42 protein-coding genes (2 of these 42 only partly in view) are annotated in these 57,671 nt (G+C 33.6%); 22 read left to right on the forward strand and 20 right to left on the reverse strand.

Going from position 1 to position 57,671, the window contains the following annotated elements; genetic code table 11:
* On the forward strand, nucleotides 1-1,789 hold the 3' portion of the coding sequence (locus HM982_RS13035; protein ID WP_179353684.1) for a M61 family metallopeptidase. It extends 107 nt beyond the left edge of the window; only the last 1,789 of its 1,896 coding nucleotides appear in the window; its start codon lies off the left edge, out of view; the stop codon is at nucleotides 1,787-1,789.
* A 64-nt stretch (nucleotides 1,790-1,853) separates the two neighbouring features.
* Here the strand turns inward: HM982_RS13035 and HM982_RS13040 are convergent, their stop codons facing one another.
* The 8 genes from HM982_RS13040 to HM982_RS13075 form a co-directional block, all read right to left on the reverse strand.
* Nucleotides 1,854-3,038, reverse strand: a complete 1,185-nt coding sequence (locus HM982_RS13040; RefSeq protein ID WP_179353685.1) for a sensor histidine kinase — start codon at nucleotides 3,036-3,038, stop codon at nucleotides 1,854-1,856.
* 78 nt (nucleotides 3,039-3,116) lie between these two features.
* A complete protein-coding gene (locus tag HM982_RS13045) occupies nucleotides 3,117-4,604 on the reverse strand; it encodes a S10 family peptidase (protein ID WP_179353686.1) in 1,488 nt (495 codons plus the stop codon).
* Nucleotides 4,605-4,725: 121 nt separating this feature from the next.
* Nucleotides 4,726-5,766, reverse strand: a complete 1,041-nt coding sequence (locus tag HM982_RS13050; protein WP_179353687.1) for a GMP reductase — start codon at nucleotides 5,764-5,766, stop codon at nucleotides 4,726-4,728.
* Between the two features lie 154 nt (nucleotides 5,767-5,920).
* Nucleotides 5,921-6,691 (reverse strand): TIGR02757 family protein, encoded by a 771-nt coding sequence (locus HM982_RS13055; protein ID WP_179353688.1) that lies wholly within the window; start codon nucleotides 6,689-6,691, stop codon nucleotides 5,921-5,923.
* A 76-nt stretch (nucleotides 6,692-6,767) separates the two neighbouring features.
* The gene (locus HM982_RS13060; RefSeq protein WP_179353689.1) at nucleotides 6,768-7,820 is read right to left on the reverse strand and encodes a peptidoglycan bridge formation glycyltransferase FemA/FemB family protein; all 1,053 of its coding nucleotides are present in this window, start codon (nucleotides 7,818-7,820) and stop codon (nucleotides 6,768-6,770) included.
* A gap of 133 nt (nucleotides 7,821-7,953) precedes the next feature.
* A complete protein-coding gene (locus tag HM982_RS13065; RefSeq protein WP_179353690.1) occupies nucleotides 7,954-9,135 on the reverse strand; it encodes an acyl-CoA dehydrogenase family protein in 1,182 nt (393 codons plus the stop codon).
* Between the two features lie 201 nt (nucleotides 9,136-9,336).
* Nucleotides 9,337-9,717, reverse strand: coding sequence for a RidA family protein (locus HM982_RS13070; protein ID WP_179353691.1), 381 nt, complete (start codon nucleotides 9,715-9,717; stop codon nucleotides 9,337-9,339).
* 206 nt (nucleotides 9,718-9,923) lie between these two features.
* Nucleotides 9,924-12,689 (reverse strand): putative LPS assembly protein LptD, encoded by a 2,766-nt coding sequence (locus HM982_RS13075; RefSeq protein WP_179353692.1) that lies wholly within the window; start codon nucleotides 12,687-12,689, stop codon nucleotides 9,924-9,926.
* Between the two features lie 108 nt (nucleotides 12,690-12,797).
* On the opposite strand from HM982_RS13075, the gene HM982_RS13080 reads away from it, so the two are divergent.
* From HM982_RS13080 to bshA, 12 genes are all read left to right on the forward strand, one after another.
* Nucleotides 12,798-13,913: an N-acetylmuramoyl-L-alanine amidase family protein gene (locus HM982_RS13080; RefSeq protein WP_179353693.1), complete on the forward strand. Its 1,116-nt coding sequence runs from the start codon at nucleotides 12,798-12,800 to the stop codon at nucleotides 13,911-13,913.
* Between the two features lie 194 nt (nucleotides 13,914-14,107).
* Complete coding sequence (locus HM982_RS13085; protein WP_179353694.1) at nucleotides 14,108-15,055, forward strand: MlaD family protein; 948 nt, start codon at nucleotides 14,108-14,110, stop codon at nucleotides 15,053-15,055.
* A gap of 12 nt (nucleotides 15,056-15,067) precedes the next feature.
* Entirely contained in the window at nucleotides 15,068-16,408 is a 1,341-nt protein-coding gene (locus tag HM982_RS13090) for a (Fe-S)-binding protein (protein WP_179353695.1), read from the forward strand.
* Nucleotides 16,401-16,604, forward strand: a complete 204-nt coding sequence (locus HM982_RS13095) for a hypothetical protein (RefSeq protein WP_179353696.1) — start codon at nucleotides 16,401-16,403, stop codon at nucleotides 16,602-16,604. Before HM982_RS13090 ends, HM982_RS13095 begins: the two co-directional genes overlap by 8 nt.
* A gap of 65 nt (nucleotides 16,605-16,669) precedes the next feature.
* On the forward strand, nucleotides 16,670-17,452 hold the full coding sequence (locus tag HM982_RS13100; RefSeq protein WP_179353697.1) for a (Fe-S)-binding protein: 783 nt from the start codon (nucleotides 16,670-16,672) through the stop codon (nucleotides 17,450-17,452).
* A 12-nt stretch (nucleotides 17,453-17,464) separates the two neighbouring features.
* On the forward strand, nucleotides 17,465-17,677 hold the full coding sequence (locus HM982_RS13105) for a hypothetical protein (protein WP_179353698.1): 213 nt from the start codon (nucleotides 17,465-17,467) through the stop codon (nucleotides 17,675-17,677).
* Between the two features lie 132 nt (nucleotides 17,678-17,809).
* Nucleotides 17,810-18,331 (forward strand): PH domain-containing protein, encoded by a 522-nt coding sequence (locus HM982_RS13110; protein ID WP_179353699.1) that lies wholly within the window; start codon nucleotides 17,810-17,812, stop codon nucleotides 18,329-18,331.
* Nucleotides 18,318-19,823: a PH domain-containing protein gene (locus tag HM982_RS13115; protein ID WP_179353700.1), complete on the forward strand. Its 1,506-nt coding sequence runs from the start codon at nucleotides 18,318-18,320 to the stop codon at nucleotides 19,821-19,823. The genes HM982_RS13110 and HM982_RS13115 overlap by 14 nt, the downstream gene beginning before the upstream one ends.
* 162 nt (nucleotides 19,824-19,985) lie before the next feature.
* Nucleotides 19,986-20,471: an ABC transporter ATPase gene (locus tag HM982_RS13120; protein ID WP_179353701.1), complete on the forward strand. Its 486-nt coding sequence runs from the start codon at nucleotides 19,986-19,988 to the stop codon at nucleotides 20,469-20,471.
* Between the two features lie 76 nt (nucleotides 20,472-20,547).
* Nucleotides 20,548-21,771, forward strand: coding sequence for a phosphoserine phosphatase SerB (gene serB, locus HM982_RS13125; RefSeq protein WP_179353702.1), 1,224 nt, complete (start codon nucleotides 20,548-20,550; stop codon nucleotides 21,769-21,771).
* Between the two features lie 177 nt (nucleotides 21,772-21,948).
* Nucleotides 21,949-24,906, forward strand: a complete 2,958-nt coding sequence (locus HM982_RS13130; RefSeq protein WP_179353703.1) for a glycoside hydrolase family 3 N-terminal domain-containing protein — start codon at nucleotides 21,949-21,951, stop codon at nucleotides 24,904-24,906.
* A gap of 232 nt (nucleotides 24,907-25,138) precedes the next feature.
* The gene (gene bshA, locus HM982_RS13135; protein ID WP_179353704.1) at nucleotides 25,139-26,275 is read left to right on the forward strand and encodes an N-acetyl-alpha-D-glucosaminyl L-malate synthase BshA; all 1,137 of its coding nucleotides are present in this window, start codon (nucleotides 25,139-25,141) and stop codon (nucleotides 26,273-26,275) included.
* Between the two features lie 105 nt (nucleotides 26,276-26,380).
* Here the strand turns inward: bshA and HM982_RS13140 are convergent, their stop codons facing one another.
* On the reverse strand, nucleotides 26,381-26,902 hold the full coding sequence (locus HM982_RS13140) for a DUF7935 family protein (protein WP_179353705.1): 522 nt from the start codon (nucleotides 26,900-26,902) through the stop codon (nucleotides 26,381-26,383).
* A 119-nt stretch (nucleotides 26,903-27,021) separates the two neighbouring features.
* Between HM982_RS13140 and HM982_RS13145 the strand changes: the two genes are divergently transcribed.
* Both HM982_RS13145 and HM982_RS13150 read left to right on the forward strand, forming a co-directional pair.
* Nucleotides 27,022-28,584: a hypothetical protein gene (locus HM982_RS13145; RefSeq protein WP_179353706.1), complete on the forward strand. Its 1,563-nt coding sequence runs from the start codon at nucleotides 27,022-27,024 to the stop codon at nucleotides 28,582-28,584.
* Nucleotides 28,585-28,754: 170 nt separating this feature from the next.
* Nucleotides 28,755-31,091: an ATP-dependent helicase gene (locus tag HM982_RS13150; RefSeq protein ID WP_179353707.1), complete on the forward strand. Its 2,337-nt coding sequence runs from the start codon at nucleotides 28,755-28,757 to the stop codon at nucleotides 31,089-31,091.
* A gap of 2 nt (nucleotides 31,092-31,093) precedes the next feature.
* On the opposite strand, the gene HM982_RS13155 is transcribed toward HM982_RS13150, so the two are convergent.
* Nucleotides 31,094-31,960 (reverse strand): alpha/beta hydrolase, encoded by an 867-nt coding sequence (locus HM982_RS13155; RefSeq protein ID WP_179353708.1) that lies wholly within the window; start codon nucleotides 31,958-31,960, stop codon nucleotides 31,094-31,096.
* Between the two features lie 51 nt (nucleotides 31,961-32,011).
* Between HM982_RS13155 and HM982_RS13160 the strand changes: the two genes are divergently transcribed.
* On the forward strand, nucleotides 32,012-32,632 hold the full coding sequence (locus tag HM982_RS13160) for an L-threonylcarbamoyladenylate synthase (RefSeq protein ID WP_179353709.1): 621 nt from the start codon (nucleotides 32,012-32,014) through the stop codon (nucleotides 32,630-32,632).
* 215 nt (nucleotides 32,633-32,847) lie between these two features.
* On the forward strand, nucleotides 32,848-35,748 hold the full coding sequence (locus HM982_RS13165; RefSeq protein WP_179353710.1) for a T9SS type A sorting domain-containing protein: 2,901 nt from the start codon (nucleotides 32,848-32,850) through the stop codon (nucleotides 35,746-35,748).
* A gap of 62 nt (nucleotides 35,749-35,810) precedes the next feature.
* Here the strand turns inward: HM982_RS13165 and HM982_RS13170 are convergent, their stop codons facing one another.
* The 9 genes from HM982_RS13170 to HM982_RS13210 all read right to left on the reverse strand — a co-directional run bounded on the left by HM982_RS13170 (nucleotide 35,811) and on the right by HM982_RS13210 (nucleotide 48,435).
* A complete protein-coding gene (locus tag HM982_RS13170) occupies nucleotides 35,811-37,013 on the reverse strand; it encodes a multidrug effflux MFS transporter (RefSeq protein WP_179353711.1) in 1,203 nt (400 codons plus the stop codon).
* Nucleotides 37,014-37,063: 50 nt separating this feature from the next.
* A complete protein-coding gene (locus HM982_RS13175; RefSeq protein WP_179353712.1) occupies nucleotides 37,064-38,605 on the reverse strand; it encodes an acyl-CoA carboxylase subunit beta in 1,542 nt (513 codons plus the stop codon).
* Nucleotides 38,606-38,718: 113 nt separating this feature from the next.
* Nucleotides 38,719-40,158, reverse strand: coding sequence for an acetyl-CoA carboxylase biotin carboxylase subunit (locus HM982_RS13180; RefSeq protein WP_179353713.1), 1,440 nt, complete (start codon nucleotides 40,156-40,158; stop codon nucleotides 38,719-38,721).
* A 114-nt stretch (nucleotides 40,159-40,272) separates the two neighbouring features.
* Nucleotides 40,273-40,752, reverse strand: a complete 480-nt coding sequence (locus HM982_RS13185) for an acetyl-CoA carboxylase biotin carboxyl carrier protein subunit (protein WP_179353714.1) — start codon at nucleotides 40,750-40,752, stop codon at nucleotides 40,273-40,275.
* A gap of 94 nt (nucleotides 40,753-40,846) precedes the next feature.
* On the reverse strand, nucleotides 40,847-42,196 hold the full coding sequence (locus tag HM982_RS13190; protein ID WP_179353715.1) for a tetratricopeptide repeat protein: 1,350 nt from the start codon (nucleotides 42,194-42,196) through the stop codon (nucleotides 40,847-40,849).
* Nucleotides 42,197-42,498: 302 nt separating this feature from the next.
* Nucleotides 42,499-45,669 carry a T9SS type A sorting domain-containing protein gene (locus HM982_RS13195; RefSeq protein ID WP_179353716.1) on the reverse strand — a complete coding sequence of 1,057 codons (3,171 nt, stop codon included), beginning with the start codon at nucleotides 45,667-45,669 and terminating at the stop codon, nucleotides 42,499-42,501.
* A 396-nt stretch (nucleotides 45,670-46,065) separates the two neighbouring features.
* The gene (locus HM982_RS13200) at nucleotides 46,066-46,743 is read right to left on the reverse strand and encodes a PrsW family intramembrane metalloprotease (protein WP_179353803.1); all 678 of its coding nucleotides are present in this window, start codon (nucleotides 46,741-46,743) and stop codon (nucleotides 46,066-46,068) included.
* On the reverse strand, nucleotides 46,743-47,297 hold the full coding sequence (locus HM982_RS13205) for an NUDIX hydrolase (RefSeq protein ID WP_179353717.1): 555 nt from the start codon (nucleotides 47,295-47,297) through the stop codon (nucleotides 46,743-46,745). The genes HM982_RS13200 and HM982_RS13205 overlap by 1 nt, the downstream gene beginning before the upstream one ends.
* Nucleotides 47,298-47,346: 49 nt before the next feature.
* Nucleotides 47,347-48,435 carry a M42 family metallopeptidase gene (locus tag HM982_RS13210; protein WP_179353718.1) on the reverse strand — a complete coding sequence of 363 codons (1,089 nt, stop codon included), beginning with the start codon at nucleotides 48,433-48,435 and terminating at the stop codon, nucleotides 47,347-47,349.
* A 122-nt stretch (nucleotides 48,436-48,557) separates the two neighbouring features.
* On the opposite strand from HM982_RS13210, the gene HM982_RS13215 reads away from it, so the two are divergent.
* The 4 genes from HM982_RS13215 to trhA all read left to right on the forward strand — a co-directional run bounded on the left by HM982_RS13215 (nucleotide 48,558) and on the right by trhA (nucleotide 55,005).
* Nucleotides 48,558-49,448: an ABC transporter ATP-binding protein gene (locus HM982_RS13215; RefSeq protein ID WP_179353719.1), complete on the forward strand. Its 891-nt coding sequence runs from the start codon at nucleotides 48,558-48,560 to the stop codon at nucleotides 49,446-49,448.
* A gap of 26 nt (nucleotides 49,449-49,474) precedes the next feature.
* Nucleotides 49,475-53,128 carry an ABC transporter permease/M1 family aminopeptidase gene (locus tag HM982_RS13220; protein WP_179353720.1) on the forward strand — a complete coding sequence of 1,218 codons (3,654 nt, stop codon included), beginning with the start codon at nucleotides 49,475-49,477 and terminating at the stop codon, nucleotides 53,126-53,128.
* A gap of 555 nt (nucleotides 53,129-53,683) precedes the next feature.
* Nucleotides 53,684-54,376: a DUF4294 domain-containing protein gene (locus HM982_RS13225; protein WP_179353721.1), complete on the forward strand. Its 693-nt coding sequence runs from the start codon at nucleotides 53,684-53,686 to the stop codon at nucleotides 54,374-54,376.
* 2 nt (nucleotides 54,377-54,378) lie between these two features.
* Nucleotides 54,379-55,005: a PAQR family membrane homeostasis protein TrhA gene (gene trhA, locus HM982_RS13230; protein ID WP_179353722.1), complete on the forward strand. Its 627-nt coding sequence runs from the start codon at nucleotides 54,379-54,381 to the stop codon at nucleotides 55,003-55,005.
* A gap of 49 nt (nucleotides 55,006-55,054) precedes the next feature.
* On the opposite strand, the gene HM982_RS13235 is transcribed toward trhA, so the two are convergent.
* Entirely contained in the window at nucleotides 55,055-56,053 is a 999-nt protein-coding gene (locus HM982_RS13235; protein WP_179353723.1) for a lipoate--protein ligase, read from the reverse strand.
* Nucleotides 56,054-56,355: 302 nt separating this feature from the next.
* Here HM982_RS13235 and HM982_RS13240 point away from each other — a divergent pair, with 302 nt between their 5' ends.
* On the forward strand, nucleotides 56,356-57,671 hold the 5' portion of the coding sequence (locus HM982_RS13240; RefSeq protein ID WP_179353724.1) for a DUF2339 domain-containing protein. The gene runs 1,102 nt beyond the window's last position; only the first 1,316 of its 2,418 coding nucleotides appear in the window; it begins with the start codon at nucleotides 56,356-56,358; its stop codon lies off the right edge, out of view.

The raw sequence follows: 57,671 nt of genomic DNA on the forward strand, positions 1-57,671 counted from the left end.
TTTAGATTTAACCGCAGTAAATAATGATAGAGTACCAGTAACGATTGATCCTGGTCGATTTACGGCAGAAACGGTTACCTATAGGTTGCCTAGAGTGGTACAAGGGACTTATGCTGTAAGTGATTTTGGTAAATATGTTGATGATTTTAAAGCTTTAGATTACGACGGTAATGAGCTAACGGCTACTAAGACTGATGCTAATACTTGGACTATTACAGAGGCTTTAAAACTAGATAAACTTCAGTATTATGTTAACGATACTTTTGATGTTGAAACAACAGGAGGTATTGGTGGCGAAGACCCGTTTTCACCATCAGGAACCAACATTGAAGCAGATAATTTTGTACTAAACCTACATGGATTTATTGGGTATTTCGATTCGTTAAAGAATAACCAATACGCCTTAGATGTTACGGCACCAACAGATTTTATAAGAACATCTGCTTTAGAAGATAAAGGAACAACAACTAGCGAAGATGGCAAAACTGTAACAACAAGTTATTTTGCACAGCGATATTTTGACATTACAGATAATCCTATGATGTATGGCGATTTAGATGTTGAAGAATTTATGGTAGGTGATATTAAAATTGTTTTAAGCCTGTATTCGCCAACAAAAAAGCATAATGCTGCAGATCTAAAAGAAACCATCTATAAAATGATGGAAGCACAGAAAAACTATTTAGGCGATGTAAATACAACACCACGTTACGATATTTATTTGTATTTATCTCGAGGTGGCGAAAATGACCCGAAAGGTTATGGGGCTTTAGAACACCATACGTCTACAGTGGCAGTTTTTGGTGAAGATGATAGTTTAGAAGGGCTTCAAAGTTCAATTATCGATGTCATTTCACATGAGTTTTTTCATATCGTAACGCCTTTATCTGTACATTCTGAGGATGTTCACTATTTTGATTATAACCAACCAACATTCTCTAAGCATTTGTGGATGTATGAAGGGGTAACGGAATATTTTGCACAGCATTTTCAAGTGTATGAAGGTCTATCGGATGAAGCTACTTTTTACAATACGATGAAGACTAAAATTGATGTTTCTACGCAACGTATGGATGATGCTATGAGTTTTACAATCATGAGTGAAAATGTTCTAAAAGAACCTTACGCTTCGCAATATTATAATGTGTACATGAAAGGTGCATTGATTGGTATGTGTATAGATATTTTAATGCGAAAAGAAAGTGATGGTAATCGAAGTATGTTATCATTAATGAAGGAGCTTTCTGCAAAATACGGAAAAGAAAAGCCTTTTGAAGATGATAAGCTTATTGCAGAGATTACAGCAATGACCTACCCAAGTGTTGGTGAATTTTTAAGAACCCATGTTGAAGGAGACTTACCAATTAATTATAATGAGTTTTTTGAAATGGTAGGTTTAACCATAGGCCAAGCGCAAGCTGAAACTAACTATATTTTTGCTGGTGGGCAAAACATAATTTTTGATGGCAACCAAGAAAATGGTACTATTTTCTTTTCGCCAATGGCTTTAGAAAACTCGTTTTGGAAGGCGCAAGGTATTCAAGCAGGCGATGTTATTAAAAAAGTTAATGAAACAGAATTAACCTTGATTAATGCTAATCAGGTTATTGGATCTATGTTTGAATGGCAAGAAGGTCAAGATATTACTATGGAAATAGAACGTGATGGCAAGTTGATTAAAATTGAAACAACATTAACTAAAGCCTATGCGGATGCTGAATCTATTGTAGAGAATGACAATGCTACGGAAGCTCAAAAAGCTTTGAGAGCGGCTTGGTTAAAAGGATAAGGTATAGAAAACCTTAAAAAAAAGCTGATAAACCTAAATAGTTTATCAGCTTTTTTTTTAATATTTAGTGCTCTATAGTAAAACTAAATGTGCTTCCTTTTTCAATTTCTGAAACTACTGAAATAACACCATTAAGTTTTTCAACTAATATTTTAACAGTACTTAATCCAATTCCTGTATTAGATTTTGCAAAATCATTTTGAATGGTTTTGAAAATTTCAAAAATCTCCTCTTGTTGATCTAAAGGAATTCCTATCCCATTATCTTTAACACTAAATTTATGATGGTTAGGAAGCAATTGATATGTAATTTCTACAATGCGTTCACTTTTGTTATTATACTTAAGTGCATTGTCTACCAAATTGATTAAAATTTGAGATAAAGCGGCTTTATTTACGCTTTTAATTTTAGCATCATCAAATAAAAGTTGATCATTATCAGCAATTAGAATTTGCTTAATATCATCTGCTATTTCACTAAGTGTAATATCTTCTTTTGCGGATTCTAAAAGCTCATTAGCACTGTAATACTTTAAAATACCATCAATATAATCTTTAAGTATGGTTGTAGAATCTTCTATATATTCTAGGTATTGTAATGAGTCTTTAGATAAGTTATTTTGGTTTTCTTGTTTTAATAAATCTGTTAGGGATATAATATTGGACAATGGTGATTTTAAATCGTGTGACACCAAGCTAGCAAATGATTTTAACTGGTGGTTACGTTGCTGAAGCTCGTCTGTTACAGCATTTAGATTGTCATTCTTTTTTTTCAATTCAAACAAATTCACAACTTGCTGACCTAGTGTTTTCATTGCTTTTATTTCAGAAATACTCAATGTTCTAGGTTTAAAATCATAAATACAAATAGTACCTAATTTAAATCCGTTTTTATTAATTAAAGGCACACCAGCATAGAAAGCAATATTATGCTCTAGTGCTAAAGGATTATCAAAAAAACGATCATCCTTACTAACGTCTTCCACTATAAATATATCGTCGTTTAATATGGTATGGCCACAAAAAGAAACATCCCTTGGCGTTTCATTAAAAGAAACACCGTAATGCGATTTAAAAAAATTACGAGTTTTATCTAAAACGGTGATAAGCGAAATCGGAGCATTACATATAGTCGCTGCTAACTCTGTTAGATTATCATAATCGTTTTCGGGTAAGGTGTCTATTATGTTATAGGATTTTACAGCTTGTAAACGCTCTGCTTCATTAGTAGAAAATTTGGGGCTTTTCATAAGGTTTAAATCAATTAGGTTTAAAAAAATATACGTAAATTAATCACGTAGGGATTATATATTGATGTGAATAGGAAGTTAATATTTAGCAGATTTTCCTTTTGAGAGTGAATTCTCAATAAACTCACGTAAATCGTCATTGGCTTTAATTAAGTCTTCGTTTCGTAAATACATCATGTGGCCACTTCGGTAACCTTTAAAAGAAAAACGATCTTTCATTTTTCCACTAGGATCTACTTGCCATTGCGAATACTTTGCAGCGAAATAAGTAGTAGCGCCGTCGTAATAACCCGATTGTGTAAAAACTTTTAAATAAGGGTTTTGGGCCATAGCCTGACGTAAATCATCGCGTGTATTGTCGTTGCTATTATCCCAACGACCTGTATTTCCAAAGACATTATATTTTACATCGGTTTTAAAGCCTAATTCATTTTGAATATAATAGTTAATTGCAGGTGTAAAGGAGTGAAGCCAAGACGTTAGTTCTGCACTATAATCTGGACTTGTACCAGCTTCCACCTTATCTATACCAAGATATCTAGAGTCTAAGCGACCAATAGTTTCTCCGGTTTTATCGCGAAGTAATTCTTTCCAGAAAAAACGTGTTGGGACATCTAAATTGTGTTGTAAAATCGCTTTTTCAGATAAACCTGAATAGTGACTCATTTGTTTCGCTATGACATTCTTTTCTTCTTCAGAGATAAAACCGCCTTTAGCAATAGCTGGCATCACAGCATTAATAGCAAAATCTTCAACTTCGGGTAAAATGTCTAATAAATCTTTATTTTGAAGAACAGGCGGTAACATTTTGTGATACCACGCAGCGGCTGTGTAATAAGGTAAATTTAAACTTGAAGCTAAAGGCCCTCCAGTACGTAATACTTTATAATCTGCAGGCGACACCATAATGACACCATTTAGATACATCCATTGGCTATTTTGAAGCTCTAAGGATAAGCCCATAACACGTGTGCCCCCATAGCTTTCACCAATAATATATTTAGGCGATTGCCAACGGTTTTTTCTTGTGGTGAAGGTATTCATCCAACTCGCGAGGTATTTAATATCAGCATTAATACCAAAGAATAATTTATTATCTGGCATTTTACCATCTTTGTCGGCTACTTTTTTAGAGTACCCAGTATTTACAGGATTTATAAACACAATATCGGCCACATCTAAAATTGAATTAGGATTGTCTTTTACACCATAAGATTGAACAGGATAACCTTCGTCATCAATATTTAAAACTTTTGGCCCTGTATAAGCAATATGCATCCAAAGCGATGCAGAACCTGGTCCGCCATTAAAGGAATAGACAATTGGTCTGTCATTACCTTTAGGGTCATTTGTTCGTTTATAGTAGGTATAATAAAGTGATGCAATCATTTTACCATTATTATCCCAAACGGGTTGAAATCCTGTTTCGGCTTTATAGTTAATTTGCTTCCCTTTTATGGTCACCGAGTGATTGGTAACATGAGTTGTATCTACAGGAATTTTTAAATCTTGAGAGAAACTAAAAGTAAAACTAATACAGAGAAGTAAAAGGAGATTGAATTTCATATTGGATGTATTTTATTTAAAAAGGTCAAAGATACTAAAATGACACCTGAATTTAGAATGCTATAATCACTCCTAAATACAAAGTAGATGAGGCGCATATTAGTTTTATAACTAATACACTTTAGCCATTATAAACCTGATTCTCTTGCTCGGCCACACGAATAAAAGTGGTACGTTTTGTTAATTCTTTTAAGCGCGCTGCACCAACGTAAGTACAAGTACTTCGTAAACCGCCTAAGATATCTAGAATGGTTTCTTTAACATCCCCTTTATAAGGAACTTCTACGGTTTTACCTTCACTAGCTCTATATTCTGCAACGCCACCAGCATATTTATCCATTGCAGTTGCAGAACTCATACCATAAAATTGTTTGTATTGTTCTCCATTTTTAATTATTAGTTCACCACCACTTTCTGTATGACCTGAAAGCATACCACCAAGCATTACAAAATCTGCTCCAGCACCGAAAGCTTTGGCAATATCGCCAGGTGTAGTACAGCCACCATCACTTATAATTTGTCCGCCTATGCCATGAGCTGCATCTGCACATTCGATAATCGCCGATAATTGCGGGTAACCAACACCAGTTTTAATACGTGTGGTACAAACACTCCCAGGACCAATGCCTACTTTTACAATATCGGCACCAGAGAGTAATAATTGTTCCACCATTTCTCCTGTGACAACATTACCAGCAATAATAACTTTATTCGGATACGCTTTACGGGTTTGTTGTAAAAACTCTACAAAATGTTCTGAGTACCCATTGGCTACATCAATGCAAATAAATTTTAATTCAGGGTGACTTTTAAAAACCGTTTTTAATTTTTTAGCATCTTCCTTTCCTGTGCCCGTACTTATGGCAATATAATCTGTAATATCTTTAGGCGCCGTATTTAAAAAGGTGCGCCATTGTGCTGCTGTGTAATGCTTATGTATGGCTGTAAAAAGTTGGTGTTGCGCTAAAGTTAATGCCATTTCAAAAGTACCAACGGCATCCATATTGGCTGCCATTATAGGAACACCTGTCCACGTTGCTGTACTATTTAAAAAAGTGAAGTTACGTTCTAATGAGACTTGAGATCTACTTTTTAATGTGGAGCGTTTTGGACGAATCATAACATCCTTAAAACCTAATTTTATATCCTGTTCTATATGCATTTTTGGAGTGAATTTGGTAGGGTTCAAAAATACAAGTTCTTTCAAAAAAGAAGGTTCGAGAATGCGTATGTCTTGTAATGTTTTATCAACAATTGTTTATAGTAGAATTCTTAAACCATCCTAACGTTAAGTGTGGTTGGTTTTAAAAATGCATTTAGAAGTCTTCAAAAACGCCTAAACCAAATAATGCAAAATCATACTTTACAGGATCGTTAGCATCTAATTTTCGTAATGCCTTGTCTAATTCGGCTAAAGCTTTACCATCATTCTGTTTTCGTTTTAATAAGCCTAATTTACGTGCTACGTTACCAGAATGGACATCCAAAGGACAGCTTAATTGCGAAGGCGACAAAGTTTCCCATATTCCAAAATCAACCCCATTGTTATCATTTCTTATCATCCAGCGTAGATACATGTTAATTCGTTTTGCTGCAGAATTTTTAAATGGATCACTCACGTGTTTTTGAGTCCGCTCCAAATGTGGGATTTCAAAAAATACTTTTTTAAGGTGATGAATGCTTTGCTGAAGGGAGTCTTTTTCTGCATGCTTTAAAAATACAGCTTCTAAACCATTATGGTTTTTATAAATATGCTGTAAGCTTTCAATAAACTGCATAAAATCCTTACCATTAAACGTGCGATGTACAAAAGGACTTAGTTTTTCTAAATCAGATGCTTTATGTTGTGTGATAAATTCAAAAGGGGAGTGGTCTAGTAAGGCCATCATTTGATTGGCATTCTTAATAATACTTTTTCGGTTTCCCCAGGCAATAGTTGCGGCTAAAAAACCAGCAATTTCAATGTCCTCTTTTTTTGAAAATTGATGCGGAATCTGAATTGGGTCGCTCTCAATGAATTTGGGATTATTATAGAGGTTGACTTTTTCGTCTAAAAAATCTTTAAGTTCTGATGTTTTTAGTTTCAATAGTAATGTTTTTGACTACAAATTTATGACACTGAATATTTTATTCAATGTTAAAGTTTGGACTTAAGTAATAAAATTAAGGACTGCAAGCCTTTATTGGAGCACGATAAGCAGGGAAGTAGCCAGAGCTTAAATCGTCGTTTTCTATGGATGTTCCTAAATGATTTTCCGTTAGAGAAACATAGGTGTTTTCATCAACAATATACTTCCAAATTTTAAAAGTTTTAAAGTCTTTAGAGAAACTACTTTTAAATCTGAATAAAGAATCTTCTTTACTACCTCTTCCGCCACCAAGGTTAAAATATTTATAGCCTTCATTAGTCGATTGAATTCGTTTTTCGTCAATAATTAATTTTATTGGATTGAGTTCAAAATAGTCTTCATCTAAACCAGATAAGTGGTACTGTACAATGTTGCCTGTTTTTATAAAAATGGCACCTGCAATAATGTCTTGTGTTTCGTTATACTTACAGAGTAATAACTTGGAGTCAATGTCTTCACTGCTTAATAATTTATAGAAATAATCGTTATCAAAAAAGTAACTATCATCTGCATCAACACGTTTCATATTTTCTGTGTACAAATGAATGAATGACTCCAGGTGCTCATCGATATTACCTTCTATAACGGTACAGAGTTTTCGAGATTTATTTAAATAGGTTTTTAATCGTCGATTATATTTTGCACGCTGTTCTTCTAGTGATTCACTTAAATCTTTGTAAACTACTTTACTCAATGCTGTAATTGTACCTAAGCCTTCGTGAAGCTTTTCTTGGTAATCGATAAAGGGGTGAAGTCTAGAGAATACTGAAACAATTTTATTTTCATAACAAAAGGTTTTAAATTCATTATGAAAATTTTCTTTTTCAAATTGATTATCTAAATGCAAAGCTAAAAGCCCAGCATATCCATACACAGAAGTTGCATCTTTAAAAATTGAATTTTCAATATCTCTTATTAGTAAAGGTAATATAAGTGTGGTGATTCCATCTGTATATTTTATAAGAACTGGAGATTCATCAGCATTTTTAGAAAGCTCATGATAGTCATAACTATGATAAAAGTCTGAATTTTCAACTTTTGCCAATAGTTCACTCCATGTCTTTTTATCCTTAATTACTTCAATCATTTATATAATCTTTTAATAGCATTTTTAAAATAAACCTTCGTTATAGGAGTAGGATTTATTTAATTTTTTTCGAACCCAAAAGTAAAGAAGTATTAGCTTCTTTAGGTTGTATTGACAAATATAAAAGGTGCTCTTACACTCTAAACATTGCACCAGTAGGCTTTATTCCTACGTAGGCCATACCTGCTTGATTCATCCAGTGTGGTTGTACAATACCATGTTGTAGAACGGCATGAATATCTCTATGAACTCTTTCAATTTTATACTTGGTATATAATGAAGCTGTACCTGTCACTGCATAAATTTCAGTAACCATAGCTCTTGCAGCTGTAGCAGCTTCGATAGACGCAGCCCAAACGTCAGCTAATTGAATATCTGTATAAGTATTTTCGTTTAGAGCTTCATTCCATAAGGTTGAAATGGTACGGTGTAATTGCTCGCGCTTAGATTCTAAAGTCGTTTTACTTTTAGCAATAGCAGTTTGAACGGTTGGACGATCACGGATATCTAGATTTTTACCCGGTGTAACACGTTCTAGGCAAATTTTTATTAATTCGTCTGTTGCAGATTTAAGTAATCCTAAGGCTATAGAGGCGCAACCTGCTGCATTTAAGCAACCAATTGGTAATCTATTATAAGCATTATTAACATATACAGGGCTATCAAAAGCAATAGCATATTTTTCTTCTACAAAAGTTTCTTCTACTTCTATATCATGACTTCCGGTACCTTTAAGTCCGCCTACGCTCCAAGTATCAATAACTTTCACAGCGGATTTAGGAATGTAAAATAATTTTAATTTAGCACCAGGACCAAGTGTTTTAGGCAAGTCGCCACCAGTTACAAGGCATCGTAAAACAAACCAGTCTGATAATTCGCAACCCGAAACTAATGTCCATCTCCCAGAGACTTTATAACCACCATCAACAATTTCAGCGAAACCTTCAGGTCGTGCCGAATTGGCATAAATATGAGAAGAATTTTTATAGATTTCTTTCATACTTTCTTTGTCTAAATACCGACCAAAAGTACAAGCCAAGTGATTATTCCAAACACTCCATGCAACAGAAGCTTCTGCACTACTTAATAATTCATAAACTTTTAAAACCTCTACGGGATTATCTTCCCATCCGCCTAAAAATTTAGGTAAGCCTAATCTAAATAAGCCACTTGTTCTTAATTTTTCTTCAACTGCAGGCGCAAGCCTCCTTAAATCTTCTGTTTCTTTTCTATGAGAATTTGCTAACTCATAAATTTCTTTTGCGGCATCAATAGGAAGCATTGTCGAAACGTTTAGCGATGGTGTATCATTCATAAATGAACTTTATTAATTTTAATAATCTGAAATGTTGTGGTTTATATGAGCTATAACAAGTTGAATTCTTTTAAGATTTAAGACCCTTATTATGTAAGTGCAAGGTATTGTTATTCCATAATTAAGTCATAATTAATAGTTTAAGTGTAAATAAAATAGACGACATGAGTATTATAATTATGGTGCCGTATAATAAGTGAATTACTTAATTGCAATCATACTAATTTCAACATTTACAAATTTGGGTAAGTTAGCCACTTCAACGGTTTCCCTTGCTGGTGCTGTAGCTTCATTGAAGTATTTACCATAAACCTCGTTGATTTCTTTAAAGTTGTTTATATCACTAATGAAAATTGACGATTTAATTACATTTTCAAAGGTCATATCTGCAGCTTCTAAAACCGCTTTCATGTTTTCCATAACCTGTTTGGTTTCGGTTGAAATGTCATCTAAAACTAATTCCATAGTTTCTGGGTCTAATGCAATTTGTCCAGAAGTGTATAGGGTATTTCCTGTTAAAATAGCTTGGTTGTAAGGACCTATTGGAGCTGGTGCTTTGGGGGTGTTGATTATTTTTTTCATAAAACTTCTTTCTTAATTTTTAATCTCATCAAGGTTAAACAGTATTTCAAATTTAAGATAATTTTATTGATAAATTAGCTTGAAAAGTTTGAGATTTTGGTATTGTTTTATGGAGGTAAGGAGGGAAGCGGACTAAAGAAATCGTTATATGTCTATATGTTATTTCTTAAGGTATGGAGATGGAAAAATTACAGATTTAGCTTAAATTAGTTACCAAGCTGTTGGTCTGGTCTTTTACGCTGATCGTATTTTAAATCCTTAAGTAGGTTAGAACTTATACCTATAAAGAAATTCCAAGAGGTACGATCACTGAAAGGAATCCAAGTGAAATTCATACGCCAACTGAGCAAATCACGTTCAAAACGAAGTTGTGTATAGGTAAAGCCGTTATTTAAAAAATCGTAACCCGATGACGCACCAACACTCCAACGAGGAGACAAGTCTACATCACCTGAAAACATTAAGGAATTTGAAGAGATTTCATTTTGACGCTGTGTATTGGAGTAATTAGCAGAATAGGCCAATTTTAAATTCCATGGCATTTTATAATTATAGAATTCATTGGTTTCTTCATCGTCCTTTTCTTCATTTTTATCTCGATCGCCAAGTCGCTGGTCAGCAAAATCTTCGGATTTTCCAAAAAGGCCATCGGTTCGCCCTCCAGAACGTGCCGATTCTTGGGCCGCAGCACTGTCTTCTTCCGGTTTTTTACCAGAAAAGCTATCGTTAGATAAGGAGTAGCTTAAATTTATATTTGCTGAAGTTAATCTAAATAAGCTTCCTCCATTATTAATATTAAAAGTATTAACCACACTATTATTACTGTCCAATGCGTAGGGATTAAGCGTCATACCAAAATTAATACTCATCTTGCTATCTAGAATTTGAGTACCACCACTAACTCTTACAGGACTCCATCTTAAGGAATCTGCAGCAATGTCATAAGCAGTTGAAAAGTTAAGGTTATTTAATATAAAAACTTTTTCAGGTTCTGTTTTTGTAGAATCTTTAGCTCTTACTTTGGCTTCAAGGTTATTCCCTAGAGAAATACCTACACTACTAGAATAGTTATTGCCAGGACTACCATATATTGAATTTTCAAAACGCGTGTAGTCTACTTGATCGGATGTTGTTCCGTCGGCATCAATAACATCATAGGTTTCATAATACTGATTAAAAGCCGGGCTAATACTATAACTTAAAGAAGGTCGCATAACATGGCGAATTGCTTTTATTTTCTTGTTTTCGCCTTTTTCTTCAAAATTATACATTCCATAAATTGATGTTCCAATACTAGCACCAACATTATAGGTTGCAAAACGATCAAAACCATTTTGATCAATTGAAATGACATCATCTGTAGCTTGGTCGTAGTACTTATTAACAGTTTTAAGTGTCCAGTTTTCTTGAAAATTAGCATTGGCACTAACACTAAAATAATCAAATACTTTAAAGTTTGTTGTAATTGGTATGCTGTGTTGCATTCCCGTTAAGGCATCATCAAACATTTCGCTTTTGCCAAATAAAGTGTCATTAGTTGCAATTCTGTATTCTCCTTTTGAAGTTACTTGAAAATTAATGTTGTGAATGATTCCTTTTTTAGTTCCTGTTTTGGGTGCAAAAGGATAGACCCGTCCCATAGAAGCTTGTAAAGTAGGTAGTGTTAGATTAATATCTCCTGTATTTGTATTTTGACTATGAGTCGCTGATAAACTCAAATTTACTTGTGGTTCACCTGAAAATGTCTTTGAATAGGAAACCGATGATGCTAGTGTATTATTTAAGAAGTTGGATTGATTTAGCTGGTTTATAGATTCTTGATAATACGTACTACTACCTAAGTTAACAGAGGCAGAAAAACGAGAATTAGGGCTTGCTTTACTGTCCTGGCTGTGTGACCACCTTATGTTATAAACGGTGCTTTGGCTGAAATCGGGGAAACCGCGTTCTTCATTTAATAAATTTTCGTACCTAAAACTTACGTTACCATTATATTTATACCTAACGGCGTAGTTGTTTTCTATTCGTAAACCATAACTACCATTGGTGTAATAATCACCAAGGACGGCTAAATCTAAATGGTCGTTAATAGCAAAATAATAACCTCCATTTTGTATGTTGTAACCTCTGTTACTATCTTCTCCAAAAGATGGAAAAATAATACCAGAGGTTTGCTTATTAGTCATCGGGAAAAATGCGAAAGGCAATGCAATAGGCGTTGGTACACCATATATTTCCATGTAGGTTGGCCCAACAATTACTTTTTTATTGGGAACGAGTTTCATTTTACTAGTGACAAATTGATATTCGGGATCTTCTTCGTCTTCAGCGGTTGTAAATCGTCCTTTTTTCATAAAATAAACCGAATCATTCTCTTTTTTTGTGATAGGAGAATAGACTTTAAAACCTTGTTGCTCTGTTCTAGAGTTAAAGACTAGAGCTTTTTTTGTTTCGGTATTAAACACAATAGAATCGGGCTCAATAACATTGGCACCTTGTGTAAAAACAGGGCGTTGTGAGTAACCCGTAGAGTCTTTTAATCGACCAGCATAAACTAAATTTTTACTGTAGTCTATCTCAATAACACCGGCCTTAATTTCCATATCTTGGTATAAGACTTCAGCTTCGTTATAGAGGTATATTTTTTTTAAGCGTTGATTTAAAGAAACATAATCCGATGCTGTATATTTTACAGTAGCTGCTAAGAGACCTTCTTTCTTCGTAGAATCTTTCTTTGTGGAGTCTATTTCCTTAAGGTTTTGAGGTTTAACAATAGAGTCTATCGCGATTTTAGTGGAGTCTTTACGTTGTTCAGCAGGAATTGAAATGTCCTTTTTAGGTAATTCTTGCGCAAAGTTAAAAGTGTTGATAAACACTGTAAAACTCAAGGTAAAAAGTATGTATAAGCTTTTTGTATGCAACGCTTTTAAATGTATTTTTGTAAAAGTATGGCTCGGTTTTTGAAACGCCAAAAGTACAGTAATTTTTTGTGATTAATTTATTAAAATTAGAAAAGAAAAATACTGTTTTACAATGGCAAATGTATAATAAACCGAATTTATAAACCGTTAAATTATTATATGCAAACGAAGCAAAAAACTTTATTAGTATTCTTACTGTTCATATTTATAACTTCTTTAACATCTAATGCAAGCTTGCAGGCGCAAGAAGAAAAGTTTGTGGTGGTATTAGATGCTGGACATGGAGGTGACGACCCAGGAAATTTAGGTAATGGTCATAAAGAAAAACATATTGCATTAAAAATTACCTTAGAAGTAGGTCGCGAACTAGAGAAAAACCCAGATATAAAGGTTATTTATACACGTAAAACAGATGTTTTTGTAGCTCTGCATGAGCGCGCAAATATTGCCAATAGAGCAGATGCAGATTTATTTGTATCTATTCATTGTAATGCGCACAGCTCACAAGCGAGTGGAACTGAAACTTTTGTATTAGGTGAAAAAAATACGGGACGTAATTTTGATGTCGCAAAGAAAGAAAACGAAGTTATTTTTCTAGAGGATAATTACGAAGAAAATTATGCCGGTTTTGATCCAAGCTCACCAGAATCTTCTATTGCTATTGGTATTGAGCAAGAGGTATATGTTGAGCAAAGTGTTGTTTTAGCCCGAAAAATTGAAGATAATTTTATTAATAAAGCCAAACGAAAAAGTAGAGGCTTAAAGCAAGCGAGTCTATTAGTAATTAGAAATACCTACATGCCAAGTGTTTTGGTTGAAGTTGGGTTTCTAACCAATAACCAAGAAGGAAAATATCTTAACTCAGCAGCCGGACAATCTAAAATGGCAGATGCAATTAAACGTGCTGTTCTAGACTTTAAAGAAGAACTCGATCAGAATGTCGGCAGTCACATTCTTTTGGTTGATCCAGATTCTATGGTAGAGGAGGAAGAAGCCCCAAGAGTTGTTGAGGGCGTGACCTTTAAAGTACAAATTTCAGCAGGTTCGAGACTTTTAGAAGCCAAACCTTATAATTTTAATGGTCTTAATGATATTTCCAGTGAAAAAGCTGGTGACATCTATAAATACTATTGCGGAAATACTTCGGATTACAACCAAATAAAAACACTTCAGAATACTGCAAAATTAAAAGGCTATTCAGGTGCTTTTATCGTCGCTTTTAAAGATGGTAAAAAGATTTCGGTTACTGAAGCATTAGAATCTTCTCCTAATTAAATAGGTGTTTATTTTTATTAAAAATGGAATAAAACGCTCTACGTAAATCAAAGTTGATTTTATGATATTGCTTTAAATGCCTTATTCTAGTAGGAATTAGGGGATTTAAAAGTTAAAGAAAAAAACAGATGAGTTTATATAAAAATTATTAATATATTTATTACTAATTTTGTTTAAAATCAAAGTCAAGCCCATTGAAAATCTCAAGAGAAATTAAAACAGCAATATTAGTCTTATCTGGTATTGCCCTTTTTGTGTTTTTATTCACCTATTTAAGAGGAGAAAATTTATTTACAACTTCTAATACCTACTATACGGAATTTAATTATAATGGATTGAGTCCATCGTCTCCAGTCACAATAAAAGGAAATAGAATAGGCAAAGTAGAGGATATAAGATACGATTTTGATTCTGGTAAAACCATTGTCGAGTTTTCTGTGACACCTCAATTAAAATTTTCCAAAAACAGTACCGTTAGATTGTACCAAACCGGATTAATGGGAGGTAATGCCTTAGCTATTGTAGATGCAGAAGATGGTATTATTGCTGAATCAGGTGATTTTATCCAATCTGAGGTAAAAGAAGGCATCATTAACTCATTAGGAGATGATTTTTCTGGTATAAGTAAAGATTTAGGAACTACACTTAGATCGGCAGATACCTTAGTGAATAGTTTAAACACTATGGTGGTTGATGATTCAGAAGATGGTCTAAAACAAACTATAGCAGAGCTAAATGCCACATTAAAGACCTTTAAAAGCGTCGCTTTTTCTGCTAATGAACTCATTAGAGCAAATGATGAAAAAATTACATCTGTATTAGAGAATTTTGACAAAACAAGTTCAGAATTAGCTATTTTAATCGAAAATTTAAATGAAGCCAACCTAGGTAACACGGTTAAAAATTTAGATGAAACCATATTAAAACTTAACCAGTTAGCATCAGGATTAGAAGCAGGTGAAGGATCAATGGGTAAATTGTTAAAAGACGATGCGCTTTATGATAATTTAGAAAATGCATCAAAAGAACTACAATTATTACTTTTAGATATAAAACTTCACCCCGCAAGATATAGACGTATTTTGTCTAAAAGAGAGATTCCTTACGAGGAGCCTACACAAGAGCAGATTAATAACAACTAGATACTTCAGAGTATGGATTATTTACCAAATATCATTTTTGCTATAATTTTAATCGCAGGTATTGGTTATTTTGCAAAAAATGTTCAAAAGTTAATACGTAATATTAAGTTAGGTCACAAAGTTGATGCTAGTGACCACAAGTCTGAGCGTTGGCAAAATGTGATGCGTATCGCATTAGGGCAAAGTAAAATGGTAAGACGACCCGTTTCTGGTTTTCTACATGTTATTGTTTATGTAGGTTTTATCATTATTAACATTGAAGTTTTAGAAATTATTATAGATGGTATATTCGGAACACATCGTGTCGGTCTCTCAATTTTACCAGAATCTGTTTATGGTTTTTTAATCGGTTCTTTTGAAGTATTAGCTCTTTTTGTTTTAGTGTCCGTAATTGTGTTTTGGATACGTAGAAATGTCATTAAATTAAGACGTTTCATGGCTAATGAAATGAAAGGCTGGCCTAAAAGCGATGGTAATATTATTCTTTATTTTGAAGTCGTATTAATGGTTCTGTTCTTAGTGATGAATGCAACAGATTCTGTTCATATCATTGAAGCTACAGGAACAACCTTTCAAGATTTGGGTGCAGGAAATGTTATTTCACAATACATGGCGCCTTGGTTTAATGGCCTTTCTGAAAATACTATAGTAATCATAGAACGAACAGCTTGGTGGTTGCACATTGTTGGTATCTTAGCGTTTTTAAACTACTTATATTTCTCTAAGCATTTACATATTTTATTAGCCTTCCCAAATGTATATTTAGGTAAAGTGGTGCCCAAAGGAAAATTCAATAATCTTGATGCGGTTACCGCAGAAGTGAAGCTTATGATGGATCCAGATGCTGATCCGTTTGCAGCACCACCAGAAGGCGCAGAAGATGACGTTCCGGCTAAGTTTGGCGCGAGTGATGTAATGGACTTGAGCCAAACACAATTGCTTAATGCTTACACCTGTACCGAATGTGGACGTTGTACAAGTGAGTGTCCTGCCAATCTTACCGGAAAAAAATTATCGCCTCGTAAGATTATGATGGATACACGAGATCGATTAGAGGAAGTCGGGAAAAATATCGATGCCAATAAAGGGGAATTCAAGGATGATGGTAAACAACTTTTAGGCGATTATATTACTAACGAAGAACTATGGGCATGTACCACATGTAATGCTTGTGTAGAAGCCTGTCCAGTGAGTATAGACCCATTATCAATCATTATGGAAATGCGCCGTTATTTAGTTATGGAGCAAAGTGCAGCACCAATGGAGCTAAATACCATGATGACTAACATAGAAAATAATGGTGCACCTTGGCCTTATAACCAAATGGATCGTTTAAATTGGAAAGATGAGTAATTTACTAAAACGTTTAAATCCTAAAATGAGATTAATATTAGGGGTTTTAGGCGCTTTTTTAGCGCTGAGTCTTTATTATTTGATGGATACATTTAATTCAGGAGGATTAGTGAGTTTTTTATTTGGATTTAGTTTAGCATTTTCTTTTGGAATGTTAGTGAGTTATAAGTGGAGTACATTTTTTAAGCATAGCTAATTGCTTTTAATTTTATTGAATCCTCTCATTGTATTGAAGGGTTTTAATTTTAAGACAGAAAAATTATGAGTGAAGAATTAATAGTGCCAACCATGGCAGAAATGATGGCAGAAGGCAAACAACCAGAAATTTTATTTTGGGTGGGTTCTGCTGGAAGTTATGATGATAGAGCAAAGAAAATTACGAGAGCTTTTGTTAAAATTCTAAACAAAGCAAATGTCAATTTTGCTGTTTTAGGAACTGAGGAAAGTAATACAGGAGATGTTGCAAAACGTGCCGGAAATGAATTTTTATTTCAAATGCAAGCCGTGATGAATATCGAAGTACTCAACGCTTACGAAATAAAACGCATTGTAACATGCGACCCGCATTCTTTTAATTGTTTAAAAAATGAATATCCTAGTCTAGGGGGGAATTATGACGTTATTCACCATACCCAATTCATAAAAGAACTTATCAGTTCGGGGCGTTTAACTTTAGAAGGTAATACGTATAAAGGCAAACGTATTACATTTCACGACCCATGTTATTTAGGAAGAGGTAATGGCGTGTACGATGCACCGCGTGATGTGCTTAAAAAAACCAATGCGACTTTAGTTGAAATGAAACGCCACAAGAGAACAGGTTTGTGTTGTGGTGCTGGAGGTGCACAGATGTTTAAAGATGCTGAACCAGGGGATAAAGAAGTTAATGAATTAAGAACTGAAGACGCTTTAGAAACCCAGCCCGAAATTATTGCTACTGGTTGTCCGTACTGTAATACCATGATGACCGATGGCGTAAAATTTAAAGAGAAAGAAGCCGAAATCAAGGTTTTAGATATTGCGGAATTAATTGCTGATGCCTAATAAATCGAAGCCATGTCAAATGAAACTCAAATTGATAAATTACCTTTAAAAAAACGAATTTTATCGGGCTTTGTTAGTGGCTTATTTTTTGCATTAACAATAGCTGTCCTTAATTATTTTGAGAACAATTCTTTTGCGATTTTAGAAGCTCTAATTGGTGGTTCAATTTTTGGCTTAGTGATGAGTTTTGTTTTTAGACATAAAATCACGAAGAAGAAAACCTAAACTCAGTAAATAATTGCTGCAATCAATTTACAATTTTGGTATAAGTTATTACCTTTTATAAAGCATCAAAACGATGCGTTATAAGTATTAAAATTTGTATTATAGCTTCTTATAACAATTTGTCATAACTAAATGAACTTCACCAATCTTCAAATAGAAATCGAAAGCCTTCCTAAAGTGGAAGCAGTTAATTTAAAGCCCATTGCAAAATCTTATTTTAAAATTATTGCCCTCAATAAACTGGCCTTATATGCCGGATTAATTGTATTAGTGTTTGGAGGTCGATATTTTATGGAAAAGAATGAAGCAGTTCAATTCAACTTATGGTATATACTCTCCGCTGTCTCAGTATTCTGTATTTTAAATTTTGTTATCGGTTATTTAGCTTTCAAAAAACGAAAATATGCCGTACGAGAGCATGATGTTATTTATTCTAAAGGCTTAATTATACATTCAATAATTACTGTTCCGATGTCTAGAATTCAACATGTTGAAGAATCTAGAAGTTGGTTAGCGCGTTATTTAGACTTAGCCACGCTCAATATTTATACTGCAGGTGAAGCTGGTAGCGACCTAAGCATTAAAGGTCTTCCTTATCTTGAAGCCAAGGAAATTAAAGAAATTATTAGCAGCAAGGTTAATGGCACGCACTGATTTCTCACACCCCATAAGACAATCGTCTAAAGGCATCATTATTATTTTTGCATTTAATGCCCTTAAATTTTTTAAAAAGTTTTTTGTGCTTTTAATTGCCTTTGGTGTTTCAATTTTAAGACAAAAATCTTTAGCCGGTGTTACACCAATGATGCTTTTATTAGGATTGATAGGCGTCTTAGTTATAATTTTGATTATTGCCATTTTAAAATATCTCAATTTTAAATTTCATCTTAGTAAAGACGATTTTCATTTAGCAACTGGCATCATAAATAAAGACAATACTATAATTCCAAAGTCTAAAATTCAGAATGTTTATCTCAAGCAAAACTTTTTGCAGCAAATTATAAATGTGGTTTCTGTAAAAATTGAAACGGCAGGGGATAAGAAATCTGAAATTGAAATCAGTGCTTTAGATAAACCCACAGCGTTATTGCTAAAAAAGAAACTGTTTACGAAAGATACTGTTGAAACGGATGAAATCATAACAGAAAACGAAGCCCTAGAACAACCTAATGTGTTTTTTAGAGTAACACCAAAACGCCTGTTTTTAGAAGGGGTATCCCAAAATCATTTTAAAAGTTTTCTGTTAATCGTCACCTTTGCTTTTGGATTATATAGTGAATCTAAAGAATTTATAGAGGAATTAGAATTAGAACAGCATCTAGAAGGCTATGAAAATTTAGATGAAACTACGATTCTAAACCTAATCATCACCAATGTTATCATTGTAATTGGGGTGGTAATAGTTTCATTTCTGTTTTCAGTCGTTAAAACGTTTATCATCAACTTTAATCTCGAAGTTGTAGAGCATCAAAAAACAGTAGAAATCAATAAAGGATTGTTTAATAAAGTGTCCTTGAGTTTAACACCAAGCCGCATTCAGAATTTGGTAATAAAAACCAATCGTGTAAAACGCTATTTCAATTTACATAGTTTATCGGTAAAACAAGCGATGGTAAATGCAAAGCAGCAAAAGAATTTTAAAATTGTTGCTTTAGAAAAAGAACAGCTTAATTATTTGATTGATAAATTATTAACGTATTATAATGAAGACAGTGAACAAGGAAAACCCAGACCGTACTTTATGCGAATTTCTATTTTTGAAATGTTGTTATTTGGGCTTATAATTAATGGTTTGTCGGTAGGTTTTTTTGGGCTAGTTATGTTATGGATTAATGTCATTTTTATTCCATTTGCCGTTCTATATGTTTATTATGCTTATAAGAAGGCCTATTATAAAATTTCAGAAAACTTTGTAACGATTGGTAGTGGCGTAATTGATACCACGACTAATATTCTCGAAATTCATAAAATACAGGCGGTAAGATTAAAACATACCATTTTTCAAAAGCGAATGAACATTTCATCTGTAGTTATTTCAACAGCTTCTAAATCAGTCACCATTCCCTATATTAATGACGAGGAGGCCTTAAAGATTTATAATTACTTGTTATTTAAGGTCGAATCTCAAGATAAGGATTGGATGTAATATTGTACTTTTGTTTTGAATTTTTGATTTAATCATAAAACAAAGCTTCTTAGAATGACATCTTTTTGTCAGATGGTTAGAATTTAGTCTTTTTTCTAAATTTAAAACGCGAAGCAGTCTTTTGTCTTTATATTAAATACGAATGAAATAAAAATAATACATATGCTAGTCGATTTTAATACCTTACCAGAAGAATCTAGAGTTTGGATTTACCAAGCTAATCGTTCATTTTCAGATGAAGAATTAGCGCAGCTTAAAACACAATTAGATACATTTATAGAAGCATGGACAGCTCACGGAAAAGATTTAAAAGCGGGTTATAAGTTGGTTTATAAACGTTTTATAGTAATTGCAATGGACCAAAGTTTAAATAGCGCAACAGGTTGTTCAATTGATGCTTCTGTAAATTTTATTCAACAATTAGAACAACAATACAATGTGGATTTAATGGATAAAATGAATGTGTCTTATAAACAAGGCGAATTCATTGCTTATAAACCCTTACTAGATTTCAAAAAAATGGCACAACAAAAAGCGGTGTCTAAAAACACGATTGTTTTTAATAATCTTGTTACAAATATTGCAGAATTTAATGAAAATTGGGAAGTCCCTGCAAGTGAAAGTTGGCATAACCGATTTATAAAATAAAACTTTCATGTTTCAATTAGAATTGAGACTTTTACAGTAACAAACAATCTAAATTATTAACGACAAACCTTTTCAATTGGCAACAGATATTTTTTTATTAAAAATTTCAGGACAAGATAGACCTGGATTAACCTCAAGTTTAACAGGTGTTTTAGCAGAATATGGTGCTAAAGTTTTAGATATAGGACAAGCAAATATTCATGATACTTTGTCCTTAGGAATCATGTTCGAAATTAAGTCGGGTAAAAAATCATCTGCAGTACTTAAAGATTTGTTGTTTAAGGCTTATGAACTAGGTATAAAAGCTAAGTTTAAGCCGATATCTTTAGAAAACTATGAGAAATGGGTGAGCCTCCAAGGTAAAGACCGTTACATCATAACAATTTTAGGAGAAAAATTGGCCGCAGAACAAATTTCTGAAGTCACTAAAATAATTTCAGAGAAAAACCTAAATATCGATTCAATAAAACGATTGACCGGTCGTGTTTCTTTGGTTAAAAAAGAAGAATATCCAAGAGCGTCTATTCAACTGTCTATAAGAGGTCAAATAGGAGATAAAACGGACTTTACTCAGAAGTTCATGGAAATTTCAAGAGAATTAGATGCTGATATTGCATTTCAAGAAGATAATATCTTTAGACGTAACAGGCGTTTGGTTTGTTTTGATATGGATTCTACTTTAATTCAAACCGAAGTTATAGATGAATTAGCTGAATTAGCAGGTGTGGGCGCTGAAGTAAAAGCCATTACAGAATCTGCCATGCAAGGCGAAATTGATTTTAACGAAAGTTTTAAAAGACGTATGAAACTTTTAAAAGGCTTAAATGAAACCGTTTTACAAGAAGTTGCAGAGCGACTACCAATCACCAAAGGTGCTAAACGATTAATTGATACCTTACATTATTACGGATTTAAAACCGCTATTTTGTCTGGTGGCTTTACTTATTTTGGTCGCTATTTACAAGAAAAATTAGATATTGATTATGTCTACGCTAATCAATTAGAAATTAAAGATGGGGTCTTAACAGGTGGTTATCTTGGAGATATTGTAGATGGCGCTAAAAAAGCAGAATATTTACAACAGCTAGCCGATAATATGCACATCGATATTAGCCAAACCATTGCTGTTGGTGATGGTGCAAATGATTTGCAAATGTTAAATCTTGCCGGATTAGGGATTGCGTTTCACGCCAAACCTAAAGTAAAAGACAGCGCACAAAGCTCTATTTCTAGTATTGGTTTAGATGGTGTTTTGTATTTGTTAGGTTATCACGACCGACAAATTGATTTAGTGCAATAATATTGATAATTTTTTCAATAAAACTCAGCCTAATATAATTCAATCAAAGCTTAAGTGGTTTAGCCTAAAGTAATTTTCCTTTATCTAAAATCTATCTTAAAGTCTTTTTACTTCCTCTTAAATATGCTAATTTGGCACATTATTCGTTATCAACTAACAAACGAAAAAAGATTACTAATGCGTTACCTTACCTTTATTTTTATTTCTTGCTACTTTCAGTTTAGTTTTTCACAAAATTATGCTGAAAAGCCGCTTCAAACGCAAGATTCCATCCAACAACAACAGTGGGTAGACGGACTATATAACGCTATGTCTTTAGAAGAAAAAATTGGGCAATTATTTATGGTTCAGGTGTTTTCTAATAAAGGAAAAGCACATGAAACAAAAATTGCTAAACTTATTACAGGTCAGCATATTGGTGGTTTAATTTATTCTAATGGTGGCCCTGTTAGACAAGCAAAATTGAATAACGAATTGCAGGCGGCTTCTAAAGTGCCATTGTTAATAGGAATGGATGCTGAATGGGGCTTAAGCATGCGCTTAGATTCTACTTATGCCTTTCCATGGAATATGACGCTTGGTGCGATTACTGATAACAAGTTAGTCGAACAAACCGGACGTCAAATTGGAGAACATTCTAAACGTCTTGGTGTGCATTTTAATTTTGCACCGGCCGTAGACATTAACACCAATCCTAAAAATCCAATTATTGGTAACCGTTCTTTTGGAGAAGATAGAGATAATGTGACTGATAAAGGTTTGGCATTTATGAAAGGGATGCAAAGCGCAGGAACATTAGCGAATGCGAAACATTTTCCTGGTCATGGTGATACCGAAGAAGATTCACATTTAAAATTACCAACGATTAATTTTAGTGCAAAACGTATCGATTCAATTGAATTATACCCTTATAAAAAACTGATAAAAGAAGGTTTAGCAAGTGTTATGGTAGCCCATTTAAACGTGCCGAGTTTAGAGACACGTCGCGATTTTCCTTCGTCCTTATCTAAACATATTGTTACCGATATTTTAAAAGAACAACTGGGTTTTAATGGCTTAATTTTTACAGATGCTCTAACCATGAAAGGCGCTGCAGATTATGTGTCTAAAGGAGTTGATGGTTCACAGGCAAAAAGTGTAATTAAAGGTGGCGAAATTGATTTAATGGCCTTTTTAGCTGGTAATGACGTCATGCTTATGTCTGAAGACCCAGAAAAAGGTATAGCTAAATTTGTTGAAGCTTATAACAATGGGACTATAACCGAATCACGTTTGGCACATTCGGTAAAGAAAATTTTGATGGCTAAATATAAAGTCGGACTCCATAATTATTCACCAATTGGCATCTACAATTTACAAAAGGATTTAAACCGATTAGAAGATGATTTACTGTATGAAGAACTTATGGAGAATGCAATTACAGTGGTTAAGAATGATAATACACTGTTGCCACTTCGAGATTTAGAAACTAAGAAAATTGCTTATGTAGCCCTTGGTGAAGATAATGGATCTGTATTTTTAGATGAATTAAGAAAATATACAGAAGTCCACGAAATTAAAGCCGATAAGCTCGATGGTTTAATAGAGAAACTTCAAAATTATAATACGGTGGTTGTGGGCTTCCATAAGTCTAACGCCAATCCTTGGAAGAGCTATAGTTTTTCACAAAGAGAAATGGCTTGGTTGTACGAAATTGCTAGAACCAATACGGTTATTTTAGATGTATTTGCCAGACCTTATGCACTTAATGATTTATTGTCGGTAGATAATATTGAAGGCGTGGTAATGAGTTATCAAAACAGTAAAATTGCACAAGAAAAATCAGCACAGCTTATTTTTGGAGCCATCCCAGCAAAAGGAAAATTACCTGTCAGTGCAGGGGAATTTTTCCCAGTAGGTACAGGAGAAGAATACAACCCATTACTAAGTTTAAGTTATGGCTTACCAGAACGTGTGGGTATGGATTCTCAATTATTAAGTCGAATTGATTCTCTTGCTAATTATGCTATACACGGTAAAATGACACCTGGAATTCAATTGTTGGTAGCCCGAAGAGGAAAGGTTATTTACAACAAAAATTTTGGTTATCACACTTATGAGAAGAAAAATAAAGTTGATTTTGATGATGTTTATGATGTTGCTTCTTTAACAAAAATATTAGCGACACTTCCTATTTTAATGGAACTCGAAGAAAAAGGTTCAATTTCACTCAATGATAATTTGGGGGATTTAATTCCAGAATATAAAAATTCTAATAAAAAGAATGTTACTTTAAAAAGAATGTTATCGCATTATGCTCGACTAAAACCTTGGGTACCTTTTTACTATGCGACTTTAGATACGGTGACCAATAAGCCGGATCCTAAATATTATAGAAAAACACGCACAGAAGGGTTTACCGTTGAAGTTACAAATACACTTTTTATGCGCGATGATTATAAAGATTCTATCCAGAAAGTGATTAGGGATACCGATTTGCTTTCAAGTTTACGTTACCGTTATAGTGATTTACCATATTATATTCTTAAAGATTATTTAGAAGGGTTTTACGATAAACCATTAAGCGAAATTGCCGAAGACCGTTTTTATAAGCCTTTAGGTACAAATTATACAACGTATAATCCTCGTAAAAAATTCAGCTTAAAAGATATTGTACCAACAGAAATAGATAATTATTACCGTTTTCAAAAAGTGCATGGATATGTGCACGATATGGGGGCCGCAATGCAAGACGGTGTAGGAGGACACGCTGGTATTTTTAGTAATGCTAACGATGTCGCTAAAATAATGCAAATGTACTTACAGAAAGGTTTTTACGGAGGCAAGCGTTACCTAAGTAATGAAACGGTAGATAAATTTAATTACTGTTACTATTGTGGCAACAATAATAGGCGAGGTGTGGGGTTTGATAAACCACAATTAGGAGAAGAAGGACCAACTTGTGGTTGTTTATCTATGAAAAGTTTTGGGCATTCTGGATTTACGGGGACTTACGCTTGGGCAGATCCTGATGAAGAAATCGTTTACGTCTTTTTAGCAAATAGAACGTACCCAGAGGCAGGGAAAAATTTACTGTTAAGAGAAAATATTAGAACTGAAATTCAACGTTTAATCTATGAAGCGATAATTGACTAAAGTTGAAAGTAGTTTAATAAAAAACAAGTGATAGAATAATCATGTAAAGACTTTAGTTTAAACATGAAATTTAGAAAATTAGTTAACTCTAAGTACTTAAAAATCTAGACAGTTATAACTTAAAAAAAACTTATAATAATTAATTAGAAAGGACTTCTTGGAAATTACGACTATAATCGAGCAATTATCTTAAAGCACTTTTAAATATTAGATACTTATAACTTATAAATACATGAAAATAGGAATAGTTTGTTACCCAACATTTGGTGGGAGTGGCGTAGTGGCTACGGAATTAGGCTTAGAGCTATCAAAACGTGGACACGAAATTCATTTTATAACCTATAGCCAACCTGTACGATTAGAATTGTTGAGTAAAAATGTACACTTTCACGAAGTTCATGTTCCAGAATATCCTTTGTTTCTTTACCAGCCTTACGAGTTAGCCTTATCGAGTAAACTTGTAGATATGGTTAAGTTGCACGATATTGAATTGTTGCATGTGCATTACGCTATTCCTCATGCTTATGCAGCTTATATGGCTCAGCAAATGCTTAAAGAAGAAGGCATTCGTGTCCCTATAGTTACTACCTTGCACGGTACAGATATTACTTTAGTTGGAAGTCACCCGTTTTATAAACCAGCCGTAACCTTTAGTATTAATAAATCGGATGCCGTGACCTCAGTTTCCGACAGTTTAAAACAGGATACTTTGCGTTTGTTTAATATTAAGAAGAACATCCATGTAGTGCCTAATTTTATTGATTTAGAAAAACATTCACATGATTTTACAGATTGCCAACGTGGTATGATGGCTAATGAAGATGAACGTATCATAACACATATTAGTAATTTTAGAGATGTAAAGCGTATTCCAGATGTTGTTAAGGTATTTTATAACATTCAAAAAGAACTACCAGCAAAATTAATGATGGTTGGCGAAGGTCCAGAAAAAGAAGCGGCGGAAAGATTAGCTGAAGATTTAGGTATCGCAGAACGTGTTGTTTTTCTAGGTAATAGTAATGAAATAGATCGTATATTATGTTTTAGTGATTTATTCTTATTACCATCGCAAACCGAAAGTTTTGGTCTAGCAGCGCTTGAAGCTATGGCAAGTGGCGTGCCTGTAATATCTACGAACACAGGTGGACTACCAGAAGTTAACGAGGATGGTTATTCGGGTTATTTAAGTGACGTTAATGCAATTAAAGATATGTCTGCAAATGCCGTAAAAATCCTATCTGATAAAACAACTTTAGATAAGTTTAAAGCCAATGCAAAAGCGCAATCTCAAAAATTTGACCTACACACTATCGTGCCTATGTATGAAAATATTTACGAAGAAACTCTAAAGAAATTTATGGTGCATTAGGCGAAGTTTTAGTTGTTAGTAAATAAACTTTTAAATTTTTCGTTTTTGGTATCTGCGAATTATTTTCTAACTTCTAACTTCTAACTTCTAACTTCTAACTTCCATTTACCACATTTCACTAACTTCTTGTTTAATAAACGCAAGTGCAGCATTACTAGGCGCAGGCTTATCCATGAGTTCAGTTAATACCACTTCTCTAAGCTTATTAGCTGTATCTGTTTGTTCTTGCTGTGTTGCTTTTCTTATCAGCTGAATGGTTGCATTTTTTGCAGCTTGAGTAATAGACCAACACTGGTCGCTAACATAAATCTGCTGCGATAAGTTATGCTCAAATTCCTGCTCAATAGTGGCTATGAGTAAAGCTTCGTAATCGTCTTTTTGAGATGATGTTGGGTTAACTCTTGTCAGTAATTTTGATGGTGAAATCCGCTCTAAAAATAACGTCATGCGTTCATAAGCTTGTAAACGTAACGGAAAGCTTTCTTTTTGTAAATCTTTCTGTAGTAAAAATCGTCTTCTATTATTTTCATTTTCAATATGCTGTTTAAAGAAATAGAAAGCAATAGCCCCAACAAGAAGTGCAGGAGCAATGTTAGAAAGGAGTTCTAGAATTTGATCAATATCCATTAAGCGTAATTTTTTGGGTTAAGATTAATATGTTATTCGTTAAGACGTTTACAACCGTTTAGGTAATTTCAAACGAAGTTGTAAAGTTAGCTTATTTTAAAGATTTTGAAAACAAAACGATGAAGCAAAGACATAAAAAAATTGGAATAATTATAGTGGTTATAATAGTATTTATAGCAATACTAACTTTTGTAGCAAATTATTTTATAGAACAAAAAATAAAAACAACAATCGATGACTTACCAGAATCGGTTAAAATAGATTACGCCGAAGTCGATGCCGCTGTATGGCGAGGTAATATAAAACTATTGTCTCCTACTATTACTGTAACAGGCGAAACGACCAACAAAATCATATTAGACGCCAAACTCAAGGCAATAGAAATTAATGATGTTGGGTATTGGGATTTTATTTTTAATGATAAAATAGCCATTGAAGCCCTTGTTGTTAATGAGTTAGTGGCAAAATACAAGCATAATTCCGTGGTGAAGAACGACGATTACCAAAGTAGTTTTTTAGATAAAATAAAACAAATAGTTTATGCTGAAAAAATCACGATTAATCAAGCAGATATTTTAATCACAAACTATGATACCGATTCCTTAATTTTAAGTGTCCCTAAGTTTAATTTTGAAGTTGAAGAGTTTCAAATCGACCCCAAAGCTAAAGCATTAAATAAAAAAATTGGGTATAACGATTTTGCCCTATATGCCGAAAATTTAAAATGGGCAACAAATGAATATGATGATCTCGTGGTAGATTCTATGGAGGTGACTAAGCATCAAGCTACATTTAAAGATTTCAAACTACAAACAAAATATTCTAGGCCAGAATATTCTGCGAGGCTTAAAAAGGAACGTGATCATTTTAATCTTAAAATAAAAGAATTGCGACTTTCAGATATGGATTTTGGATTCAATAAAGCTGAACAGTTTTATTTTAAGTCTAAAAATGTGCTATTGAATTCACCTGATGCAGAAATTTATAGAGATAAACTAGTTGCAGATGATACCTCTTACAAATTATTATACGGCACCATGCTTAGGAATTTAGGATTTGAACTTGGATTAAATTCCGTTGAAATTTTTGAAGGACAAATAGCATATTTAGAAAAAGTAAATGCAGACAAACCAGCAGGTCGCATAGCGTTTACGGCTATGAATGCCACGATTAGCAATTTTGGAAATAATTATGGAGATGAAAAAATGGCGATTAATGTAAAAACGACCTTTATGGAGAATTCAGCATTAGAAGTCGATTGGAGTTTTAAGGTTGCTGATACTACCGATCAATTTGTGTTTAAAGCCGATTTAGGCACGTTAAAAGCACAGCAAATGAATCAATTTACCCAGCCTAATCTTAACGTTGATCTTAATGGCGAGTTAAAACAAACGTATTTTAATATTAGTGCTACCCCAATATCTGGACGTATTGACCTTAAAATGAAATATGATGATTTTGAAATTTCTATCTTGAAAAAAAATGGGGAAGAAAAAAATAAATTTTTGTCGGGTTTAGCTAATCTGTTCGTTTCAAAAGACAGTGAAGAAGATAAAAAAAATTACCGCTATGGTGAAGCTGAAAATGTAGAACGCGATGTCACCAAATCGGTGTTTAATTTTGTGTGGTTACACATAAAAGACGGTTTATTATCGGTTATGACTGGTGATGGAGATAAGTAGAGGCGAAGCGGTTGTTTTGTGTAAAGTATAAAAGTGTGAATTTTTATGTTTTAATTACAAACTACATATCACAAATCACACCAAAAAGAAAGGTTGTTTATAAAAATTTTCATTTCAATTCGGAAAACTATAACAGTATCCGTAACTTCACAGCTTCAAAAAAAATTAGCTTGGAAAAGTATCTCAGTCAACTTAACGACGCACAATTAGAACCTACAATTCAGGTCGAAGGACCAATGATTATCATTGCTGGAGCAGGTTCTGGTAAAACACGTGTGCTCACCTACCGTATCGCAAACCTAATGAGTAAAGGGGTTGATTCCTTTAATATTTTGGCATTGACCTTTACCAACAAGGCCGCCAAAGAAATGAAAGGCAGAATTGCTGAAATTGTTGGCGATGGTGAAGCTAAGAACCTTTGGATGGGAACCTTTCACTCAGTATTTGCTAAAATTCTACGTTTTGAAGGGCATCATTTAGGCTTTCCAAGTAATTTTACGATTTACGATACACAAGATTCACAAAAATTAATGGGTGCCATTATTAAAGAAATGGGACTCGATAAAGATATCTATAAAACAAAACAGGTTTATAGTCGGATTTCGTCTTATAAAAACAGTCTCGTTACTGTAAAAGCCTATTTTAAAAATCCAGAACTTATGGAAGCCGATGCCATGGCAAGGCGACCAAAAATGGGTGAGATTTATAAAGAATATGTAGACCGTTGTTTTAAAGCGGGTTGCATGGATTTTGATGATTTACTATTAAGAACTAATGAACTGTTAACGCGTTTTCCTAATGTGTTAGCGCAATACCAGGATAAATTCCGTTATATTTTAGTTGATGAGTACCAAGATACCAACCATTCACAATATTTAATTGTTCGTGCATTAGCCGATCGTTTTCAGAATATTTGTGTGGTAGGTGATGATGCGCAAAGTATCTATGCTTTCCGTGGAGCAAATATTAATAACATCTTAAATTTTCAGAAAGATTACGATAATGTAAAGATGTACCGACTTGAACAGAATTACCGTTCCACAAAAAATATTGTAGGAGCCGCAAATTCAGTTATAGAGCATAATAAAACAAAACTCGATAAAATTGTTTGGACAGCTAATGATGTTGGCGAAAAAGTGATTGTACATAGAGCAATGACCGATGGTGATGAAGGGCGTTATGTAGCAAGTACTATTTGGGAAACTAAAATGAACGAGCAACTTCAAAATAGTGATTTTGCAGTTTTATATCGTACCAACGCCCAATCTAGAGCAATTGAAGATGCCTTGAGAAAACGTAATATTTCTTATAGAATTTATGGCGGTTTATCATTTTACCAACGTAAAGAAATAAAAGATGTCACGGCTTATTTGCGTCTTATTTTAAATTCTGCAGACGAGGAAGCCTTAAAACGTGTCATTAATTATCCTGCACGAGGTATTGGTCAAACAACGATTGACCGTTTAATTGTAGCGGCAAATGCTTCAGGAAAAACGATTTATGATATTATAAAAGATATCGATACAATTTCTATTAATATTAATAATGGAACAAAAAATAAGCTGCGCGATTTTGTAACCTTAATTGAAAGTTACAAAGTAATGAACCAAACGGCTAATGCCTTCGATTTATCAGAGCATGTCACTAAAACCAGTGGATTAATTAGAGAGTTAGGCAAAGATGGAACCCCAGAAGGTGTTACAAAGCTAGATAACGTTCAAGAATTACTCAATGGTATTAAAGATTTTGTTGAAGGACAAATGGAATTGGCTGATGCTGGTGATTCTTTAGCCGAATTTTTAGAAGATGTGGCTTTAGCAACCGATTTAGATGCCGACAAAGGTGACCCAGACCATGTGGCATTAATGACTATTCACTTAGCTAAAGGTTTAGAGTTTGGACATGTATTTATTGTTGGGATGGAAGAAGATTTGTTTCCTAGTGCCATGAGTATGAATACGCGAAGTGAACTCGAAGAAGAACGACGCTTATTTTATGTGGCTTTAACTAGAGCAGAAAAACAAGCGTATTTAACTTATACTTTGTCGCGATATCGATGGGGTAAATTAATAGATGCCGAACCAAGTCGATTTATTGAAGAAATTGACGATGAGTTTGTGAATATCACAACGCCTTTAAAAGAACGTTTTAACCCCATGTTAGACGCTTCAATTTTTGGAGATGTAGAACCTAATAGAGTCCGTTTTGCGAAACCTAAAACGGCTAAAATTCAGAAAAAAGAAGCCAAAATGAAACCTGAGAAATTTCAAATTAGTACACCTAAAAAATTAAAGAAAGTAAAAAAAGTAGAACATAGTGGTTCAGAATTAATTGATTCTAAACTAGCTGTTGGTAAAACAGTAAATCACCAACGTTTTGGTAGAGGTGAAGTACTTAAGCTAGAAGGTGCAGGTGGTGATGCAAAAGCTGAAATCAAATTTCAGAATGGCGATACTAAAAAGTTATTATTGCGTTTTGCTAAGCTTGAAGTTTTAAGAACAAAATAAGTCTAAAGGTGGTTTTCAATAAAGGTTTTTAATTTTAGAGTAGAATCTATTAAATTAAGGCCTTCCCAACCGTGGCCTTCTTCAGGATATAATGTAAACTCATGTGTTACGTTTAATTCTTCTAATTTGTCGCGCATTGCTGTTCCTTGAGAGGTTGGCACTAATGGGTCTTGTCCACCGTAAAATAAAATGGTTGGTGGAGCGGCTGTAGTCGCATTATGATAAGGACTTATTTCCTCTAAAAAAGCGTCGTCATTAATGTCTATTCCTAGTGTGCTAATGAGTAATTGGAGTAGTGGGTTGGTGCTTTCTATATAGGCTGGATCAGTAAAGTTTGTAGGTCCAACAAAGCTACAGACCATATCTACTTGGTTGTTATTGTCAAATGCATAACTCCATAATAAGGCTAAATGGGCTCCTGCACTGGCACCTAAAAAACCTATGTTGTCAGAAATGGTATAGTAATCTTTATTGGTATTTAAAAAATCAACAACACTAGAAATATCTTCAATTTGCATCGGATAGGGTAAATGCGTTTCATCTGCCAATCGGTAATTGATATTGACTACAGCATAATCGCTCATTTGTTCAATAATAAATGTTTTAAATTCATTCATATCTACTTTGTCTCCAGAAGTCCATCCACCACCATGAACTAAAATAATGGTCTTTGTTTCATCAGTTCTGTTAGGAGGTAAATACAAGTCGAAAACTTGATCAGTAGCTTCACCGTAAGGAATATTTAGTTCTTCATATGCCTCTAATGGATTCAACGTAACTGTAGGAGTACTATCTGTATCGTCTGAACTACACGATACAAATACTAAAGTTGAAAATAATGTGATGAATACTAATTTTAGATGTTTCATATATTAAAAAATATAGTTACTTTGTATAAACGTACATGAAAGGTAGTTATTATGGCTGAATTTATTAAAATATATCCTGAAAACCCAAATCCAAAAGAAATTCAGAAAGTCGTTAAGGTCTTAAAAAGCGGCGGTTTGGTAATTTATCCCACTGATACGGTTTATGGACTGGGCTGTGATATTACTAACATGAAGGCTTTAGAACGCATTGCACTTATAAAAGGGGTGAAGCTCGAAAAGTCTAATTTTTCTTTTGTTTGTAAAGATTTAAGTAACCTGAGTGATTACGTTAAACAGATAGATACCACAACGTTTAAAATATTAAAACGTGCTTTGCCAGGTCCTTATACGTTTATCTTACCAGGATCTAAAAGCTTACCTAATCCGTTTAAAAAACGAAAAACGGTTGGGATAAGAGTGCCTGATAACTCGATTTCATTAGCTATTGTAGAAGCTTTAGGAAATCCTATTGTTTCTACGTCTATAAGAGATGAAGATGATGTACTAGAATACACTACAGATCCCGAATTAATCTTAGAAAAATGGGATAATTTAGTCGATTTGGTAATCGATGGTGGTTATGGCGATAATGAAGCTTCGACAATTATTGACTTATCTGTAGAACCACCAGAAGTCATAAGAAAAGGTAAAGGTGGTTTGGAAATTTTTTAGACCATTTTAAGCTATTATCGTTTCGGCTTTCTTATGGTATGAAATTAAACCAGCCCTTAGTGGGATATACTCGTCTTGTTTAGAGTATAGAAGTATGGCTAAATCGTGTAATTTAATTTTTCTTACATAGAAATTGCATTTAAGCGTATTTTTTTTACCATTTATAGTGTTTTTTTGTAGTTTTACCGATTAATTAATTTATATAATTTAAAATTTTGAAAACAAAAGCAAAAATTTACACAGCCCTTTCTTTGTTATTTTCAACGTTATGTTTCTCTCAATCAGGACCTGGAGGAGTAACAACTAGTAATGAGATATGGTTAAAAGTCGACAATAACACGTATACGGATGCTGGTATCACTTTAGGTACTAATAACTCATCTATACAACAATGGAATGATGCTTCAGGTGAAGGGAACAATGCTTCGCAAGCTAATTCAGGCCTTAGACCTAAACTAAAATTAAACGCTATAAATGGCTATTCAGCTTTAAATTTTGATGGTACTGATGATAGAATCTTAGCAACAGGTACAGCGCACAATGGTGAAGTAAGTTTATTTGTTGTTCTGCAATCAACATCTTTTGATAGTAACACAAGAGGAATTATACAAGCAGGACCATCTGGAACCGCATTTTCAGATGCGATATCACATAAAACTATTGGAATGTGGGCTACTGATGGAAATTTGTGGGGAAGAGGAATACAATCCGATGGGACTGTAAATACTTTTGAAAGAGGAACAAAATTAGTTGGTAATACGCCTTATGTTATTACGCAAGAGTACAATGGTACTGACATAACTCAATATGTAAATGCAACCGTTTCTAAAACACTTGGGTATGATGGGACTTTAAGTAGTTTTAGTGATTTTGGTATTGGTAGACAAGCAACCACGAGTTTTTTTGGAGATATAGCAGAGGTTATTTTATATACAACGTCACTTAATTTAGCAGAAACTACGATTGTTGAAAATTATTTATCAGCTAAATATGGTGCAGCTTTAGACGGTTCTAAAGATTTTTATGTACAAGATAATACTGGTAATGGAGATTTTGATCACTATGTAGCAGGAATTGGTCAAGCATCAGACGGGACTAACCATTCAGATTCAAGAGGAACCGGCATTGTACGTATACATACACCTTCAGCTTTATCAGATGGAGATTTTTTATTTTGGGGAGAAGATACTAAAGAGCCAGCATATGGTTTTGCATTTAATACAACCAATAATTCACAAGAGTTAACTTCAAAATGGCGTGTAAGTAAGGTTGGTGATTTAGGTACAGTAACAGTAGAATTAGATATTACAGCTATTACTGCAGCTACAGAAGGCTGCCAAGGTTTACAACTCGTAGTAGCAAATAATGATGCTTTTGCTACACCAACAGCTTATAATTTAACAGTTTCAGGAAATACAGCAACAGCAACAGGTGTTTCATTTGCTGATGGTGATTATTTTACATTAAGTTTCATTTCTGATATTGTTTGGGATGGTACGGATTACTTTAAAGGTTCTGCAGTCTCAGCTGCGCCAAGTGCTACAGATACGTGTTATGGGTTGATTATAAAATCAGGCACTGACGCAGTTCTTAGCGCAGATGCAAATGTAAAATCAGTATTGGTAGAAGCAGGAGCAAGTTTAATTATTGACTCTGGAGCTACTCTAACGGTTACCGACGCTGTAAATTTAACATCTGAATCTAATAGTTATTCAAGTTTAATTTTAAATGGTACTATTTCAGGTACAATAAACTACGACCGTCATGTAAATATTGTAGGTACAAGCGCAGGTGGTGGGAACGACTTAATAACAGCACCCCTAACACCTACAGGGGGACTTACATTTGATGCTTTTATTGATTTTGGTTCACCAACTAACGCCACTAAACTTGCAACAAATGGATCCGTATATGCTTTTGGCCCTTATAATAACACTTCTGGTGTTACGGCTTATGAAAATTTTGACGTAAATGCGACCACAGCTTTAGAAGCAGGAAAAGGGTATAGAGCAGCAACTACAACTAGCGACCAAAAATTAACTTTTACTGGCGATGTTGTTACAGGTAATGTGAGTGCTCCTATTAGCAGTCCTGTTGGTGGAAATCAATGGAATTTAGTGGGTAACCCTTATCCAAGTTATCTTAGTTCTTCTGAATTTTTAACGGCTAACACAGCCGTTTTAGACGAGGATGCTGTAGCCATTTATGGTTATAATAGTGGCGTTTATACAGGAAGTGAACCTACAACCGGTAATTTTACGATTATAAATGCTGCTACAACTGAAACATTAAATATTGCACCTGGTCAAGGGTTTTTAGTTGCAGCTAAAAACGCAACGGATAATGTAGTTTTTAATAATGGATCGTCTAGTACTACAGATATGAGAACGCTTGTTGGTTCTGATGATTATATAGAAGGCAGATCGTCATCTATCAGTTATAATTTTAAATTAGACCTTGTAGGTTCTACTGCTTACCGAACAAGTTTCTACTTTAATGATGATTCTAGCTTAGGTTTAGACCCTGGTTATGATGCTAAAGTATTTGGAGCAACTCCTACATTTGCAATTTACTCTCATTTAGTAGAAGATAATGAAGACGTTAATTTTGCACTTCAATCTTTAAATATTTCAAATTTAAGTGAGGTTACTATTCCACTTGGTGTGAATGCTAATCAAGGTGAGCAAATTTCATTTACCATTTCACAGTCTACATTACCAAATACTGTAGAAGTGTATTTAGATGATACAGTTACTAACACTACAACATTATTAAATTCTAGTGATTATACCTTCACACCAAATACGAGCTTAAATGGTACAGGCCGTTTTTATTTACGTTTAAGTAATAGTACATTATCTACAAATGTAAATACTTTAGATGCTTTAACTATTTACACAAAAGAAGCTGATAAAACAATTGTAGTTGCAGGTCAGTTAACAGACACAACAATGGCTAAGATTTATGATTTACAAGGGCGCACCGTAATTTCAACATATTTAAATACATCTAGTAGTTCTCAAACCATTGATGTGAGCGGTTTGAGTGTAGGTGTTTATGTTGTAGAATTGAATAATAATACACAGAATAAAACACAAAAAGTAATATTGAAGTAGTCACGGTAATACATATCATGAAATAAATATAACCAGGAGAGTGAAAGCAATGATTTTAAAGTCTAAGCTTTTACTCTCACTGGTTTTTTTACACTATAGAATAAAACCAAACCAATAAGGCCAGTTACAAAGAAGCCAATAAATAGGGGTAATACTGATGTTTTTATAAAACTGCCAATAAAATTAGCAATAGGTACCGCCATTACTGTAGATAGGAACCCATTAAGCGCAGAACCGATTCCGGCGATATGTCCCATGGGTTGCATAGCTAATGCTCTATAATTACCAAATAGGAACGCTATACTTGCAAATTGCAGTATTAAAAAGAAGACTAACACACCTAAAGGTGGATTGACACCAGACCAAAAAAGAACCACGAAAACAAAAGAATTAATAACAAAAACGAGTAAGGCAATGTTAACCAAATTCCACATGCCAAAACGCATTACAATAGCGCTGTTCAAAAATGTTGCTAAGCCAATAGTGGTTGCTAAACTAGCAAAAATATAAGGGAATAAGTCGCCTAAATTATACTGCACCTGAAAAATTTGCTGAGAGGTACTTAAATAAACCATAAACGAACCAGTTACCAAACCAGACAGTAAGGTGTAAATCACAGCAGACTTTATTCTAAAAAAAGTAATTGTTCCTGTTTTAAAAATGGAGAGTCTAAAAGTGCGCTGGTATTCTTTATGAAGTGTTTCGGGTTGGCGTTTCCAAAACCAGATGATGATGAGTAATCCAAATATTAAATTGACCGTAAAAATAGATTGCCACCCAAAGTGATTCAATAAAAACTGGCCTAACATTGGTGCAATTATGGGCACTAAAATAAAGGTCATGGTGACAACAGATAGAATTTTTGCCATATGATCACCGTCATAAGAATCTCTAACGATAGCTATACTCATGGTTCTAGACGAAGATAAACCTACACCTTGTAGAACACGTCCAAAAAGCATCATTTCAAAATTTTTGGTTGTCATGCATATAATTGAAGCAATCACAAATACACAAAACCCAACATAAACCATTGGTTTACGTCCTAAACTGTCTGAAAGTGGTCCAAAAATTAATTGACCAAAACCTAAGCCTAAAAAAATAGCTGTAATTAGTTTTTGGTTTTCAGTTTCACTAATGCTGTTTAAATACTCACCTATTTCTGGCAATGCAGGTAGAACAGCATCAATAGAAAGGGCGACAATAGACATTAGGCCTGCCATTAGCACCACAAATTCGAACTGAGACCTTTTTTGATTTTGCATGGCGCAAAAGTAAGCTTAATGTTTAACCTATAAAACGCCTTAACAATTATTTAAAGCGGAATATTTCCATGTTTACGATCAGGCTTAGTAATCGCTTTGTTTTCAAGCATACTAAAGGCTTTTATCAATTTACGTCTTGTATCATGAGGTAAAATAACATCATCTATAAAACCACGGTTGGCTGCGCTATAAGGATTAGCGAATAACTTGGCGTATTCAGCTTCTTTTTCTTTTAATTTAGCATCTTGATCATCGGCCTTAGAAATTTCACGTTTAAAGATAATTTCAGCAGCACCTTTGGCACCCATCACAGCGATTTCGGCATTAGGCCATGCAAAATTCATATCGGCTCCGATGTGTTTCGAATTCATAACATCGTAAGCACCACCATAAGCTTTACGCGTAATTACTGTAATTCTTGGCACTGTTGCTTCACTAAACGCATAGAGTAGTTTGGCACCGTTAACAATAATTCCATTCCATTCTTGGTCTGTGCCTGGTAAAAATCCTGGAACATCTTCTAATACTAACAGTGGGATATTAAAGCAATCGCAGAAACGTACAAATCGGGCCGCTTTTTTAGAACTCGCTACATCTAAAACACCGGCTAAAAACATGGGTTGATTGGCAACGATTCCGATACTTTTTCCTCCTAAACGTGCAAAACCTACAATGATATTTTCAGCGTAATCTTTATGGATTTCATAAAAAGAATCTTCATCAATAACCCCTGAAATTACCTGATGCATATCGTAAGGTTTGTTAGGATTATCAGGAACTATTGACGTTAAATTGTCTCTAACTTCATCTTTAAGTTCAAATGGAATATCGTCTGCTTTTTCTTTATTACTTTGAGGTAAATAGCTCAATAATTTTTTAATATCTTCTAGACATTCCACATCATTTGCTGCGGTTTTATGAGCTACACCAGATTTTGAAGAGTGTACACTTGCACCACCGAGTTCTTCACTTGTAACGGATTCATTAGTCACCGTTTTTACAACATTAGGTCCCGTTACAAACATATAACTAGTATCTTGAACCATCAATGTGAAATCGGTCATTGCAGGCGAGTATACAGCGCCACCAGCACAAGGCCCCATAATTGCAGAAATTTGTGGAATAACACCTGAAGCATTTACATTTTTATAAAAAATGTCGGCATAACCAGCTAAAGAACGTACGCCTTCTTGAATTCGTGCACCACCAGAATCGTTTAGTCCAATAATTGGAGCACCAACATTTACAGCCATATCCATAATTTTACAGATTTTTTCGGCATGTGTTTCTGATAGTGAACCCCCAAAAACAGTAAAATCTTGAGCAAAGACATAAATCAGTTTACCATTAACAGTTCCGTAACCAGTAACCACACCATCGCCATAAAACTGTTGGTTTTCCATGCCAAAATCTTTAGTTCTGTGGGTAACTAAAGCACCAATTTCTTCAAAAGAACCTTCATCTAATAAATAAGTGACACGCTCTCTTGCGGTTAGTTTTTTCTTTTCGTGTTGTTTGTCTATTCGGGTTTGTCCACCACCTAATTTAGCTAAAGCTAATTTCTCATTAAGGGTTTTTATGTTTTTGTCCATGCGATGTTGTTTTCTAGCGAAGGCACTATGGCACAAAGCTATATATGTTATGTTGTTTATTGTTTCGTTATTAGTTTTGCCAAAATTTAGAATACTGAGACTGAATATTTTGACTAACTAGGTACGCGTAAATTTTTTTGTTCTTCCAAGAAATGTTTTAATGCAATTTTTGCTGCGATTTCAGCTTCTAATTGGCGTTGTTCCTTTAATAAGCTAAACGAGTAGTAATTTTTTACAAAATGCGTATCAAAATCGCCACTTCTGAAGGCATCGTGTTGGCAAACAAAACGACCAAAGGGTAAGGTGCTTTGTACGCCTTTAATTTCGTAATTATTAATGGCTGTAACCATTAAGGCAATCGCTTCTTCTCTTGTTTTTCCATAGGTGATGAGTTTAGATAGCATTGGATCATAGTAAATTGGAATATCCATGCCTTCTTCATAACCATTATCGACTCTAATATGTTTGCCTTCAGGGAGTTTGTAAACTTCTAATTTTCCTACGCTTGGCAAAAAGTCATTCATCGTATCTTCTGCATAAACACGAAGTTCTATAGCGTGACCATTAATTTTTAAATCGTCTTGATTGATTGTTAATGCTTCTCCTCGGGCTACTTTTATTTGCAGTTCTACTAAATCTACACCTGAAATCCATTCGGTAACCGGATGTTCTACTTGAAGTCTGGTATTCATTTCTAAGAAATAGAAATTAAAATTTTCATCTAGAAGGAATTCTACAGTTCCAGCACCTACATAATCACAAGATCGTGCTACATTGATTGCCGCTTGACCCATTTTTTCTCTTAATTCTGGCGTTAAAACAGCTGAAGGTGCTTCTTCAATTATTTTTTGATGACGACGTTGAATGGAACATTCGCGCTCAAAAAGGTGAATGATATGACCATGCATATCCGCCATAACCTGAATTTCGATATGTCGTGGAGAGGCCACATATTTTTCAATAAACACGGAACCATCACCAAAAGACGATGTGGCTTCACTGATAGCTCTGTTCATTTGTGCTTCAAACTCGGCTTCATTTTCAACAATACGCATGCCTTTTCCACCGCCACCAGCGGCAGCTTTTATAAGAATAGGAAAACCAATTTCGTTGGCTATTTTTTTAGCTTTCGGAATATCAGTAATCGCTTCATCAGTACCGGGAACCATAGGAATATCATAGCCCATTATGGTTTCTTTAGCTGCTAATTTGTTGCCCATTAACTTGATGGCTTTAGAGCGAGGACCAATAAAAATAATATTATTGGCTTCGCACAATTCCGCAAAGTCTGCATTTTCACTTAGAAAACCATAGCCAGGATGAATTGCATCAACATGGAGTGCTTTAGAAATTTCTATGATTTTATTGCCTTTTAAGTACGATTCATTTGAAGGAGCAGGACCAACACAAACCGCTTGGTCAGCATACTTAACGTGAGGTGCATTACGGTCTGCTTCAGAAAATATAGCAACGGTTTTAATCCCCATTTTTTTTGCCGTTTCCATTATTCTAATGGCAATTTCTCCTCTGTTGGCTATTAGTAGTTTTTTCATGAAAAATATTAATTTTTCGTTCCTAATATACACGGAACTTTTGTTTTACGTTTTACTAGTGAAGTTGAATTCTATAGATTCTCAGAGTTTTAGAGTCTGAGAGCGCTGGTTATATCAGTCTTCAAATTCAATTAAAAGCGTGTTTTTATCAACGGTTTCACGCTCATTGACCTTAATGGATTTAATAATTCCTTCACGAGGTGAATGAATGACGTTTTCCATTTTCATGGCTTCCAAAATTAAAATCACATCATTTTCTTTAACTTCTTGTCCGACTTCAACATTAATTTCTAAAATTAATCCAGGCATTGGTGCTTTTATATTATTGACTTGCTTAGCAGCGCCAATTTCAAAACCTAAGGCTTCAATTTGTTGATCGAGTTTATCATAAATGTTAACTTCAAACGTATTGTTGTTAACTTTTATAGTATATAATTTCTTGTTGAAATCAGTATCTAAAACTTCGGCTTTAATAGTGGTATTGTCTTGAAGAATGTGATAATGATTGGGAGTTGTTGTTATAGCATCTAGTGATTCTACACTTTCTTTTGTGACTTCAAAAGTATGGGAAGCGTTGACTTTAATTTTATACATAAAACAGTATTGATTATGTTATTGATGATTTTTTACTAATTAAGTTGCAAAATATGAAATTATTAGGGTGTTTTGTCATATAAACTCTAAAAACTTATCGAATTAGAGGCGTAATAATTTCTTCAATAGAATAAACATGGTATTTCTTAAGTTTCTTTTTGAGACGCATTTTGCATGCACGTACACTCTGAGGTGATATTCCTAAAGTATTAGACATTTGTTTGCTTGTGAGGTTTAAATGGAATAATACTAAAAACCTAATTTCTGCTTCGGTTAATGGTACTTTAAGGTTCATAATTCTATTATTAAAACCTGGATAGATAGAATTAAACTTGTTTTTAAAAGTGTTCCAGTCTTCACTGGTTAATATTTTTTGTTCTTTTAATTGAGCAACTTCATTGTCATTTTTGGTTGTCAATGTGTAACTGTTAGCTTTGGCTTGAAGTTTATTTATAAGCTCATTTTTTTTTGATAAATCAATGATGTAAGTTTTTAATTCTAATTCTTTTACATTCAATATTTTTTTTGAAGCTTCAAGCTCTATTTCTAGTCTTTTTTTGTTATAATTTATTTTAGTTAAGTATCGACTAGACAAAAAGAATCCAATTAATACTAGTATTCCTATACCGATTGCTAAAAACCATAACTTGTTTTTTGCTAATTTTTGTTCATTTTGAAGATTCTGTATTTGAAGATTTTTTAGTTCTACGCCCATTTTTGTTTGGTATTGAGCTAAAATTTTAGACTGATTAACCTGTGAAATTGTATCATTTTGTAAACTGTAGAGCTTATGATATTTAAAGGCTTGCTCTAGGTTGCCTAACCGTTCATATGATTCAGATATTTTACTATATGCTTCACTTATACGTATTTTACGATTTATTGCTAAAGCAAATTTTAGACTATTTTGAGATGCTTTTAGGGCTTCATCAACTGCTCCTTGGTGCAAGTAAACATCTGCTAGATTATAATATGTAGCAGATTCCCCGTCTTTATAACTCACTTTTTTATAATTCTCTAATGCTTTTAAATAGTAATTTTCAGCGATTTTATATTTCTTTTGTTTCTTAAATATCTGACCTTGATTATTAAGCGCTATTCCAAGTTCTTTATATAAATTATAGTGTTGAAATAGTTGTATAGCTTTATTGTTATGGAGGATAGCCTTTTGATATAAAGCTTGTTCTTTAAAAATTAAGCCTCGGTTTGTGTGGGTGAGACCTAGAAGTCTATGCTGGCTGTATTTTTCTGCTATTTTAGCTGATTCTGAATAACTGTCTAATGCATCGTCATTGTTTCCTAATCGCCAATAGATTAAGCCAAGTGTGTTGAGTACTTTAGCCAGTTGTTTATGATCTGGGGCTAATTGTAATTGATGATAAGCATTATTTATTATTTCTAAAGAATTTTGATAATCATTGTCTCTCCAATATGCTATAGCCAATTGGTTAAGCGAATCAATACTTAGATGCTTTAAATTTTGTAAGTTTTTGTAGGTGGTGTCTGGTTGTTTATGGTTGAGTGTCGTTTTTTTTACGCGCTTTAAGGGGACCGTTTCTTGCTCAGAAGTGGTACAATTTGTAAATAACATTATTGAGAATAATACTATAATTACACCATTAAGAATTTTTATTTTATTAGACTTCACAATAGTTGTTTTAGTATTAAAAATATAAATAATATTCCTGTATCAAAATGAATCAATACAGGAATATATAAAAAAGGGAATTAATCAAGCATTTAGTTTTATTCAATAATAATTTTTTTTGATTGTAGGTAATCTCCAGATTCTAATTGATAAAAATAGACGCCTGGAGTTAAATTAGTTATATTTATATTGATTTGATTATGACCGGTAGGCAAGTTAGTATCATCACTAAGTTCTAATACTTTTTTTCCTGTTAAATCAAAGAATTTTACGGAGACTTGTCCTCCTTCTCTTAAAAAGAAAGGAATTGTTGTGGTTGTGCTTGCTGGATTAGGATAATTTTGTCCTAACCAATTATTGTTAGATTGAGCTGTATTTGGTTGACTTATACTTAAGGGTTGGTGTGTTGTTTCAAAAAAATATAAACCTTCAAAATAGGATAATTCATGACTAAGGGTTCCACCTGCTAATAACGTTCCATTTTGTAATGGAATTAATACACTTGGAAAAAAAACTGAAAGTTCCGGACCAATTTTTGATTGCGCTTCAATTTCAATTCCATTTTCGTCAATAACATTTAAAATCCCTGAGGTTAAAGATCCAAAGCCGTGAAATAAACGATATGGTAAATGATTGGTTGCAAATTGGTTATATAGATAAATTTTATCATCGTTATCGATATAGAAATCTACATAGTAATTGTTTACTTCAGTATTGTAGGTCCATAACTCATTACCCTCAGTATTATAATTAACTAAAATGACTTTATTATCTTGGGGGGAATTACTATAACAAGACATAACGATATTTCCTAAGGAATTTTGATGCAACTTATAAGAACGCACTTGTCTATCAATTTCTGAATGGTTAGCAGTCCATTGGTGTTGTAAATTGCTATCGAACTTTACTAATAAAGACTCCTCTTTATAAGTTATCTGATTCTGTTGTACACCATTTACATATATAGTATCATTATCATCTATAAGCAAATTTATACCTGAGCTATTGTTTTGATCTATTTGAAGCGTATTTAAATCTATTAATTCGCCATCACTACTGTAACTTAGTAATGCCAAATGAGTATTTTGAGACATCATACTTGAGCTTCCAACAGATCCAACAAGTACGATATTACCTTGAGAATTTACTTTGCCTGCACTTATACTAAAAACGTTATCTTCAGAATTATTTGAACCTGTATATTGAGTCCATAATTCATTCCCTGTGCTAGAGATTTTAGTTGTTATAAATTTAGATGTATAATCTGCGGCATTCTCTTTGGCGCTACCAGAGATATAAATATCGTCATTATGGTCAAGAAATAAGGTATACATTTGTGGAGTATTGAAGTAAAAATCCGTTTGCCAAATTAGATTCCCTGCTGTGTCATACTTGATAATTCGTGAAGGTTCAGGTTCTAAACTATAGGTATCTGCTATTAAATAGACTATGATGTTTCCTGAAGAATCAATTTTTGAAGCTATTCCAAAAAAACTGCCAAGAGTGTCGTCGATTGTATTATAGGTCTTAGACCATTCTACTTCTCCTGTTTCATTGTATTTTGTTAAAGATTTGTTGGAGATATAGACATCATCGACGATAGAGCCAAATGTTGAAGTAATATACACATTATTTTCTGCAGTAGTGGCATACAACATACTAGAAGATCCAGCGCCGTTATTAGTATAGTTTTCAGTCCATTCTGGTGTTGCTTCAGTAGCAAGAGGAAGTTTTGTATATTGAAAAACGTTTCCTTCAGATGTTAGATAAGAGTCGCAAATAAGGAATTGATTATCTGAGTTGTCTAAACCAAACCCAACATAATTTTTAATGGATTCATTGGAAGAAAATGATAAAGAATAGTTTGTTTCATCAACTAGTGTCCCATTGGCTTCATAACGATAAGATTTTATTGCGGTATTAGAAAACTCATCATAGCCCTTACTACTAATTACGGGTAAATTATTAGTGTCAATTAGTAAAAAGGAGCCGCTGTTGTTCAATAAATCATCAGTTTTCTGCGCCCAGTTTTGAATTCCTTCTAAATTATAGGATAATAATACAATTCCGTCATCTGTATAGCTTCCGTTATGAGTACCACCCACGTAAATTGTAGAGTTTTCTACAACTTCAATCTGGTGTCCTTCTGTGCCGTCAGTTTCATATTTATAGTCTTTTACCCATTCTTGAGTACCGTCTGGTGCATATTTTATTGTTCCAATTTGGCTATTTAGTGTACTTGTGTCAAATGTACCTGTGATATAAATATTTTGGTTGTTATCTAAAGCGATATCATTTGCTATTGAATTTTTGTTTTCATTAAGCTCTGATATATAATTATGTACATGACTCCATTGTTTTTCGCCTTCAGAATTATACTTTATAGTGTAATATCCCAACCAATATTCTGAATTTACGGCGTAGCCCGTTACAATAATATTGGCATCGGAATCGACTACAATAGCCTGAGGCTCATTCCATGATTCTGAAACTAAGTTGTTATCTTTTACTGCCCATAATAAAGTACCAGAACTATTATATTTAAGTGTTAGATATGTCATAGTATTATTATCATAGGTTATACCCGCTATATAGGTATTACCATCATTATCTGATGTAATTGCTGTAGGAATATCTATACCTTCACCTTCTCCATCGTAGATAGATTGCCAAATAACGTCACCAGTTTCTGCTGCATATTTTATTATTACTACATCCATATTATCTCCATTCCAGTGCATTCCTGTAGAAATTGGGTTTCCATTTACATCATCAGTAATAGCAATCCCACTTTCAACGGCGTATCTTGTGCCTAACTTTCTCGATTCCCATACTTCTTCTCCTAAATTATTTACTTTAATTGTAACCACATTACCTTCAGGACTGTTGTCATTAGAACTCCCCCCTGTTATATACGTGTTACCATCAGAGTCGGTTATGCTTGCACTAGGAATGTTTATACCGCTATAACTAAATGAATGGTAGTCATATTGGTTTGTAGTACGTTTATGGGTAATAAGTTCAGGTTTAATGCCCAAAGACTTATTTCTAACTGTATTGGTGTAGATGGGGGTAGTATTTTGATTGCTAATTTTTTTATGTCTTAAATCTTGATATTCGGAAATTAATTTAAAAGTATTAGAATATTTGAAGCCAACAAACTTTTTAAATTGGGACGAGTCTACCTGTGCATAAGTATATGAAAAATTAAATACTAAGCAACAAATTATAAAAACGAATGCATATTTTTTGGTGAGATTTAAGCTCATAATTAGTTAGTTTTAGTTTGTTAAATGGAATAACAGTTTGGTAAGTCGTTTTCAAATTTAGCAGGTTAAGTTGGGATTAGCCTATATTGTGTGTAGACAATAGTGTTGACAAACGCTTATTACTATAATTTAAACTAATTTAAAGTATAAGTTCTCTATATTTCTATAATTGATTGTTAGTTAGTGTTTTTGGTCTGTGAAGTGAATGGGTTAAATAAAATAAAAATAGCGACAGAAGTGAAAAAGGTAGTAACGTTCCCTTTCTTTTTATAGTACTAAAAAATTAGCATTACGAACAGATATTCTTTCTAAGTCCGAATGATTAGTTGATAATTTGCATGAATATGTTTTAAATACCAATAGGAGTTTAGAAGCAAAATAGGCTTGGTGTTAATTTTATTTTGTTTTAAAGTGAGAATCGTTTTGGTGAGCTTTAATCGCTTTTTTGGAAAGTATAATTCCTATAATTAGTGATATAAAAGCACCAATTGATATACCAGGTATAAAATGAATAAATAAGAAGAAGTCATAGGTGCCATGAAACAAAATAGCTAAACTCAATCCTGCTAAGTTAAGCAAGACTCTATTGTTAGAGAATTTAGCTTTTCCCATAAAATAGCCCATGAGGATTCCAAAAGTCGCATGCGCCGGCACCGCTGTAAATGCTCTTAAAATTGCGGTTTGATAACCACTTTCTAATACATACATAATGTTTTCAGTACAGGCAAATCCCATTGAAACCATGACGGCATAAATGATTCCATCGTAAGGTTCATTGAATGCTTTTTTTGGTTGTGCATAATATTTTACGATGATATATTTACTAAATTCTTCAGCTAAAGCAACAACCACAAAGGCTTGTATAAACTGCTGCCAAACACTTAAACGATCGGTTAATGGAATTAATCGTCCTGTAAAAAAATATAAAATAAAGACTATAGTGACACTAACAATAGCTCCAAATAGAAAACTGTAGATTAATAAACGTTTGGGCTCTTTTTCGTATTTGTCTTGTGCATATACATAGAGAAGAATGGCAAATACAGGCGCAACAGCCAAAAGGATTAGGTTTATCAATGTTGTTTTTCTTTAATTGTTTTTAATACAAACTTATAATAATCACGATTACTAGCCACAAAATGATGATTGCTTTCACTGTCTTTTAATAAGCGTTCAAACTCTTCAAACGACACTAGTTTTACAGCTTCGACTTCGCTTTCCTGAATAATTAAATCTTTTAAGTCGACCGTCAATTCAGCTATAAAGACTTGATGAAATTCATTATCTTGAATTTTGCCCTCTGCATAACTAGTTTCATGTAGAAATGTGCCAATTTTAGTAAGATTTTCTGAGACTAAAGTCAAGCCTAACTCTTCTCTAGTTTCTCTTAGAGCAGCTTCTGTAAATGTTTCTCCAGCATCAATATGGCCTGCAGCGGAAACATCCCATAGGAGTGGAAAAATGATTTTTTTGTGTGAACGCTGTTGGAGTAGAATGTCTCCTTGAGAAGTATACAACCAAAGGTGAATGGTATTATGGTACAATCCTTTAGCATGTGCTTCAGATTTTAAAGCCGTTGTTCCGGTTGGTTGGCCGTTTTTGTCAACGATGTCTATAATTTCGTCCATAAATTAAAGAGACCTACTAAGTTTTAAAAACCTAGTAGGTCTGAAATTGTTATTTGAAGTAACTAAACGTTTCGCCGTCTTCGATCTTCATTAAGGTTTCATAAATTAATTTAATCACATTTTCCACATCGTCTTTATGAACCATTTCTACAGTGGTGTGCATATAACGTAAAGGTAAAGAGATTAGGGCAGAAGCCACACCGCCGTTGCTATAGGCAAAAGCATCTGTATCTGTTCCGGTAGCTCTAGAGAGTGCAGCACGTTGAAAAGGAATGTCTTTTTCTTCTGCAGTATCTATAATTAAATCGCGTAATTTTTGTTGTACAGCAGGTGCATAAGCAACCACAGGACCTTTTCCAATTTCGGCATAACCTTGAGTTTTCTGCTCTATCATTGGCGTTGTTGTATCATGCGTTACATCGGTTACAATCGCCACATTCGGCTTTATGGTTTGTGTAATCATTTCAGCACCACGTAAACCAATTTCTTCTTGTACAGAGTTGGTGATATAAAGTCCGAATGGTAATTCCTTCTTGTTTTCTTTCAATAGACGCGCTACTTCAGCAATCATAAAACCGCCCATTCTGTTGTCTAAGGCGCGACACACAAACTTGTCACCATTTAGAATATGAAATTCATCAGGGTAAGTGATAACACAACCAACGTGAACGCCCATTTTTTCTACTTCTTCTTTATCTTTTGCACCGATATCAATACAGATATTATCGGGTTTTGGGGCTTGTTCCTTGCTCTTATTTCTGGTATGAATGGCTGGCCAACCAAAAACACCTTTAACAATACCGTTTTTGGTGTGAATATTTACAACCTTACTCGGTGCAATTTGATGGTCACTACCGCCATTTCTAACCACATATAATAAACCGTTATCGGAAATATAGTTAACATACCACGAAATCTCATCAGCATGCCCTTCAATAACAACTTTGTATTTTGCATCAGGGTTTATTACCGCAACAGCTGAACCATAGGTATCTGTGATAAACTCATCGACATAAGGCTTTAGATAATCCATCCATATTTTTTGGCCTTCCCATTCGTAACCTGTTGGAGATGCGTTATTTAAGTATTTTTCTAAAAAGTCCATAGACTCTTTATTCAGTAATTGTTCGTCTGACATAATTTAAATTTTGCTTAAAAATAAAACGAATTCTTTAGCTTTAATAGTTTTTGAATTTTTTTTGTAACAATTTCAACTATTTTTATACTTATACAGTAATATTCATAACTAAATACTAACTGATGAAACTCGTAATTAAAGATCTTACTAAAACATATAAAAATGGTGTTAAAGCAACTGACAACCTTAATCTTGAAATAGGAACAGGAATGTTTGGACTTTTAGGACCAAATGGAGCTGGAAAATCTTCTTTAATGCGAACCATCGCGACTTTGCAAAGTCCAGATTCGGGATCTATAATGTTTGGTGATATTAATGTGTTAGAGGATAAAATGGCACTGAGAAAAGTATTGGGTTATTTACCACAATCTTTTGGGGTGTATCCGAAAATGTCTGCTGAAGCTTTATTAGATTATTTTGCGACTTTAAAAGGCATTAGTTCAAAATCTGAACGCCAAGCCATTGTAAAAGAAGTGTTAGATATTACCAATTTATATGATGTGCGTAAGAAGCATGTGGCTGGCTATTCTGGTGGTATGAAACAGCGTTTCGGTATTGCACAGTTATTATTGAATAATCCAAAATTAATTATCGTCGATGAACCTACCGCAGGATTAGACCCTGCTGAACGTCATCGTTTTTTAAATGTATTGCGCGAAGTGGGTACTAATTGTACCGTGATTTTTTCAACGCATATAGTTGAAGATGTTAAAGAACTTTGTAACGATATGGCGATTTTAAATGGTGGTCGTATTTTAAAGCAAGCCACGCCAACACAGGCCAGAATGGAATTGCAAGGCCAGATTTGGACTAAAGTTATTGATAGAGATGATTTAGAAGCGCATGAAGCGCAATACAATATATTATCGTCTAACTATAACGAAGATAACTCATTAAATATCCGTGTGTATAGTGAAGCACAACCTAGTGAAGCCTTTAAATCTGTAGAACCACAGCTCGATGATGTTTATTTTATAGCACTCAAACAAGACGAACCTGTTAGTGCTCTATAATTTTTAACCTCTATAAAAGTACATCTATGTTTTCTACAATATTTTCTTATGAATTAAAGTACTGGTTAAAACGACCAGCAACTTATATTTATATGGCTATTTTCTTTATGTTATCGTTATTTATGGCTGCAACAACGGCTGGTATTTTCGATAGTATTACAGCGACCACAAGTTCTGCCCGAATTGTAAATTCACCAATAGGTATAAACAACCTGTTTAACGGATTAACTATTTTAATTTTCTTTCTGTTTCCTTCAATTATAGGCGCTTCTATCAATAGGGATTTTAAAAGTGAAATGCATTCCATTTTATATTCCTATCCCTTTACCAAAGCCAATTATTTATTTGCTAAATTTTTCAGTGCTATTGTTGTTGTTACGCTTATTGTATTAACGATTGGTATAGGCATGTTTATTGGTTTTAGATTGCCTGGGACAAATTCAGATTTAATCATTGACTTTGATATTCAATCGTATTTTAATGCCTATTGGCTCTTTATTTTACCTAATATTTTATTGTTTGGCGCCATTGTTTTTGCTGTTGTGACGTTTACACGAAACATTGCAGCCGGATTTATAACAGTTATTTTACTCTTATTTGTACAAGGGGTAACCGATAGTTTATTGTCTGATCCAGATAGTCGATATTTAGCAGCCTTGATGGATCCTTTTGGGTCATCGGCTTCTGATTATTATACACGTTATTGGACGGTTTATGAGCAAAATGAAATGCATATACCTATTAAGGAAGTTATTTTATATAACCGATTAATATGGTTAGGTGTAGCGAGTTTAGTATTTGGAATGGTCTTTAAATTCTTTAAGTTCAGTCAAAATGCCTTGTCGTTTTCATTTTTCAAAAAGAAAAAAGGGGAACGGTCTACAAAACGCAATTTTGGAGGCATTACTAAAATCAATTTGCCAAAGGTTACTAAGGATTATTCGTTTATTCAGAACTTAAAAGCGACTTGGAAAATTTCGAATGTAGAGTTTAAATACATCGTAAAAAGTTGGCCATTTATAAGTATTGTCTTAGTGGGACTTATTATTGTGTTAGTCGCCTTAGCAGATGTAGGAAGTACAGGAACAGCATCGTATCCAAGAACATGGTTAATGCTTCGTGGTGGTAGTGCATTTGTATTTGCCATTAATATCTGTACCTTTTTGTATGCAGGAATGCTAGTTAATCGCAGTAAAATAGCAAACATTAATGGCTTGGAAGATGTGACACCAATTCCTAATTGGTCACTGTTTTTATCTAAATTTATCGCTATCGTTAAAATGCAAATATTATTACTATCTGTAGTGATGGTAGCTGGTATTTTATTTCAACTTTATAAAGGTTATTTTGATATTGAAATAGGCTTATACATCAAAGAGTTATTCGGCTTAAAACTGATTAATTATGTCATTTGGGCCTTCTTAGCCTTAATGATTCAAACCTTAATTAGAAATCCATATTTAGGTCTGTTTGTATTGTTAGTTATTGTTATTGGTATTCCATTTTTAAGTTTGGCAGGTGTAGAACAAGCTATATTTAAATATAATGAAGGCTCTGGATTTAGTTATAATGATATGAATGGTTATGGCGATTCACTAGCTCGATATTTAACCTATAAATTTTATTGGGTTCTTGGTGGTTTAGTGCTTATGCTTGTAGCGGCTTTATTCTGGGTACGTGGTTTACCACATTCTTTTAAAGAGCGAATTGCTATTGCTAAAGCGCGTTTTACAACACCAGTAGCTACAGCATTTATAGTATTGCTAGCTGGATTTTTAACCATGGGCTATACCATTTATCATGGCACCAATATTAATAACGACCGTTACTCTTCAAAAGAAGTTGAAGAACTGACTGTTGAATGGGAAAAGACCTATAAACAATACGAAAACTATGCGCAACCACGTATTGTGGCTGTAAAAGTGAATTTAGATTTGTTTATTGATAGTCGTGATTTTGAAGCATCGGGTGAATATGCCATGATTAACAAAACCGATAAAGCCATTGATAGCATTTTCTTAAATCATAATGATTATCCAAGTACATTTAAATTTAATCGTGAAAATACATTAGTAAAAGAGGATACACTCTACAATTTTGATATTTATAGGTTAAAACAGCCCTTAATGCCAGGAGATTCAATGACCTTAGATTTTACGGTTAAGAACAAACCTAATACGTTATTTGTATCTAATTCCCCGATTATCGAGAACGGAACATTTATTAATAATATGCAATTGTTTCCTAGTTTTGGTTACAATGGCGGCGAACTTACAGATGATAAAACCCGTGAAAAATACGGTTTACCACCCAATGCGTTAAAACCATTGCCTTCAGATTCCACCGCTTTAGGAAATACCTACATTTCAAAAGATAGTGATTGGATAGATTTTGAAGCTACAGTAAGCACTAGTAAGGACCAAATAGCCATTGCACCTGGTTATCTTCAAAAAGAATGGGAAGCCGATGGAAGACGTTATTTCCATTATAAAATGGATAGTAAAATCTTGAATTTTTACGCTTTTAATTCCGCAGAATACAAAGTAAAGAAAGATAAATGGAAGGATGTAAATCTCGAAATTTATTACCATGAAGGGCATGAATACAATTTGGAAAGCATGATGGATGGTATGAAAGCTTCTTTGGAATATAATACAGAGAATTTTAGTCCGTACCAGCACAAACAATTACGTATTATTGAATTCCCAAGTGGTGGTTTTGCCCAATCATTTCCTAATACCATTCCGTTTTCTGGTGATGTAGGATTTATCGCTGTCGTAGATGACGAAGATGATGAGGACGAGGCTGGTTTAAATTATATGTATGCGATTACAGTGCATGAAGTTGCACATCAATGGTGGGCACATCAAGTTATAGGTGCCGATGTTTTGGGGGCAACGATGTTATCTGAAAGTTTATCGGAATATGTGTCTTTAAAAGTGCTAGAAAAAGAACTTGGAAAAACGCAAATGCGTAAGTTTTTGAAAAAGTCTTTAGACGATTATTTATTTAGAAGAACTTTTGAACGCAAACGAGAAAAACCGCTGATGTACAACGACGGTCAAGGCTATATTCATTATCAAAAAGGCTCATTGGTATTTTATGCCTTAAGTGATTATATCGGAGAAGATGTGCTCAATAACGCTTTAAAAACTTATGTTGAAAAAGTGAAATTTCAAGAACCACCGTATACCACATCTATTGATATGGTCAACCATTTAAAAGCGGCAACACCAGATAGTTTGCAGTATGTAATAACAGATATGTTTGAAACCATAACCTTATACGATAATAAAATAAAGACAGTGTCATCTACCGAATTGGATAATGGTAAATACCAAGTTGATATTGAATTTGAAGTGAGTAAATACAGAAATGACGAACGTGGCAAACAATTATTTTCTGAAGAAGGAAGGGATTCAATTTCTTATTTGCCGGAAGGAAAAGAAAAACCCATTTTATCCTTACCGCTTCAAGATTATATAGATATTGGCGTATTCACTGAACATGAAGTTGATGGAAAAATGAAAGAGAAACAACTATACTTAAAGAAACACAACATTACAGTGATTGATAATAAAGTTTCGATTATTGTAGATGAAAAACCAACGGAAGTCGGTGTAGACCCTTATAATATATTAATTGATAGAAATTCTGGGGATAACCGTCAGAAGTTATAAGTAGATTCAAGATTAAATATTAAAAGACCTTTCAGATGTTATCATTTGAAAGGTCTTTTTGTTTTGAGGTAGGCCGAATGTTGTACCTAAAGGCACAATGTTAACCTAGCGATTCATTGTTTTACCGGTATAAAGTCCCTAACGGGACGAATTGCTACTTTTTTAATTTGTTTGAATATAAATCAAGAATTATTGATTTATATAGATTTTGTAAGTTCATAAACCAGAAAGGGTTTTTATTGTTTTGGTGAGTTGATAAAGTTTGTCCTGTTAGGGACAGAACATCGGTAAAAACAAGAGATATAACTGTGAAGCGTGCCTTTAGGTACGCCATATGTTATACCTAAAGGTATTGCGTTAATGCAGTGTTTCAATATTTTACCGATAGAAAGTCCTTAAAGGGACTAGTTATTTTATCGGAAATCATGTTTCTAAAAGAAATTCAAATTACCCCATAATATTAATAAGAATTTAGGGTTATAGACTTAATTATTATTAATTTTGAATTTACTGTAATCCTTTATATTTGGAACGGTTTTGGTACTAAAAAATGTAATGAAATATTTAACCTACATCGCATTATTTTTTTCAGTCGTATTAAATGCGCAAGACAATCCTGTAAAACAAGATTCTACAGATACGCATTATATGATTATTGAAGGGGATTCTGTTCCTGTAACTTCAGTAGAATTGAAGGAGGTTTTAGTATTACCTAATTTAAGGTTCGAAAATCGTGAAGCCAGAGTCCGTTACATTATTTTAAGACGAAAAACCTTAAAAGTGTATCCTTATGCAAAGCTGGCTGCCGAACGTTTAGAAGCGCTACAAGAACGCTTAGATGGTTTAGAACGTAAACGAGATAAAAAGCGTTATGCTAAGATTATTCAGAATTATATTGAAGATGAATTTTCTGCCGAATTAAAGAAACTAACCAAAACCGAAGGTCAGATATTAGTAAAACTGATTCACCGACAAACCGGAAAAACAGCTTTTGATTTAATTAAAGAACTGCGAAGTGGTTGGCGTGCCTTTTGGTTTAATAGCACAGCTGGATTGTTTGATATTTCATTAAAACGCGAATTTGTACCAATAGAGGTAGAAGAAGATTATTTGATTGAAGATATTTTACAACGGGCATTTCAAAGTGAGCGTTTAAAACATCAAGATGCCGCTTTTGATATTGATTTTTATGATTGTGTGAACAAATGGTCTAAATCCAAATTAAGATATCAAAAGAATAAAATTTAACGATGCGCATTCAAACGAAACTCGAAGAACAACTTAATGCCTGGACACATGGTTTTGGAGCACTTTTAGGAATCGCTGCCCTAGTTTTACTTATTCTAAAAGCCGATACGCTTAAACCTTGGCATTTATTTAGTGTTATGGTTTATGGGATTTCCATAATCATTTTGTTTTTAGCTTCCACATTTTACCATGCGGTAGAAGGGGAGAAGCGCAAATACTATTTTAGAATTGTCGATCATATTAGCATTTACCTTCTCATAGCTGGGACTTATACACCAGTGTTATTAATTTTACTACCCGATAGTTTTGGCTGGACTTTATTTTGGACCGTTTGGGGAATTGCCGCTTTTGGTGTGATTTTAAAACTCTTTTTTACAGGGAGGTTCGAAGTTTTTTCAACCTTACTATACTTAGTTATGGGCTGGCTTATTGTATTTGATTTTTCAAATGTTTCAGAAGCACTAGGCCCACAAGGGATATTGTGGTTGTTTGCAGGTGGATTGTCTTATACCGTTGGTATTATTTTTTATGCCGTTCAGAAAATTCCATATAACCATGTAATATGGCACTTATTTGTATTAGGTGGTGCCATTTGTCACTTCTTTATGGTGTACTTATATGTGTTATAAAAATGTTTAAATTGCTATATTATTTGGTATCAGCACGAGAGTTAAATCTTTAATCATTCCCATAAACCAAGTCTAAAAAATCAGATTTTTCTATAGTTCCAAAATAATCTTGAATAGAAACGTCTTCTAATTTTTTAGTGATTTCAAGTTTATCATAAGGGACACCAATAAGCAGGTTTTCAAGGTCTGAAACCGGTTGTCTTCCAAAAAAATCTCCAAAGACTTTAAATTCTGAAATACGGCCTTTTTCAACAAAAATACGCAGGTCAATTTCACCTACAGGAAAACGCTTATTACGTTGAATATTAAACTTCGGTGAGCGTCCATAATTCCAATCCCATAAGTCATATTTTTCGGCTTTTAAATCGTGAACAGCTTTCCATTCTGATTCTGTTAATTTATAAGTTTCAAACGGTTCGCTAGCTTCATATAAACCTGTGAGCAGTTGTTTTTTAAAGTCTTCCATAGCCATAGGTGCATTTAAAAACTCGCTGATATTAGCAACACGACTTCTAACAGATTTATGACCTTTAGATTGTATTTTACTCATTTTTACCTGAAGCGCTTTAACCACTTCACTCATATCGGTATCGAATAACAAGGTTCCGTGACTAATCATGCGTTTTCCGGTTGAAAATTGAGCTGTACCAGAAATCTTTTGATCCTTAACTAAGATGTCATTACGGCCTTTTAATTCAGCAGAAACCCCCATATCATTCAACACACGAATTACTGGAGCCGTAAACTTTTTAAAATTACTAATGCTTTTGCCATCATGATTGGTAATAAAACTAAAGTTTAAGTTGCCTAAATCGTGGTAAACAGCACCACCACCAGAAACCCGTCTTACAACTTCAATATGATTAGCTTCAATATATTCTTGGTTAATTTCTTCTAAGGTATTTTGGTTACGACCAATGATTATCGATGGCGCATTAATGTAAAACAATAAATAATCCGTAGAGGCATCAAAATGTCTTAAGATGTATTCTTCTAACGCTAAGTTTAGTTTAGGATTGTTGTGGCCTTCGTTATCAATGAAAATCATAAAAATTATTGTTTTTGGTACCTTACAAAGATAAAGATTTTGAAATAGTAGATTTAGATTTTGGTCTAAGTATTAACTACTTTTTTAATATAAATATTAAAAGTTCTAAATAAGAGCGAACTTAAAATTAAAAACAAACGGACATTCGTTTTTAGGGACTAATGTTGTTAATTATTGAGATTAAAAAAGTTTAAACAAGCTTGAAAAAAATAACTTAAAAGCGCAAAATTGAAGTTTCTTCATAATAAAAACTATTTTAGCTATGTCACTCTTAATCGAAAAGACAACCAAATCAACAATATATGGCACATAGTCAAGAGCTTATCAATAAATTAATTGATAAATTAGAACTACTTTTTGAAAAGCAGGCCGAGTTTTCTTCTGAAATAAATAGTCTTAAGGAAGAATTATACCGTTTACAATCTGGTAATACGCTTGAAACTAAATCTGAATTAGACGTTGAAGTTAAAACTAGTTTAAAACCAGAATTAGAAGTTAAACCTGAAGCCGTTAATGTAGACGCTGAATTTGAAGCCGAAACTGAAACAGAAAAAGTAACAGATACTAAACCAGAACCTGTTTTAGAATCCAATTATCAAGACGAATTTTCTACGGTTGAAAAACCTATAACATCATCTGAAGCTCCAAAGTCAAAATCGAGTTTAGAGAAATTTATAGGCGAAAACATTCTTAACAAAATAGGAATTTTAATTACCATAATTGGTGTGGGCATAGGCGCTAAATATTCCATAGAAAATGATTTAATAAGTCCATTAACCCGAATCGTTTTAGGATATTTTACAGCGATTGGCTTGCTAGGTTTTGGAATTAAATTAAAACAAAAATACGAATCTTACAGTGCTGTTTTGGTGAGTGGATCTATAGTGATTTTGTACTTTATCACCTTTTTTGCTTATAGTTTTTATGATTTAATTCCGCCGATTCCCACATTTGCTTTAATGGTTGTTTTTACAATATTTGCAGTCGTTGCTGCCATTAGTTATAACCGACAAGTAATTGCGCATATAGGATTGGTTGGCGCATATGCAATACCGTTTTTGTTGAGTGATGGTTCTGGGCAAGCGGAGGTCTTGTTTACTTACATGGCATTAATTAATAGTGGAATTTTAATTATTTCTTTCAAAAAATATTGGAAATCACTTTATTATTCTGCCTTTATATTTACGTGGCTCATTTTTGCATCTTGGTATATTTTCGATTATAGTTTTAGAGCAGATTACGGATTAGCTTTAATTTTCCTCACCGTATTCTTTCTCATATTTTATATCACATTTATCGCTTACAAGCTATTGAAAAAAGAAATGTTTAATTCGGGAGATGTTATACTCCTACTTTTAAATTCTTTTATCTTTTATGGTTTAGGTTATGCAATTTTAAGCGATAGTGAAACAGGATCACAATTATTAGGACTCTTTACTTTAGGCAATGCACTGATACATTTTATAGTTAGTGTGTTATTCTACAAGATGAAATTAGGCGATAAAAAGTTGTTTTATCTAGCTTCTGCTATGGTGTTGTTGTTTATTACTATTACGGTTCCTGTGCAGCTTAATGGCAATTGGGTCACTCTATTATGGGTTACTGAAGCTGCATTATT

The sequence above is a fragment of the Winogradskyella vidalii genome, assembly GCF_013403955.1.
GTDB classification, from domain to species: Bacteria; Bacteroidota; Bacteroidia; order Flavobacteriales; family Flavobacteriaceae; genus Winogradskyella; species Winogradskyella vidalii.

What these genes read in the sequence shown, in the direction of transcription:
- HM982_RS13115 (WP_179353700.1), top strand. Translation starts at nt 18,318, where the DNA reads ATGGCACGCACTGATTTCTCACACCCCATAAGACAATCGTCTAAAGGC.
- HM982_RS13105 (WP_179353698.1), top strand. Translation starts at nt 17,465, where the DNA reads ATGTCAAATGAAACTCAAATTGATAAATTACCTTTAAAAAAACGAATT.
- HM982_RS13205 (WP_179353717.1), bottom strand. Translation starts at nt 47,297, where the DNA reads ATGGACGAAATTATAGACATCGTTGACAAAAACGGCCAACCAACCGGA.
- HM982_RS13145 (WP_179353706.1), top strand. Translation starts at nt 27,022, where the DNA reads ATGAAGCAAAGACATAAAAAAATTGGAATAATTATAGTGGTTATAATA.
- bshA (WP_179353704.1), top strand. Translation starts at nt 25,139, where the DNA reads ATGAAAATAGGAATAGTTTGTTACCCAACATTTGGTGGGAGTGGCGTA.
- HM982_RS13195 (WP_179353716.1), bottom strand. Translation starts at nt 45,669, where the DNA reads ATGAGCTTAAATCTCACCAAAAAATATGCATTCGTTTTTATAATTTGT.
- HM982_RS13130 (WP_179353703.1), top strand. Translation starts at nt 21,949, where the DNA reads ATGCGTTACCTTACCTTTATTTTTATTTCTTGCTACTTTCAGTTTAGT.
- HM982_RS13090 (WP_179353695.1), top strand. Translation starts at nt 15,068, where the DNA reads ATGGATTATTTACCAAATATCATTTTTGCTATAATTTTAATCGCAGGT.
- HM982_RS13160 (WP_179353709.1), top strand. Translation starts at nt 32,012, where the DNA reads ATGGCTGAATTTATTAAAATATATCCTGAAAACCCAAATCCAAAAGAA.
- HM982_RS13040 (WP_179353685.1), bottom strand. Translation starts at nt 3,038, where the DNA reads ATGAAAAGCCCCAAATTTTCTACTAATGAAGCAGAGCGTTTACAAGCT.
- HM982_RS13215 (WP_179353719.1), top strand. Translation starts at nt 48,558, where the DNA reads ATGAAACTCGTAATTAAAGATCTTACTAAAACATATAAAAATGGTGTT.
- HM982_RS13220 (WP_179353720.1), top strand. Translation starts at nt 49,475, where the DNA reads ATGTTTTCTACAATATTTTCTTATGAATTAAAGTACTGGTTAAAACGA.
- HM982_RS13060 (WP_179353689.1), bottom strand. Translation starts at nt 7,820, where the DNA reads ATGATTGAAGTAATTAAGGATAAAAAGACATGGAGTGAACTATTGGCA.
- HM982_RS13065 (WP_179353690.1), bottom strand. Translation starts at nt 9,135, where the DNA reads ATGAATGATACACCATCGCTAAACGTTTCGACAATGCTTCCTATTGAT.
- HM982_RS13210 (WP_179353718.1), bottom strand. Translation starts at nt 48,435, where the DNA reads ATGTCAGACGAACAATTACTGAATAAAGAGTCTATGGACTTTTTAGAA.
- HM982_RS13100 (WP_179353697.1), top strand. Translation starts at nt 16,670, where the DNA reads ATGAGTGAAGAATTAATAGTGCCAACCATGGCAGAAATGATGGCAGAA.
- HM982_RS13045 (WP_179353686.1), bottom strand. Translation starts at nt 4,604, where the DNA reads ATGAAATTCAATCTCCTTTTACTTCTCTGTATTAGTTTTACTTTTAGT.
- HM982_RS13175 (WP_179353712.1), bottom strand. Translation starts at nt 38,605, where the DNA reads ATGGACAAAAACATAAAAACCCTTAATGAGAAATTAGCTTTAGCTAAA.
- HM982_RS13095 (WP_179353696.1), top strand. Translation starts at nt 16,401, where the DNA reads ATGAGTAATTTACTAAAACGTTTAAATCCTAAAATGAGATTAATATTA.
- HM982_RS13185 (WP_179353714.1), bottom strand. Translation starts at nt 40,752, where the DNA reads ATGTATAAAATTAAAGTCAACGCTTCCCATACTTTTGAAGTCACAAAA.
- HM982_RS13180 (WP_179353713.1), bottom strand. Translation starts at nt 40,158, where the DNA reads ATGAAAAAACTACTAATAGCCAACAGAGGAGAAATTGCCATTAGAATA.
- HM982_RS13050 (WP_179353687.1), bottom strand. Translation starts at nt 5,766, where the DNA reads ATGCATATAGAACAGGATATAAAATTAGGTTTTAAGGATGTTATGATT.
- HM982_RS13120 (WP_179353701.1), top strand. Translation starts at nt 19,986, where the DNA reads ATGCTAGTCGATTTTAATACCTTACCAGAAGAATCTAGAGTTTGGATT.
- HM982_RS13235 (WP_179353723.1), bottom strand. Translation starts at nt 56,053, where the DNA reads ATGATTTTCATTGATAACGAAGGCCACAACAATCCTAAACTAAACTTA.
- HM982_RS13155 (WP_179353708.1), bottom strand. Translation starts at nt 31,960, where the DNA reads ATGAAACATCTAAAATTAGTATTCATCACATTATTTTCAACTTTAGTA.
- HM982_RS13225 (WP_179353721.1), top strand. Translation starts at nt 53,684, where the DNA reads ATGAAATATTTAACCTACATCGCATTATTTTTTTCAGTCGTATTAAAT.
- HM982_RS13140 (WP_179353705.1), bottom strand. Translation starts at nt 26,902, where the DNA reads ATGGATATTGATCAAATTCTAGAACTCCTTTCTAACATTGCTCCTGCA.
- HM982_RS13070 (WP_179353691.1), bottom strand. Translation starts at nt 9,717, where the DNA reads ATGAAAAAAATAATCAACACCCCCAAAGCACCAGCTCCAATAGGTCCT.
- HM982_RS13110 (WP_179353699.1), top strand. Translation starts at nt 17,810, where the DNA reads ATGAACTTCACCAATCTTCAAATAGAAATCGAAAGCCTTCCTAAAGTG.
- HM982_RS13080 (WP_179353693.1), top strand. Translation starts at nt 12,798, where the DNA reads ATGCAAACGAAGCAAAAAACTTTATTAGTATTCTTACTGTTCATATTT.
- trhA (WP_179353722.1), top strand. Translation starts at nt 54,379, where the DNA reads ATGCGCATTCAAACGAAACTCGAAGAACAACTTAATGCCTGGACACAT.
- HM982_RS13170 (WP_179353711.1), bottom strand. Translation starts at nt 37,013, where the DNA reads ATGCAAAATCAAAAAAGGTCTCAGTTCGAATTTGTGGTGCTAATGGCA.